Source organism: Peribacillus sp. NPDC097295 (genome assembly GCF_044761665.1).
GTDB lineage: Bacteria > Bacillota > Bacilli > Bacillales > DSM-1321 > Peribacillus.
In genome coordinates this window covers 1-57,671 of record NZ_JBIWCW010000018.1, presented here as the reverse complement: position 1 = coordinate 57,671, position 57,671 = coordinate 1, and the positions used below count along the sequence as shown (strand labels likewise).

Annotated in this window: 54 protein-coding genes and 1 riboswitch (1 of these 55 running past the window's edge); of the genes, 47 read left to right on the top strand and 7 right to left on the bottom strand. The window is 37.3% G+C overall.

What is annotated here, in order from left to right:
* The 7 genes from ACIQXN_RS18915 to ACIQXN_RS18885 all read left to right on the top strand — a co-directional run.
* On the top strand, positions 1-717 hold the 3' portion of the coding sequence (locus tag ACIQXN_RS18915; RefSeq protein WP_402970210.1) for a transporter substrate-binding domain-containing protein. The gene continues 114 nt to the left of window position 1, outside the view; 717 of the gene's 831 nt are visible here — the last part of the coding sequence; its start codon lies beyond the left edge, outside the window; it ends in the stop codon at positions 715-717.
* 136 nt (positions 718-853) lie between these two features.
* Positions 854-1,492, top strand: coding sequence for an amino acid ABC transporter permease (locus ACIQXN_RS18910; RefSeq protein WP_402970207.1), 639 nt, complete (start codon positions 854-856; stop codon positions 1,490-1,492).
* A 14-nt stretch (positions 1,493-1,506) separates the two neighbouring features.
* Positions 1,507-2,157 (top strand): amino acid ABC transporter permease, encoded by a 651-nt coding sequence (locus tag ACIQXN_RS18905; RefSeq protein WP_402970204.1) that lies wholly within the window; start codon positions 1,507-1,509, stop codon positions 2,155-2,157.
* 519 nt (positions 2,158-2,676) lie between these two features.
* Positions 2,677-3,018: a hypothetical protein gene (locus ACIQXN_RS18900; protein WP_402970201.1), complete on the top strand. Its 342-nt coding sequence runs from the start codon at positions 2,677-2,679 to the stop codon at positions 3,016-3,018.
* A 743-nt stretch (positions 3,019-3,761) separates the two neighbouring features.
* A complete protein-coding gene (locus ACIQXN_RS18895) occupies positions 3,762-4,187 on the top strand; it encodes a nucleoside 2-deoxyribosyltransferase (RefSeq protein WP_402970198.1) in 426 nt (141 codons plus the stop codon).
* A 113-nt stretch (positions 4,188-4,300) separates the two neighbouring features.
* Positions 4,301-4,423, top strand: coding sequence for a hypothetical protein (locus ACIQXN_RS18890; RefSeq protein ID WP_402868629.1), 123 nt, complete (start codon positions 4,301-4,303; stop codon positions 4,421-4,423).
* Positions 4,424-4,959: 536 nt separating this feature from the next.
* A complete protein-coding gene (locus ACIQXN_RS18885) occupies positions 4,960-5,409 on the top strand; it encodes a YueI family protein (RefSeq protein WP_402970195.1) in 450 nt (149 codons plus the stop codon).
* 134 nt (positions 5,410-5,543) lie between these two features.
* On the opposite strand, the gene ACIQXN_RS18880 is transcribed toward ACIQXN_RS18885, so the two are convergent.
* The 3 genes from ACIQXN_RS18880 to ACIQXN_RS18870 form a co-directional block, all read right to left on the bottom strand.
* Positions 5,544-6,611: an AI-2E family transporter gene (locus ACIQXN_RS18880; RefSeq protein WP_402970192.1), complete on the bottom strand. Its 1,068-nt coding sequence runs from the start codon at positions 6,609-6,611 to the stop codon at positions 5,544-5,546.
* Positions 6,612-6,770: 159 nt separating this feature from the next.
* On the bottom strand, positions 6,771-7,583 hold the full coding sequence (locus tag ACIQXN_RS18875; protein ID WP_402970189.1) for a formate/nitrite transporter family protein: 813 nt from the start codon (positions 7,581-7,583) through the stop codon (positions 6,771-6,773).
* Positions 7,584-7,976: 393 nt separating this feature from the next.
* Entirely contained in the window at positions 7,977-9,248 is a 1,272-nt protein-coding gene (locus ACIQXN_RS18870; protein ID WP_402970186.1) for an L-lactate MFS transporter, read from the bottom strand.
* A 475-nt stretch (positions 9,249-9,723) separates the two neighbouring features.
* Between ACIQXN_RS18870 and ACIQXN_RS18865 the strand changes: the two genes are divergently transcribed.
* The gene (locus tag ACIQXN_RS18865; RefSeq protein ID WP_402970183.1) at positions 9,724-10,812 is read left to right on the top strand and encodes a branched-chain amino acid aminotransferase; all 1,089 of its coding nucleotides are present in this window, start codon (positions 9,724-9,726) and stop codon (positions 10,810-10,812) included.
* Between the two features lie 344 nt (positions 10,813-11,156).
* On the opposite strand, the gene ACIQXN_RS18860 is transcribed toward ACIQXN_RS18865, so the two are convergent.
* The gene (locus ACIQXN_RS18860) at positions 11,157-11,414 is read right to left on the bottom strand and encodes a small, acid-soluble spore protein, alpha/beta type (RefSeq protein ID WP_402970180.1); all 258 of its coding nucleotides are present in this window, start codon (positions 11,412-11,414) and stop codon (positions 11,157-11,159) included.
* Between the two features lie 264 nt (positions 11,415-11,678).
* Here ACIQXN_RS18860 and ACIQXN_RS18855 point away from each other — a divergent pair, with 264 nt between their 5' ends.
* The 7 genes from ACIQXN_RS18855 (at position 11,679) to ACIQXN_RS18825 (ending at position 22,452) form a co-directional block, all read left to right on the top strand.
* Positions 11,679-12,413, top strand: coding sequence for a YqcI/YcgG family protein (locus ACIQXN_RS18855; protein WP_402970177.1), 735 nt, complete (start codon positions 11,679-11,681; stop codon positions 12,411-12,413).
* Between the two features lie 154 nt (positions 12,414-12,567).
* Positions 12,568-14,364, top strand: a complete 1,797-nt coding sequence (gene pepF, locus ACIQXN_RS18850; protein WP_402970174.1) for an oligoendopeptidase F — start codon at positions 12,568-12,570, stop codon at positions 14,362-14,364.
* Positions 14,365-14,603: 239 nt separating this feature from the next.
* Positions 14,604-16,850 carry an AAA domain-containing protein gene (locus ACIQXN_RS18845; protein ID WP_402970171.1) on the top strand — a complete coding sequence of 749 codons (2,247 nt, stop codon included), beginning with the start codon at positions 14,604-14,606 and terminating at the stop codon, positions 16,848-16,850.
* A gap of 273 nt (positions 16,851-17,123) precedes the next feature.
* Positions 17,124-18,119 carry an LLM class flavin-dependent oxidoreductase gene (locus tag ACIQXN_RS18840; RefSeq protein ID WP_402970168.1) on the top strand — a complete coding sequence of 332 codons (996 nt, stop codon included), beginning with the start codon at positions 17,124-17,126 and terminating at the stop codon, positions 18,117-18,119.
* Positions 18,120-18,211: 92 nt separating this feature from the next.
* A complete protein-coding gene (locus tag ACIQXN_RS18835; protein WP_402970165.1) occupies positions 18,212-19,234 on the top strand; it encodes an LLM class flavin-dependent oxidoreductase in 1,023 nt (340 codons plus the stop codon).
* Between the two features lie 99 nt (positions 19,235-19,333).
* Positions 19,334-21,082 (top strand): aminodeoxychorismate synthase component I, encoded by a 1,749-nt coding sequence (gene pabB / locus ACIQXN_RS18830; RefSeq protein WP_402970162.1) that lies wholly within the window; start codon positions 19,334-19,336, stop codon positions 21,080-21,082.
* A gap of 41 nt (positions 21,083-21,123) precedes the next feature.
* Positions 21,124-22,452 carry a D-serine ammonia-lyase gene (locus ACIQXN_RS18825; protein ID WP_402970159.1) on the top strand — a complete coding sequence of 443 codons (1,329 nt, stop codon included), beginning with the start codon at positions 21,124-21,126 and terminating at the stop codon, positions 22,450-22,452.
* 50 nt (positions 22,453-22,502) lie between these two features.
* Here the strand turns inward: ACIQXN_RS18825 and pdxR are convergent, their stop codons facing one another.
* On the bottom strand, positions 22,503-23,900 hold the full coding sequence (pdxR, locus tag ACIQXN_RS18820) for a MocR-like pyridoxine biosynthesis transcription factor PdxR (RefSeq protein WP_402970155.1): 1,398 nt from the start codon (positions 23,898-23,900) through the stop codon (positions 22,503-22,505).
* 131 nt (positions 23,901-24,031) lie between these two features.
* Between pdxR and pdxS the strand changes: the two genes are divergently transcribed.
* The 22 genes from pdxS (at position 24,032) to ACIQXN_RS18710 (ending at position 45,030) form a co-directional block, all read left to right on the top strand.
* Positions 24,032-24,919, top strand: coding sequence for a pyridoxal 5'-phosphate synthase lyase subunit PdxS (pdxS, locus tag ACIQXN_RS18815; protein ID WP_402970152.1), 888 nt, complete (start codon positions 24,032-24,034; stop codon positions 24,917-24,919).
* A 1-nt stretch (position 24,920) separates the two neighbouring features.
* Complete coding sequence (gene pdxT, locus ACIQXN_RS18810; protein WP_402970149.1) at positions 24,921-25,499, top strand: pyridoxal 5'-phosphate synthase glutaminase subunit PdxT; 579 nt, start codon at positions 24,921-24,923, stop codon at positions 25,497-25,499.
* A 226-nt stretch (positions 25,500-25,725) separates the two neighbouring features.
* On the top strand, positions 25,726-26,259 hold the full coding sequence (gene ssuE / locus ACIQXN_RS18805) for an NADPH-dependent FMN reductase (RefSeq protein ID WP_402970146.1): 534 nt from the start codon (positions 25,726-25,728) through the stop codon (positions 26,257-26,259).
* 241 nt (positions 26,260-26,500) lie between these two features.
* Positions 26,501-26,608: riboswitch (SAM riboswitch) on the top strand.
* 201 nt (positions 26,609-26,809) lie between these two features.
* Positions 26,810-26,926: a YezD family protein gene (locus tag ACIQXN_RS18800; protein WP_402970247.1), complete on the top strand. Its 117-nt coding sequence runs from the start codon at positions 26,810-26,812 to the stop codon at positions 26,924-26,926.
* A 160-nt stretch (positions 26,927-27,086) separates the two neighbouring features.
* On the top strand, positions 27,087-27,803 hold the full coding sequence (locus ACIQXN_RS18795; RefSeq protein ID WP_402970143.1) for a phosphoadenylyl-sulfate reductase: 717 nt from the start codon (positions 27,087-27,089) through the stop codon (positions 27,801-27,803).
* Between the two features lie 23 nt (positions 27,804-27,826).
* Positions 27,827-28,975: a sulfate adenylyltransferase gene (gene sat / locus ACIQXN_RS18790; RefSeq protein ID WP_402970140.1), complete on the top strand. Its 1,149-nt coding sequence runs from the start codon at positions 27,827-27,829 to the stop codon at positions 28,973-28,975.
* Positions 28,976-29,004: 29 nt separating this feature from the next.
* Complete coding sequence (cysC, locus tag ACIQXN_RS18785; protein WP_402970137.1) at positions 29,005-29,604, top strand: adenylyl-sulfate kinase; 600 nt, start codon at positions 29,005-29,007, stop codon at positions 29,602-29,604.
* A gap of 468 nt (positions 29,605-30,072) precedes the next feature.
* Entirely contained in the window at positions 30,073-30,849 is a 777-nt protein-coding gene (cobA, locus tag ACIQXN_RS18780) for a uroporphyrinogen-III C-methyltransferase (RefSeq protein WP_402970134.1), read from the top strand.
* On the top strand, positions 30,849-31,610 hold the full coding sequence (locus tag ACIQXN_RS18775) for a sirohydrochlorin chelatase (RefSeq protein WP_402970131.1): 762 nt from the start codon (positions 30,849-30,851) through the stop codon (positions 31,608-31,610). Before cobA ends, ACIQXN_RS18775 begins: the two co-directional genes overlap by 1 nt.
* Positions 31,591-32,205: an NAD(P)-binding protein gene (locus tag ACIQXN_RS18770; protein ID WP_402970128.1), complete on the top strand. Its 615-nt coding sequence runs from the start codon at positions 31,591-31,593 to the stop codon at positions 32,203-32,205. The genes ACIQXN_RS18775 and ACIQXN_RS18770 overlap by 20 nt, the downstream gene beginning before the upstream one ends.
* Before the next feature lie 138 nt (positions 32,206-32,343).
* Complete coding sequence (locus ACIQXN_RS18765) at positions 32,344-33,243, top strand: sulfite exporter TauE/SafE family protein (protein ID WP_402970125.1); 900 nt, start codon at positions 32,344-32,346, stop codon at positions 33,241-33,243.
* Positions 33,244-33,430: 187 nt separating this feature from the next.
* Entirely contained in the window at positions 33,431-33,646 is a 216-nt protein-coding gene (locus ACIQXN_RS18760; RefSeq protein WP_402970122.1) for a hypothetical protein, read from the top strand.
* Between the two features lie 350 nt (positions 33,647-33,996).
* On the top strand, positions 33,997-34,503 hold the full coding sequence (locus ACIQXN_RS18755) for a mismatch-specific DNA-glycosylase (RefSeq protein ID WP_402970119.1): 507 nt from the start codon (positions 33,997-33,999) through the stop codon (positions 34,501-34,503).
* 378 nt (positions 34,504-34,881) lie between these two features.
* Entirely contained in the window at positions 34,882-35,895 is a 1,014-nt protein-coding gene (locus ACIQXN_RS18750; RefSeq protein WP_402970116.1) for a glycoside hydrolase family 15 protein, read from the top strand.
* Between the two features lie 257 nt (positions 35,896-36,152).
* A complete protein-coding gene (glgB, locus tag ACIQXN_RS18745; protein WP_402970112.1) occupies positions 36,153-38,093 on the top strand; it encodes a 1,4-alpha-glucan branching protein GlgB in 1,941 nt (646 codons plus the stop codon).
* Positions 38,093-39,259, top strand: coding sequence for a glucose-1-phosphate adenylyltransferase (locus ACIQXN_RS18740; protein WP_402970108.1), 1,167 nt, complete (start codon positions 38,093-38,095; stop codon positions 39,257-39,259). Before glgB ends, ACIQXN_RS18740 begins: the two co-directional genes overlap by 1 nt.
* Before the next feature lie 18 nt (positions 39,260-39,277).
* Positions 39,278-40,384: a glucose-1-phosphate adenylyltransferase subunit GlgD gene (gene glgD / locus ACIQXN_RS18735; protein ID WP_402970104.1), complete on the top strand. Its 1,107-nt coding sequence runs from the start codon at positions 39,278-39,280 to the stop codon at positions 40,382-40,384.
* A 13-nt stretch (positions 40,385-40,397) separates the two neighbouring features.
* Positions 40,398-41,834: a glycogen synthase GlgA gene (gene glgA, locus ACIQXN_RS18730; RefSeq protein WP_402970101.1), complete on the top strand. Its 1,437-nt coding sequence runs from the start codon at positions 40,398-40,400 to the stop codon at positions 41,832-41,834.
* 107 nt (positions 41,835-41,941) lie between these two features.
* Positions 41,942-43,444 (top strand): cardiolipin synthase, encoded by a 1,503-nt coding sequence (cls, locus tag ACIQXN_RS18725; protein ID WP_402970098.1) that lies wholly within the window; start codon positions 41,942-41,944, stop codon positions 43,442-43,444.
* A 76-nt stretch (positions 43,445-43,520) separates the two neighbouring features.
* Positions 43,521-44,276 (top strand): exodeoxyribonuclease III, encoded by a 756-nt coding sequence (locus ACIQXN_RS18720; protein ID WP_402970094.1) that lies wholly within the window; start codon positions 43,521-43,523, stop codon positions 44,274-44,276.
* A 62-nt stretch (positions 44,277-44,338) separates the two neighbouring features.
* On the top strand, positions 44,339-44,734 hold the full coding sequence (locus tag ACIQXN_RS18715) for a cytosolic protein (RefSeq protein WP_402970091.1): 396 nt from the start codon (positions 44,339-44,341) through the stop codon (positions 44,732-44,734).
* A 17-nt stretch (positions 44,735-44,751) separates the two neighbouring features.
* Positions 44,752-45,030, top strand: coding sequence for an HNH endonuclease (locus ACIQXN_RS18710; protein ID WP_402970088.1), 279 nt, complete (start codon positions 44,752-44,754; stop codon positions 45,028-45,030).
* A gap of 55 nt (positions 45,031-45,085) precedes the next feature.
* Here the strand turns inward: ACIQXN_RS18710 and ACIQXN_RS18705 are convergent, their stop codons facing one another.
* Positions 45,086-45,601: a DUF2179 domain-containing protein gene (locus ACIQXN_RS18705; protein ID WP_402970085.1), complete on the bottom strand. Its 516-nt coding sequence runs from the start codon at positions 45,599-45,601 to the stop codon at positions 45,086-45,088.
* A 352-nt stretch (positions 45,602-45,953) separates the two neighbouring features.
* Here ACIQXN_RS18705 and ACIQXN_RS18700 point away from each other — a divergent pair, with 352 nt between their 5' ends.
* The 8 genes from ACIQXN_RS18700 to speD all read left to right on the top strand — a co-directional run bounded on the left by ACIQXN_RS18700 (position 45,954) and on the right by speD (position 53,503).
* Entirely contained in the window at positions 45,954-46,523 is a 570-nt protein-coding gene (locus ACIQXN_RS18700) for a histidine phosphatase family protein (RefSeq protein WP_402970244.1), read from the top strand.
* A 58-nt stretch (positions 46,524-46,581) separates the two neighbouring features.
* Positions 46,582-47,250 (top strand): NAD-dependent epimerase/dehydratase family protein, encoded by a 669-nt coding sequence (locus ACIQXN_RS18695; RefSeq protein ID WP_402970082.1) that lies wholly within the window; start codon positions 46,582-46,584, stop codon positions 47,248-47,250.
* Between the two features lie 128 nt (positions 47,251-47,378).
* Positions 47,379-48,665 (top strand): trypsin-like peptidase domain-containing protein, encoded by a 1,287-nt coding sequence (locus tag ACIQXN_RS18690; RefSeq protein WP_402970079.1) that lies wholly within the window; start codon positions 47,379-47,381, stop codon positions 48,663-48,665.
* Between the two features lie 415 nt (positions 48,666-49,080).
* Positions 49,081-50,232 (top strand): betaine/proline/choline family ABC transporter ATP-binding protein, encoded by a 1,152-nt coding sequence (locus ACIQXN_RS18685; RefSeq protein WP_402970076.1) that lies wholly within the window; start codon positions 49,081-49,083, stop codon positions 50,230-50,232.
* Positions 50,233-50,244: 12 nt separating this feature from the next.
* Positions 50,245-50,898: an ABC transporter permease gene (locus ACIQXN_RS18680; protein WP_402970073.1), complete on the top strand. Its 654-nt coding sequence runs from the start codon at positions 50,245-50,247 to the stop codon at positions 50,896-50,898.
* 11 nt (positions 50,899-50,909) lie between these two features.
* Entirely contained in the window at positions 50,910-51,818 is a 909-nt protein-coding gene (locus tag ACIQXN_RS18675; RefSeq protein ID WP_402970069.1) for an osmoprotectant ABC transporter substrate-binding protein, read from the top strand.
* Between the two features lie 17 nt (positions 51,819-51,835).
* Entirely contained in the window at positions 51,836-52,507 is a 672-nt protein-coding gene (locus ACIQXN_RS18670) for an ABC transporter permease (RefSeq protein WP_402970064.1), read from the top strand.
* Between the two features lie 162 nt (positions 52,508-52,669).
* Entirely contained in the window at positions 52,670-53,503 is an 834-nt protein-coding gene (gene speD, locus ACIQXN_RS18665) for an adenosylmethionine decarboxylase (protein ID WP_402970061.1), read from the top strand.
* A gap of 52 nt (positions 53,504-53,555) precedes the next feature.
* Here speD and ACIQXN_RS18660 read toward each other — a convergent pair whose 3' ends face one another.
* Entirely contained in the window at positions 53,556-54,224 is a 669-nt protein-coding gene (locus tag ACIQXN_RS18660) for a DedA family protein (protein WP_402970058.1), read from the bottom strand.
* Between the two features lie 1,171 nt (positions 54,225-55,395).
* Here ACIQXN_RS18660 and ACIQXN_RS18655 point away from each other — a divergent pair.
* Positions 55,396-56,313, top strand: coding sequence for a hypothetical protein (locus ACIQXN_RS18655; RefSeq protein ID WP_402970055.1), 918 nt, complete (start codon positions 55,396-55,398; stop codon positions 56,311-56,313).
* A gap of 108 nt (positions 56,314-56,421) precedes the next feature.
* Positions 56,422-57,671: IS1182 family transposase (locus ACIQXN_RS18650; RefSeq protein WP_402970241.1), on the top strand; the 1,250-nt coding region annotated here is incomplete at its 3' end.

Genomic DNA, 57,671 nt, shown 5'->3' with positions numbered 1-57,671 from the left:
AAAGACAATGAAAAAGATATGTTAACCCAAATTAAGGAAAATGATAAAATCGTATTTGGGGTAAAAAATGATACGCGTTTATTCGGGTTGAAAAATCCAAATACAAAAGAAGTGGAAGGCTTTGATATCGACATAGCAAAAGCATTAGCTGGTGAAATCCTTGGGGATGAAGAAAAAGTTGAATTTAAAGAAGTAACTTCAAAAACAAGAATGCCTTTATTGAACAATGGGGACATCGATGCGATTGTAGCTACTATGACTATTACGGAAGAACGTAAAAAAGAAGTCGACTTCACTGATGTCTATTTTGATGCTGGACAATCGTTACTTGTTAAAAAAGGAAGCGATATTAAAGGAATCGATAGCTTAAAAGGTAAAAAAGTATTGGCTGTAAAAGGTTCTACGTCAGCCATAAATATCCGTGAAAAAGCCCCTGAAGCAGAAGTGTTGGAATTCGAGAATTATTCAGAAGCATTTGCTGCCCTTAAATCAGGTCAAGGAGATACCTTGACGACAGATGATTCAATCCTTTATGGAATGGTTGATGAAGATCCGAATTACGAACTTGTTGGTGGCACATTTACTGACGAGCCTTATGGGATTGCTGTTAAAAAAGGAAATGAGAAATTTGTAGATGAATTAAACAAAGCCCTTAAAGCCATTAAAGACTCGGGGAAATATGATGAAATCCATGATAAATGGATTAAGAAGCAATAGTTTATTGAGTTAAATGAAGGTGGAAAGTAAGGGTTAAGTTTGAATTGATCTTTAGTTGCCTTCTAAAAGTTTAATATTTGTATCTGTCAGGATGAGCAATTTGCTCATCCTGATTAGTTAGAGGAGAGTGGATATCATGCTTGATTTCTCCATTTTGACAGAAAATTTGGATATGTATTTACTTGGTTTCAAAAATACAATCATATCGAGTTTGATTGCTTTAGTGTCAAGTTTAATCCTTGGAGTCCTTATTGCTATTATGAGAATTGCCCCCATTAAGCCACTGAACTGGATTGGGACTGCTTATGTGGAGTTCATACGGAATATACCATTGTTGATTATCACATTTTTCTTTTTTCTGGGGTTAAAGTTAAGCGGATTATATGCAGGTACGTTAGCCTTGACTATCTACACGTCATCTTTTATAGCGGAAGCCATTCGAGCGGGGATACTTTCAGTATCAAAAGGACAAATGGAAGCTGCCCGTTCTTCAGGTTTGACTTATGGACAGGCGATGAGATACATAATCCTGCCACAAGCCGTGAAAATTGTCATTCCCCCTCTTGGTAACCAATTTATCAATCTGGTAAAAAATTCTTCCATTTTAGCAGTGGTTGCTGGGCTGGATCTTATGTATCACGGTGATTTAATCTCTTCAAGGACCTTTGTTGTATTTGATGTATACATTTTCGTAGCAGCGTTTTATTTAATTCTTACCATTCCTTTAAGCCTTGGCGTAGGTTATTTAGAAAAACGTCTGGCTAAGAGTAATTGAGGGAGGTATAAGACATGGATTTTATAGGAGCATACACACCAGATCATCTGAAGTTTTTATTAGAAGGATTTTGGGTAACACTTCAGGTGGCTTTTGTATCTATCGTTTTGAGTTTTATCATTGGTGGACTAGTAGGTATTTTACGTTATGCCAAGATACCTGTTCTATCACAAATATTAGCGGTGGTTGTCGAAACAATTCGTAACTTACCACTACTGTTAATTATACTTTTTACATATTTAGCTTTACCGGAAGTAGGAATTAAACTAGAAATCGTTCCAGCAGCTATTGTAGCACTGACCGTTTTCGAATCAGCTATGATATCTGAAGTCATTCGAAGTGGGTTGAAGTCAGTTGATAAAGGACAAATGGAAGCAGCTCGATCATCAGGTTTAAGTTATGTTCAAGCCTTGATACATATCATCCTTCCTCAGGCACTGCGCCGAATGGTACCACCCATCGTTAGCCAATTTATCTCTTTATTGAAGGATACATCTTTAGCTGTTGTCATTTCTTTACCAGAATTGACCCATCAAGGGCAAATCATTTATGGACAAGGTCAAAAATTCTTAATACCCATTTTAATTTTAGTAGCTCTTATGTATTTCCTGGTCAATTTCAGCTTGTCTTTACTAGCTAGGAGATTAGAATTAAAACGTTCCTGAAAACTCCGACTCATTATTTGAGTCGGAGATTCTTTTTTCTCAAAACTATGAATTGTTTATAAGCTTTCTTTCCTTGATTCTTTTTCATGTCAAAATCGTATACCTCTAATGAAGGAAGAAGGTGAAAAAAATGCCTGAAATCGAGAAAATAATAGCAAAGCGCTTGCTTCATTAATTATGGGGATTCTTTCTCTTCTCATACCCTTTTTGGGCATAGTCTTAGGGGGATTGGGTCTGTTCTTAGCTTTAAGGGTAAAAAGGAAATCGCTCTATCTGGAGAGTCTGGTATGAATTTAGCGACTGCTGGAAGGTATGTAGTGTTATTGGTATCATTTTAAATTTGATTACGATTGTGATTTTTCTTTTATTTTTATATTTTGTAGTGAATGGTGGGCATGCTACCTACTTAATTTGATATCATATGATCTTTAAACTTGACAAACAATAAAAAACTTATATTTTTTGGGAAAATATGTTATAATTAAAATGAACAAATAATTTTAGGGGGGATGTTGTTTTTTGGTCAGTCAGATATTTAAGTATCCTGCTGTATTTTATTATGAAGAGCATCCTTTGATAATTGATTCATTTTCAATACAAGTGTGTTTCCCGGATTTTAAGAGAAAGGGATTCACTTCTTCCGTTAGCGGCAGAAATAGGGTGGATGCTCTAGCTTCTGCACAAGAACTGTTATGCTCCATGGTCGAACATTTTATCCATGCCAAAAAGTTAATTCCTGATGCAACCGAAATGGAAAAAGTGAATGTAGATAGAGGTATAAATATTTGTGAGGCTGATCCATTTCGCATTGAAATTGAACATATCATCTATGAAAAAGATAAGCAAAGTCTTGCCCTGTAAAGAGGATAAGGCTTTTTTTCTATGAAAATAATTATAATTATTGTATTACAATCGCTTACAATGGAAAATCTACAATTAATTAAAAGTTCTTTAGATGGTATTCCGTATACCGAAACATACTTCTAAAAATATAGTGAGTGAAGTCTCATTATCCAATTAGCTTCCTATCGATTACTTTTACTAATTTTGCTGTAGTTCACTAAAAAAAACTGGCAAACAACCGTTCGGAATTCTCGATAATGCACATGTTGCTTTTTAAGAAGATAATTTTGTTCGAATGTTTGTGTCTTGATATTTTTTCTTACATGCAATCATGATCAATTTGAGTAGGTATTCGCAGATCCGAATGATGTAGGCGATTGACCCACGTACTAAGAGATTAGAGGAGGAATTGTCACGTTACATAGAGATTTTTTGGGATAGACGAGCCAAGAAAACAAATGTGTACTAATTTTTATCTGAATCCTCATAGGATATCATGCCCGCCTTTTCTACATAATTACTGAAAAAAGCATAAAGTTTATTTCGCAAATATTCGGTGTCCACCTACGGTCATAGCGTAACTTATTGTAATAGTATCTGCAGTACCGTACTGGAATGAAGGGTTTTCGTGCTTCTTTCTTCTATAAAAAGATCAATGAGTAATTATTTTATTTTTTCGAAAGGATATTAAGTTCTTTATAACGAATATGTATAGTAAAGTTAATGTAGGTAAAAAGTATTAATATCACGGAGGTGTTTAAGTGAAGTATTATATTGCATCGGATGAAAAAAATATAAAACAAGTTAAATCATTGATAAAGAAATTAACCGCAAAGGGATTCACATGCGTTAACGATTGGAATCTTATTGAGAAGGAAGGAAAAAAAGAAGCCGCGAATAATATTGGGGATTATGAAAAAGAGGGATTAGAAGAAGCGGACTTTATGTTGATTTTTCTTACTGCTGGTAAAGGGAATCTTTATGAACTTGGGCATGCTCTGTCTTTAAATAAAAAGATAGTTGTGTACTCTCCTGAAAAAGAAAATTACCATATTAATAAAAAATCGATATTTCATAACCTCCCAGATGTCATTATCTGTAGTGGGACTCTGTATAAATTAGTGAAGTTAATGAAGTCACTCTCCCCAGCTGAACAAAGTGACCCAAGCCCCATCAAACTTAACTAAAAAAGAACGATGGATAAATAGTAGAAGATACCCCCAAAAAAAGAAAATTGATAACGTAATGTTTAGTATATAAAAATATCGGGTATAGCTTATTAAAAAGGGAGGAAAATTATTTGGCTACTATAGACATTGATAAGTTACTGCTAGCTACTGAAGAAATGGCCGAAGAATCAATTCCAGTTCATCTCTATACATTTGATATTGATAAATTATTAGATAAAACGGATAATTGGTAAGGAAAAGCATGCCGCTAAGGATATGCTTTTTTTCTTTTTATGAAGAATATAATACTAACCTGATTACTAGAAAAAGGAATCAGGTTATTGGAAATGGAGGATTGGTTTTAAAATAGACGGCCCTTCACAAGTCCTAAAATAACAAACATGGCTATAGTTCCAACAACAAAAACGGATTCAATGATTGTTAATAGTAGTTCATCATACATCTTTTTTTTACCTCCTAATATGGAATGTTATGATCGTTATCTACTTATTTGTAAATTATATCATGAAATGTATATATTTATGTGGGTAAAAAGTGTCTAAATCTATAACTTTGTGTCATTTTACAAGTTATTAGAGTTTTATTTTCTTACCACTTACGTTTTTTAACCTAGGAATTAATTTTCATCCTAGCTTCACATGAGGAGGTTATTTTACATGGTGTTAAACCATACCTAGAATGTAAATCAAAAATTTATTTTAGGGAAAATAGGCACTGTTAAAAGGGTTATTACATATTGTGAGTAGTGAAATAGGAGGTGAAATGAGACTTGTCCCGTAAAGTAGAGGATTACCTTGAACAAGGAATATTTGGACCAAAAGAAATTAAGCCAGGTGAACGCAAGGAGTTTCTAGGCACATTACGTGAGAGGGTCATCTTGGTACTGACGAAATCACAAGTGTTTGAAAAGGACATCTATCCCGAAATAGAAGATAAGATGAAACAATATTCCCAGGCTAGTTTGTTTCTGAATGGTCAAATGGATTATCAATATTTAGGGAAATACATTAAATTGTCAAATAAATATAGCATTCCTTACAAGATTGTCTTAAATAAGGATTATAATTCAAAACTAGGTCTTGTTTTAGCTGAAAAAAATGCCATTGATAAAGAAAACATTTATATTGAAAAGAAAAAGAAGATACCTCATTCTATTAAGAAAAAAAGTGTCAAAGCAAGTTTTAAAAGTTTAGTTAAAAAAGTATTTAAAAAACATTGAACGAACCTTTGTACACTCATCAAAAGAATTATCCACTGAAAATGAATTTTCCTTTTTTGTAAAAGCATAAAAAAAGGACCATAAGGGTCCCGATAATTTTTATAAAATGAGCAATCCACTTATAGATTGCCTGTTTATATACCTTTCTTCCTTAGTCTGTAGAATTTTCTAAAGTTCCCTATAATCGTTTTTACGACTGAATAAACGGGAATGGCAATCAATATCCCTATAAATCCATATATAGAACCTGAAACGAGGAGTAGTAAGATAATCGTTAATGGATGAATGTTAAGCCTTTTTCCCATAATGTTGGGAGTGATTAGATGACCTTCCACTTGTTGAACCACGAGAAAGACAATGACGACCTTTACTGCTAAACTCAAATCTGTTTGTAAAGCAATGAAAATAGCTGGAAGGACACTAATTAAAGGACCTAGAAAGGGAACGATAGTAAAAACCATTGCTAAAAGGGCAAATACTAGAGCATAATCAAGTCCGATAATCAGGTATCCAATATACAATAATATCCCGATTACGATTGAAACGATAAATTGACCAATAATGTAGGTTGATAGAGTCTTGTCGACATCCTTTAATATAGTGTAGCCTTCTACTTCCATTTCCCTAGGGATATACTTCAATAAGAATGGCCTTAATTTTTCTCCATCCTTCAGAAAATAAAATAATATAAAAGGTGTTATAACTAGTACAGTAAGAACACTTGTAACGGTTGAAAAGATAGTGCTGACATTAGTAATGATTTTTTCAGAATAATCTCTGAAATAAGATAGCGATTTCTCTTTTAAAGTATGTATATTTACCATGCCAAAATCATTTTCTTCTATTACATCTTCGGATTGTTTCGAAAGCTCCTTGACTTTACTCGGGAAATTATCGGATAATTTTTGGAATTGATCAACCAGTATGGGACTACCATAGTAACTTCCTAAACCAATCACACTAAATATGATTAAAAAAACTAAAGAAATACTAAAAGTTTTCGGAATGAACTTACTTATTAAATTGACAATCGGCCTCAATATATAATATAAAAGTCCAGCCAAAATGATGGGAAAAAATATTGCCGCAATGATTTGTTGAATGGGAATTAATACAAACTCAATCTTACCTAGTAAAACAATAATGAGTATGGTTAAAATGATCCCTGTAGCATATTTAAAAAAAGGTTTGTTTATCCACAAATTAAATGCCCCCTTGTCTATCTATACCTTTCTTATTTCCCTTGGTAGGGTAGATGCTAAACGTAAAATCATTTTTAAAGGTAGAAAGAGTAAGGGATACAGATCATCATAGTAAACATAAAAAATGACCTCCACATATATGGAGGTCTGAATGAAATATTATGATGACTTTTTCAAATTTTGTACTTCTTTTACTGGTTGTTTCTCCGCACGTGCATAAGCACCATAGTAGAGGCAACCTACCAAAATACCACCACCGACAGCATTTCCAAGGAATACCGGAATGAAATTCATGAAATAATCGCCCCAAGTAAGTGAACCTGCGAAAATTCCAGCTGGAATGATGAACATATTGGCTACAACGTGTTGAAAACCAATTGTGATGAAAGCGGTAATTGGCAAGAACAATCCAATGATTTTACCAGCCGTATCTTCGGCGCTGTATGTCATCCAAATAGCCAAAGCCACTAGCCAGTTACATCCTACTGCAGAAATGAAAGCTTCTATAAAACTTGCATCGACTTTTGATTGAGCGGCAGCAATTGTTTTATCTAAGAAGACGCCTGTTTCAGTTAATCCAAGAAGATGTCCAAATACATAAGCGACAAAAACAGATCCTACCAGGTTAGCGATGGCAATTAAGATCCAGTTAAGTGTCAACTGCTTAACCGTGACCTTTTTAGCAAGTGCCGCCATGGAGACAGCCATCATGTTTCCTGTTAATAATTCAGCCCCTGCTACGACCGTTAGGATTAGTCCTAGCGGGAAAACCAATCCGCCTATTAGGTTATTCAATGTACCCCATTCATGTGGTAATCCGGCCGTAACGCGGATGTAAAATAGAAAACCTAAGGCAATAAACGCGCCTCCAAGAAATCCTAAAATTAAAATGCTTCTTAGCGGCAACGTGGCTTTCTTTTTCCCTGCATTGATTGCAATTTGCGCCATTTGTTGCGGGTTGTTATAACTCATTTTGCTCCCCCTTGATGTGTTTTCTCTATTTTTGGTTTTTAGTAGTTAAGAGGCAAGGATTTACTTACCATTAACATATCAACGATACCATCAGTTATTATGCCACTTCTATTAATAATTTACTATAAAAAAATAATAATTTTTTATCTTTTTTATAGTTAGGAAGATAATTTAATCATAATTAGGACTTTAAAGGGAAAAAATAGGGGTATACTGGTAAAAAATGGGGTGAACAAACTTGTAAATGGTTCGTTTTAACCATAACTGGAATACTAATCCTTTAGAAACAAGAGGGGAAAAATGAAAAAACATTACCATAAGCGACTTCACCCTGAGGGTCCGCTTCGGTAATGCTCTTTCATAAATTGATTCAATTATTTTACATAAATTCTTTTAAGAGATTTTTTCTAATGAAGCTTGAATTCCCTGATGTGCTTGTGCGTTCCTCATTTTTTTGATATCAAAACGAAGCCAAACAGAAATGATGAATGCTATCGTGATTAATACCGCGAATACGTAAAATACTGGAATGTAACTGTTTGTAGTTTCTCTAATATATGTCACCAACATTGGTCCGCAAACTCCACCAAGAGACCAAGTTGTTAAGAGATAACCATGTATTGCCCCAATTTCCTTCGTTCCAAATAAATCCCCAGCAAATGCAGGAAGGTTAGAGAACCCACCACCATAGCAACTAACAACGAGTAGGATCAACCCTTGGAATAACAAGGTGTTTGTCGTGGTTGGTAGTAAAAGGAATGCTGCAATTTGAATGATGAAGAAAATGATGAAAACATTCGGGCGACCAATATAATCAGATGCAGCTGCCCAACCAAGTCTACCTCCACCATTGAAGATCCCCATGATACCAACTAGAGTGGCAGCGCCTGCAACGGAAAGTCCAACGACATCTTGAGCCATAGGAGAAGCGACGGATATCATCATAATTCCTGCACTAGTATTAATTAATTTCATAGTCCAAAGCATCCAAAAGTGCTTTGTTTTAACAGCTTCTTTTGCAGTAGCTTGTCTCAAATCTTTTTTCAATTCTTTTTTTCCTGACTCGATATCTTTCTTCATGCCTTCAGGAATCCAGCCTGCTTTCGGAGGTGCAATATATGAAGCACCTAAGAACATAAGAATGAAATATCCAGCACCTAAAATATAATAAGTAGTGGAGATTCCTACAGACTGCATAAGGCTTGCTGCAACAGGGGCCGTTATAAGTGCTCCTGCGCCAAACCCAAGTACCGCCATTCCTGTTGCAAGTCCTCTTCTGTCAGGGAACCATTTAACCAGTGTGGAAACTGGTGATATGTAACCGATACCCATTCCAAGTCCGCTTAATAGGCCATAAGTAAGGAGGTAAAGTGGAAGTGAATCGACCATAATCGCTACACCGGATCCAGCTTGTCCTAGGCCAAATAATACAGCGGCAACCATTGCCGATTTTCTAGGTCCGTTCTTTTCAACGAATTTCCCGAAGAAAGCTGCAGATGTTCCTGCTAGTGCCATCATGATTGTGAATGCTAAAGTAACTTCCGTTTCTGACCATCCCATTGCTTCAACTATTGGTTTTTTGTAAACGCTATAAGCATATGCTCCTCCGATAGAAAGGTGGATAGCGATAGCTGATAAAGCAATTAACCATCTGTTTTTTGTCATGTTGGTACCCCTTTTCACATTTATGAGAAAGAATCATGCATTTTGTCTATGATTTTACAAGTTGTATGCGTTTTATCTATCTCGTTGCCTTAGTATATAAGATAATTATTTACTAGTAAACTACTAAAAAGAATTTTTTTAATAAAATGTGATAATTATTCCATATTAAGGTTATTTCAGTCGGAAATAACCTTGCGTTATCATTATGATAATGCAAGGTCTGAAATATATTTGTTCCATTAAAAACTTTATAGAGTTTAAAAGAGCGAGGAATCCGTAAGACATTTTTTCGAAAAAAAGAACATATTTTCCTTTTAATAGGAAATGATTTAAAAAATGTATTTGAATTTTTTTAAAAAATTCGGAAAATTAAGTTATAAGGGCTTGAACTATGAAACCTTATAGGAGTAAAATAATTAAGATAGGTTTTATGGAAGTGAAATCTTGTAAAATTATTCAACAAGGGGTTTTGGTAATGAAGGAACATGACATGCAAATCACGCTTAGTACAACGAAGAAAGAAAAGCCAAAGGCGGACCAGCTGGAGTTCGGTAAAACATTTACCGATCATATGTTTATTATGGACTATACACAAGGGCAAGGGTGGCATGATCCAAGAATTGTTCCTTATCAACCGCTCGCATTAGAGCCATCAGCAATGATATTTCATTATGGACAATCTGTTTTTGAAGGATTAAAAGCATATGTAACAGAAGAAGATGAAGTTATTTTATTCCGTCCGGAGAAAAATTTCCAACGCTTAAATAGTTCGAATGATCGTTTATGTATACCTCATGTAGATGTTGATTTTGCCTTGAAGGCATTAAAAACCTTAATTGGTATTGATAATGAGTGGATTCCGAGAGCAGAAGGTACTTCATTGTATATCCGACCTTTCATCATTGCGACGGAACCTTATTTGGGCGTATCTCCTTCAGATCGTTATCAGTTCATCATCATCATGTCGCCGGTAGGTTCTTATTATAAAGAAGGGATTCATCCTATTAAGATAGCGGTGGAGTCATCCTTCACTCGTGCTGTAAATGGCGGTACAGGCGAAGTGAAAACAGGTGGGAACTATGCTTCGAGCCTTAAAGCCCAAGAAGTCTCCGAAAAACTTGGTTATGCTCAAGTTCTTTGGCTTGATGGAGTTGAGAAGAAATATATCGAAGAAGTGGGAAGCATGAATGTTTTCTTTAAAATTAATGGGGAAATCATTACACCGGCTTTAAATGGGAGCATTCTACCGGGTATAACGCGTGATTCCATTATTGAATTGCTAAAACATTGGGACCTTCCAGTGAGAGAACAGCGAATTTCCATGCAAGATGTCTATGATGCCTATAAATCTGGCCAATTAGAGGAAGCATTCGGTACTGGAACAGCAGCTGTCATTTCGCCAATTGGTGAATTCCTTTGGAATGGTGAAGAAATGGTAGTTCAAAATGGAAAAACAGGTGAGTTATCTAAAAGGCTATATGATACACTAACTGCTGTTCAAACAGGAAAAATGAAGGATGAACTAAATTGGATTACGAAAGTTGATGAAAAAGTTACTCTCTAGACCCCAAAAAAGCGAAGTGACAATTTCAATGTCCTTTTCTCATATTATAAACAACAAGAAGCAGACATGTTGGTTTAACAACATGTCTGCCTTTTTGCTCTTATTCAAATGATAAATTTGCAAAGCAGGGCATACTTAGCTGCTTACGCCGGCATCCCTTTTAAAATAAAGCAATTGGCTACCACTGGCTAAGCAGACTTTTTATATATGAAACTGAATGTCAGATACAAATGGAAGGAGTTCCTCAGTTTTATGAACTAATTCTTGACATTATAAGCATAAAACCAATAAATCTGGAGGATAAGAAAGTGTAAAGAGGGTTCCTTTCCTTCATATAAAAAGAGTTAGGTATTGGTTTTGTTGAGATTTTGTCTAGCCATTTTTACAAGCATCTTGACCATACCTCCTCCCAAATTACCGCCAATCTTTCCTGCTTGCTTAGCTGTCATTTGTCCGTTGTATCCTTTTGTTAAAGGTATCCCCACTTCCTTTGCAGACTCAAATTTCGCTTCTTCAGGATTTATTGATCCGGCAACTCTGGCTTTTAAGCAATCAAGTTCTGTCCGGGCATTTTTCACAAGGATTTTTCTTCTTCTTGCCATCTATAATCACTCCTTTGTTTTATGTTCTCCCAAAATGATTAATAGTCGCAATATGCTTAAACACTGACAATTGTTTAAATATCGATTTAAAGGAATATTAATTTCTAAAGTAGGGGCAATGATGCACATAAGTCACTTTATTATTAAAGGATTCATGGGGAATTTTAGCGTTAAATGTCAATAATTTCAGTTGTATTAAACGTTTTATTTTATAGCTTACGGGTAAATAACTATATATATAAATATTTCGTGAGGAGAAATAAAATGCTGACTGCGAATTCTTGTTTATTAAGGAAAGAAGACATGACCAACCCGGAGAAAGTACCAGAATGGGTGATTAAGGAATATCAAACATTTCATGATACGGTGACAGACAAGACTTTTCCTTGTTATTTTGGAATGAAGGCAGAAAACAAAGGTGAGCTGCGTTATGCCTATATCACACAGGAAGATTGGTCCAATCTTCCAAAAGCTGTCGAGGAATTTCTCCAGCTATTTCAGGAACCTCCCTATATCAGGCACGGTCTTTTTGTTTTCATGGAGCCGGAAAATGAAGAAGGGGACTTGGAATTATATCGTAAGCGTTTTTGGAACGTCCTACAATATTTACATGCTGAAGATCAAACACCATGGCCTATAGAAAAACCGAAAGACCCTGAACATTATCTTTGGGATTTTCATTTTGCTGGGGAACCAATCTTTATCTTTGGGAATGCACCTGCCTATAAACAACGTAAAACGCGTGATTTAGGGAATAGTCTTGTTCTAGGTTTTCAACCTCGGATGATATTCGAAGGTTTGGAAGGGACTGAAAAGGGTGGAATCATGTCACGGGAAAAGGTTCGAGAACGAGTTGAGAAGTGGGATAATCTACCGACACATCCAGATATCAGCCACTTTGGTGATGTAAACCACAATGAATGGAAACAATTCTTCATTGGTGATGACAGTGAACCAATCCTTGGAAAGTGTCCATTTCATCATAAAGATTTAAAATAAACGAGGGCATGCTGCTTTCGTTTTTTTCTATTTAATATCATTGGAAAAGCCAAAATAGAATGAATTTTTTTTCGAGCCGTTTTTCTATGCAGGTTTTTTCGAAAAGTCGCTTATAATAAAAGGATAGTAAGGGATATGAAAAGGGAGTGTTGTGATGAAAACGTTCAAAACGCGTGATGAAGTTAAGCAGGAAGAAACCTGGAACCTTAAGGATATCTATGAGAATCTGGAAACATGGGAAGAGGATTTTCAAGAAGTCCTTAAGATGACTGATGGCTTAAAAGCCTATGATGGTCATATCGATACGGCTCAAGAGTTATATGGTTACTTACATTTAAGCGAAGAAATAGGTTATATCTATAATAAACTCTATGTGTTTGCCATGCTACAAGCGGATTTGGATACTCGGGTAACTTCTTCGCAGGCATTACTGGACCGGGCAGGCCAGTTAGGGAGAAAGATTAGCAGCGCTTCAGCATTTTTCATGCCGTTTCTGTTAAGCTTGGATGAAGAAACACTAAAAGGATACATAGCACAAGTTGAGGGGTTAAAATATTTTGAAGAAGATTTATTTGACTCATACCGCTATAAAGCACATGTTTTGGCGAAAGAACAGGAAGAAGTACTTTCACAAATAGGGGAAGCATTTTCAGCTCCACAAAAAACATACGGAATGATCAATAATGCAGATATTAAATTTGGGGAAGTGACCAATGATAAGGGTCAAAGAGTAGAACTGACCCGTGGGATGTACTCAAAATTAATAGAAGACGATAATCGAGAAAAGAGGAAAGAGGCCTATATGGCCTATTACCAACCTTATTTACAATTGAAAAACACAATAGCAACCACCCTTTCCACGGCAATCAGGAATAATGTCAACTTGTCGAAACTGCGTAACTATCCATCTGCCTTGGAGAAATCCCTTTTCGGGGATCAAGTTCCTAAAGAAGTGTATGAAAACCTAATTACATCCACGAAAGAAAATATAGAACCGATGCATAAATATATTGATTTGCGCAAAAACCTGTTGGGTGTAGACGAATTACGTGCTTATGACTTAAGTGTGCCACTTGTCGAAGGCGCTAAGGAAGAAATTTCATATGATGAAGGGTACGCAATGATGATCGAGGCGTTGAAACCGCTAGGTGAAGAATATGTGGAAATCCTGAAAAGCTTTAAGGAAAATCGTTATTTGGACGTCAGGGAAACACCGGGGAAACGTTCAGGAGCTTATAATTTAGGACTTTACGGTGTACATCCATTCATTTTGTTGAATCATCGTGACGACCTTGACAGTGTGTTTACATTGGCCCATGAGTCAGGTCATGCCATGCATTCATATTTCAGTTCCAAATACCAACCGAAGATCACTGCTGGTTATTCCATTTTTGTCGCGGAGGTAGCTTCAACCGTAAATGAAATTTTACTGATACGCCATTTGCTCAAAACTACTGAGGACCTCCAAAAGAAAAAGCATTTGCTTAATCATTTTATTGATAGCTTTAAAGGAACGTTCTTCACTCAGGTCATGTTTGCCGAATTTGAAAAAATCATCCATGAAAAAGCTGAAAATGATGAACCTCTTAATGTGACTGTATTAAATGATACTTATGAATCGGTTTTTCGCACATACAATGGCCCTGAACTTGTTTTCAATGAGGAAGTAAAATATGGCTGGTCGCGAATCCCGCATTTCTATCGTCCATTTTACGTATACAAATATGCAACTGGATATGTTTCCGCGATTACAATAGCGGATAAAATACTTTCTGGAGACCAAAAAACCCTTGAAAGTTACTTAACTTTCTTGAAAAGCGGTAGCTCGGACTTTCCATTGGTATTGCTCAAGAAAACAGGAGTAGATTTAACAAAACCGGAACCGATTGAAAATGCGATGAAGATTTTCAGTAACTTGGTCGATCAATTTGCAGAGTTGACCGAAAACTAATCTAATCCATTTCTTCCAGAAGAGCCCATGGCGTGCTAAATTAAAAAATGCTATAGTTAGAGCATTGGCAAGAGAGAGGCCCAATCTGTATTGATTGGGTCTTATTCCATGTGTTTAGGAAGTATACAATTTATGGATGTTTAAGTTGGTGGTTTAGAAATAACCTCTAGACGTTAGCATCTTAGTATCGCTTCCTTTTACATTAAAATGCATAAATTATGAGGGAACGTGAACAATGAATGAATTCAACTGTTAATTATATAAAGGAATGGCAGCAGGCACTTCAGCTTGAAATTCTACATCTAAAGAAATACGGAAGTACAAAATATTTAGTATCTAATGGCCATTTACTCTCTAAAGATAATTCTTTTACCTATTTCTTTGAAACGGGATCATCAGTGAAGATTCCCGTCGGTTCAATCGTAAGGTTGGAATGGGGAGGAATCAAGCAGGATGGTAGGGTATTGTCCTCGGAAGGCAAAAGTATCATCATCACGTTCGACGCATCGATGGGTGATTTAATAGGTGAAGCGTTTCTCTACCATGATCCATGGGAGCTATTAGAGCAACTGATCACTAGGTTAGATGAGATTAAGAGAAGTAAGAAAAAGAGACTGAGGATTAAGCGTCTTATGGACCCTTCCATGCCTCAAAAACATCCTACCATCGAGAAACAAAGTAGTGTGAAAGAACTTTATGCCCGTTCAAAATTCAATCCAGTAACTTTTGTCTGGGGTCCACCGGGAACGGGAAAAACTTATACATTGGCCCGTGTTGTGGCCAACCATTATTTTCAGGGTAAAAAGATTTTAGTCCTTTCTCATAGTAATCAAGCGGTCGATGTATTGATGGCTGAGATTTCTTCATTCATAAAAAAGAAAGACCGTTTTCAAGAAGGGGACGTCCTTCGATATGGTTCACAAATCGGCGAAACATTAGCAATCCATGAAGATATCGTTACGGGCCAATTATTAGGAAAACATGAACCGGAATTATTGGCTGAAAAAGAGCAACTTGCAGAAGAGAAGCGTTTATTGAAGCATGATTTAGCAGGTTCATTCAGTAAAAGGGACACCGATCATTTACTTGAACTAGAAAAGAAATTGGCAAGAGTATTGGAGAAAATCCGTCAAAAAGAATTAGAATTCGTGAAAGAAGCCAAAATTATCGGAACGACTCTTGCAAAAGCCGCTAAAGATGAAACGGTATACCAAAAGGAATATGATCTGATCATATTGGATGAAGCCAGTATGGCATACGTTCCACAGGTAGCTTTTGCGGCCTCTTTATCCAAGCATATGATCATTTGCGGTGATTTTAAACAATTACCACCTATTGCCGCCGCCCGCGATTCATTGGTGAAACTTTGGTTGAAAGAAGATATTTTCCATAGAGCCGGGGTTGCGCAATCAGTTGAAGATGGGGAACTTCATCCACATTTATTCCTCCTGAAAGAACAGCGCCGTATGCATCCAGAAATATCAGCCTTTACGAATCGTGTAGTCTACAACAATTTTGTGGGAGACCATGAAAGTGTTTTTTCGAGCAGAGAAAGTATCAGATCTGCTGAACCATTTGCAAGACAGGCTGCCGCTCTTATCGATACGAGTTACTCAGGTGAATATTGCATGACGGAGCGCACGTCACATTCTAGGTTGAACCTTTGGCAATTATTGTTGTCCTTTCAGTTGATTCATGAATCATATGTAGATGGTGCCAAATCGATAGGTTATGTGGCACCGTACCGGGCACAAGCTGAATGGATGGAAAAGCTATTGGATGATCTATACCGATTAGAAAGGCAATCGACAGATATCATTGCTGCAACTGTTCATCGTTTTCAAGGAAGCGAACGTGATATCATGGTTTTTGATACGGTAGACAGCTATCCCCAGGATCGTGCTGGGATGTTATTGACAGGAAGAGAAAGCGAAAGGCTCATTAATGTGGCGATAACGAGGACAAAAGGGAAATTCCTTCATGTGAGCGATACCTCTTTTATAAATAAGCATGTTTACCGTAGTAAAACGCTTCGGCAACTTGTTGATCACCAAATGCAAAATGGTCAGTTAATTGCAAGGAAAGACATTGGAAAATGGGTGAAGCATCAACATCCCAGATTACAGTGGATGCACGCACGTAAATTGGAAAAAATAATCGAAGATATTGCTTCTACTAAACATGAAATGATTATGGCGGTCCCGGATTTAACCGAGTTGTCTGAGGAATGGAAACAAATCTTGATGAATAGAAACCCTGAAGTAAGGCTGACAATCATATCTGGAAATAGAAATCCGGACATATCTTCAAATTCTTTTATATGCTTGCCGATTTCCTTTTCGTTCATCATCTTAGATAAACGTTATGTTTGGGTAGGGGTTCCCATCGAAACAAATAATCGAATCCAACCACCATATGTATCCGCTCGTCTAGATTCATCGATTATTGCTACAGAACTTTCTTCTCAATTTAAAAAGAATGATTGATTCGATAAAAAGATCCGAAATTCGGGTCTTTTTATTTAATATTTTACTGAATAACTCGTTAGAATATAAATGAAATAACCATATTTTTAAAACATCAACATTATCCAATAGATAACCTCGCTAGAATATATTTTATACTTCTATTCCCAGTTTTGTTCATCATCTTATTATTTTAGTTAAGAGGCCTGACTGACTTATAAGCTAATTAGGCGACATTTACCTATAGATGTTTTACGATTATGAATAAAAAGGTTTTGAAAGGAAGGAATGTAAATGAAGCTAAGCATTCTAGACCAATCACCCATTTCATCTGGTCAAACGGCACAACAGGCTTTACATGACTCACTACTTCTGGCGCAGGAAGCAGATAGACTGGGATACAGCAGGATATGGCTGACAGAACACCATGATTTACCAGGTCTGGCTTGTTCATCACCCGAGGTAATGATCAGTTATATTGGCACCCAAACGAAGAATATTAGAATTGGGGCTGGTGCTGTTTTACTTCCACACTATAAGCCGTTTCGAGTTGCCGAAACATTTAACATGTTGGCTACGCTTTTTCCTGGGCGAGTCGATCTCGGAATTGGACGTGCTCCTGGAGGTTCTGCAGAAGTAACCATGGCATTATCAGATAATTATTTGCAGAATGTCTATAAAATGCCGGATCTTGTACAGGAATTACTGCATTATTTGAGAAGGGACTTTCCAGAAAGTCACCAGTTTTCTACAATATCGGCGGCTCCCGTTCCTGAGACTTTACCGGTACCATGGATTCTGGGGACAAGTGAGAAAAGTGCGAAGCTAGCTGCGGAAAATGGTGTTGCCTATGCATTCGGTGAATTTATGAGTCAAAAAGACGGAGTGAAAAGCTTGCAGCTTTATCGTGATCAATTTCAAGCGAAGGGGACCCTCACCTCCCCAGAAACAATTTTAACAGTGGCTGTAATTTGTGCAGAAGATGAGGAAAAAGCGAAGGAAATCGCTTTAAGCAATACGTTATGGAGAATCCAAAGTGAACAAGGGGAAGGAAAAACAGTTCCCAGTATGCAAGAGGCAAAGCAATATGAATGGACGGAAAGGGAAAAAGACTTGAAAGAGAAAATAGAAGGGAAAATGATTACTGGTTCTCCATCTCAAGTGAAGCGTCGCCTATTAGATTTACAAGAGCGATATCAAGCTGATGAAATCATGTTAATCACGATTACACATGACTTGGAAGATCGCTTGAACTCGTTTCGCTTGATAGCAAAAGAATTTCTGAGGTGAGTGGATAAGCAATTCATGTGCAATATTCATGAATTTTCTATATGATGACTGTGCGTCCCAATAATTATAACCAATAGAAAGTAGTGGATTATATGAATTCTGAATCATCAACAAAAAAATTGAGTGATATATCTTTCTCCGTCTTGGATTTAGCCTCCATTATTAAAGGTGGTACGATAACGGCAGCATTTGAAAATACGGTGGACCTAGCCCAGCACGTGGAGAAATGGGGCTATCAGCGCTTCTGGGTAGCGGAGCATCATAGCATGCCAGGAATCGCCAGTTCAGCGACTTCAGTACTAATCGGCTATGTAGCTGGCAGAACTGAAAGCATCCGTGTTGGTTCTGGAGGAATCATGCTTCCGAACCATGCACCCCTTGTTATTGCAGAACAGTTTGGAACGCTTGAAGCAATGTATCCAGGAAGGATAGACTTGGGTCTGGGCCGAGCGCCGGGAAGCGATCAATATACTGCCATGGCCCTTCGTGGAGATGTCCGTAACAACGGGCAGGATTTTCCGGAACAGTTGGCACAGCTTCGCAGCTATCTACATCCAGATTCCAAGCACAACCGCGTTCGTGCCATACCGGGTGAAGGTCAGGATATTCCGCTTTGGTTACTGGGTTCAAGCGGATTCAGTGCAGCCTTATCGGCCAAACTTGGTCTCCCATTCTCGTTTGCCAGTCATTTTTCACCCGAAAATACAAAACCGGCCTTAGCTCGTTATCGTAATAATTTTCAACCATCCGAAGTTCTGGATAAACCGTACGCAATGGTTGGCATTAATGTATTTGCGGCGGACACTACTGAAGAAGCTCAAAAAATTTCGACCTCTTATCAACAGCAATTCTTAAACTTGATCCGAAACACTCCTGGACAAATGGCACCACCAGTCGATACGATGGATGGTATCTGGACCGAATACGAAAAAGCGATCGTCATGAAGCAATTGAACGCATCAATCATCGGAAATCCCGACGAAGTGAAGCAACAGCTACAGGCTTTTCTTGATGAAACACAGGCTGACGAAATGATTATAAACTCTGCCATTTATGATCATAAAGCTCGACTTCGTTCTTATGAAATCGTTGCTGAAGTCACTAGAATGAAATAAGTGTTAGAATAGAAAAGCTTGCAGATATTGCTTCTGCAAGCTTTTCTAAAACTTTTGATGAATATCCGAATATTCGATATACAATGGAAGGAGCGTTACATGAATCAGGAAGTTCCATTATCATTATTATTTCATTTTACAGACGGGCATGGAAAGATTAAACCAATGTACTTCAATGATCCGAAAGAAGTTGTAATAGCCCATTTCCTTGAAGAAGTTTTACCTGCATTTGAAAAAGTGCAGAAGGCGATTGACGAGGGCTTTTATGCAGCAGGTTATGTTTCTTATGAAGCGGCACCGGCCTTTGATAAAAGCTTTAAAGTAAAAGATGGAGCAAAAATGCCATTAGTATGGTTCGGGATTTTTGAAAAATCGGAGGAATTCATCGAAGAATCGTTGAATTCCTTTCAGGTATCGGATTGGGAATCTGAAACGGACTCCGAATCATATAATAAGGGTTTTCAAACGATTAAAGAAGAGATAGAGAAGGGAAACAGCTATCAGGTAAATTACACCATGCGGTTACGATCAAAGTTCGATGGGGATGACCTTGCCTTTTATAATCGCCTATGGATGGCCCAACGTTCGAACTATAGCGCATATTTGAATCTAGGGAGATACAGGATTCTTTCAGCTTCTCCAGAATTATTCTTTCGTTGGGAAGGGGGACAATTAGTCACTCGTCCTATGAAGGGGACAGTAAAGCGTGGCGGGAATAGTGAAAAAGATATGGAAAATGCCCGTTGGTTAGTAAACTCTGAAAAAAATCAGGCTGAAAATTTGATGATTGTCGATCTACTTAGAAATGACATGGGAATGGTGTCTGAGCCAGGGACGATAAAGGTACCAAAGCTTAAGGAAATTGAAAAATACCCGACCGTTTGGCAAATGACTTCCACAGTCACTGCAAAGACAAAGCCGGAAACAACTATCATTGATCTATTTCGAGCTCTTTTTCCATGTGGATCGATAACGGGTGCACCGAAAATTAAGACGATGGAAATCATCTCTGAACTCGAAAGTTCGCCACGTGAAGTGTATTGTGGTGCCATTGGATATATCACTCCGAATCGTGAGGCTGTTTTCAATGTACCAATACGAACGGTGGCGATTGATAAGGAAACCAATCAGGCCGAATATGGTGTGGGAGGTGGAATCACATGGGATTCAGCCCCATCCGAAGAATATGATGAAGCTTTTTTGAAAGCAAAACTATTAGCAGAAGAGCGTCCACTCTATCAGCTTTTAGAGGCACTCAGGTTGGAAAATGGTAAGTATTTCTTATTGGAGGGGCACATTGAAAGAATGGTACAGTCTGCTGATTATTTTGATTTTCTGCTCTCGGATAAAGCACTTAGAAATAAACTCAATGAATACGCATCCTTACATTCTGACACTTTAGAAAAGGTTCGGGTCCTTGTTTCGGAAAAAGGTGAGATTAAAGTTTCCGGGCAAGTAATTGATGGGTTGAATCCGGAACTTTCTGTTATCGTGGCAGAAAGTTTTGTTAATAGTCAAAATCCATTTCTTCATCATAAGACTACTAATCGAGACGTTTATGACCAGTTTAAAAGAAGGCATCCTGTTTTTGATGACGTATTACTCTGGAATGAAAAAGGGGATATCACTGAGTTCACGAACGGGAACGTCCTAGTGAAGATTAATGGGGAGCTCTTCACCCCTCCTTTGGAATCTGGTTTACTTGCAGGTACTTATCGTCAAGATCTTTTAAAGAGGAATGAGGTTCAGGAAAGAAAAATAAAAAAGGTTGAAATGTATACAGCCGAAGAAGTTTGGTTCATTAATAGTGTAAGAGGAAGGGTAAAAGTTAACCTTACATATCAATAAAAATTCTAGCTTACCAATACTTATGACTTGGAGGAACGGATATGCAAGAACAAAAAATTGCGGGACTGACAAAAGAAGAATGGCAAGAGAACCCCTTACTTAAACGAATTATGGACACGGAAGAGACATTTTGGCTAAATCCTAAATACAAAAACAGTTATAGTAATCCTATTGTTCAACCAACAAAAGTGAAGGAAGCCGAAGAAAGGTTAGAAAGATTTGCACCGTATATTGCCAAAGCATTTCCAGAAACAAAACCAATGGAAGGAATCATTGAGTCTCCACTAGTGGAAATATATTCCATGAAGCGTGAATTAGAAAAGTCTTATAATCTAGCGATTCCAGGAAAACTTATGCTTAAGTGTGACAGTCACTTACCGATTTCCGGTTCCATCAAAGCCCGGGGAGGAATTTATGAAGTATTGAAAAGAGCGGAAGAGATAGCGATGAAGGAAAGGGGGTTCAAGGAATCTGATGACTACGAATTGCTAGCGAGTGATGATTACAAAGAGCTTTTTTCAAACTACTCCATTGCGGTGGGGTCAACAGGAAATCTAGGATTAAGCATTGGAATCATTAGTGCACGCCTTGGATTTAAGGTGACTGTCCATATGTCAGCCGACGCCAAACAGTGGAAAAAGGATAAACTGACGTCCATCGGCGTCATCGTAAAACAATATGAAGAGGACTACAGCAAAGCAGTTGAGGAGGGACGGAATCAGGCTTCACTTGATCCCCGATGTCATTTTATTGATGATGAAAATTCAGTTGACTTGCTATTTGGTTATGCAACGGCAGCATCACGATTGAAAGAACAGTTGAAAGAAAGATCGATTTTAGTTGACGAAAATCATCCACTGTTCGTGTATTTGCCATGTGGAGTGGGTGGTGGTCCTGGCGGGATTACATATGGGCTTAAATTGGCCTTTCAAAAAAATGTCCATTGTTTCTTTGCAGAGCCAACACATTCACCATGTATGACACTTGGATTAGCAACAGGGCTTCATGAAAAAGTCTCCGTGCAAGACTTCGGAGTGGATAATAAAACAGAAGCGGATGGACTCGCAGTCGGAAGGCCCTCCAAGTTAGTATCGGAAATGATGACATCCATGTTGAGTGGAAGTTACACGATTGAAGATGGAAAATTGTTTGAGTTACTTCGAAAGTTGGCCCAAACTGAAAATTATTACCTGGAGCCTTCTGCACTGGCAGGTGTATATGGACCGGTCCAGATGTTCCGAAGCGAAGAGGGAGAAAGATATATTCGAGAGGAAGAACTGACAGGGAAGCTGAATCAAGCAACGCACATCGTGTGGGCTACAGGGGGAAGTATGGTTCCGAAAGAAATGATGGATACATACTTATCTTAGATGTAGAATCAAAAAAGAAGTTCAGAATCTTACTGAACTTCTTTTTTGATTCAGAAACCCCAAGAGTGCAGCAAAGAATGAATTGCGTTTTCCAATTTTGTCTCAGGAATTCCTGCAAAACCAAGAATGATTTTGGGGGGATTATCGTCCTTGTTTTGAATACTATAGGAGGACAATCCGTAAATTTTAAGATGGGCATCTGAAGCTCTTTGGATAAGCTTCTCTTCTTTCATTCCGTTTTTTACGATGAGAACGATGTGAAGTCCTGATCGTTCACCAATAATGGAAATCTGCCGATGATAAGGTTTAAACAGATCAATGACCTTTTCCAATTTTCGACGATAAACTTTTCTCATTCGGTTCAAATGTTTTTCAAAATCTCCTTCTCTCATGAACTGCGTCAATGCATGCTGGTCGATACGGGAGACAGTTGAATGGTAAAAAGATAATTCGTTTTTATGTCTCTCTAGTAATGGAGGAGGCAAGACCATATAGCTTATCCGGATAGACGGAATCAATGATTTGGAAAATGATCCTAAATAAATCACTTTATCTCCTGCATCCAAACTTTGTAGAGACGGGATCGTTTTACCGCTATAACGGAATTCACTATCATAATCGTCTTCGATGATATAACGGTTTTCTGCCCCTTGTGCCCAGTTTAACAATCGTGTTCGCCGGTTAACTGACAAAACGGTGCCATATGGGAAATGATGTGAGGGGGTTGCATAAAGGACATCAATATTGGATTGCTCAATCGGGTCGACCCTCACGCCTTCTTCGTCTACATCCAAAGGATACACATCATTTGGATAGCTTTTCAAAATCCGTAATATTAAATGGTATCCAGGATCCTCAACGCCATAAACAGTTTTTTTATCAAAAAGAAGAATTAGTTGTTGCAGTAAAATCTCCAGACCAGCGCCTATGATGATTTGATCCGGCGCACATTGGACACCGCGTGAGTGGTACAGGTAGTGTGCTATTTCGCACCGTAACTCATACTCCCCTTGCGGATCTCCAAGTAAAAGAAGCTCTTGATGAGATTTGTCTATATTGTTTTTTATATATTTACGCCATTTTTCAAACGGGAAATTTTCTGTGTCAATCTGGCTGGGGTGAAAATGATACAGGAAATCCATGACGTTATTAACTGTCTTTGTTTCAGGAACATTCAACGGTTGTGTATATTCTAAATCCTCTGATGTTTGAATGTAATATCCTTTTCTTGCGATGACCTCAACATAGCCTTCAGCAGATAACTGTTCATAAGCGGCTTCGACTGTGTTTTGACTGATTTGGAGAAACTCCGCCAATTTTCTTTTTGAAGGGAGCTTTGTACCAAAGGGAAGCCGTCCTTCGATGACTTCTTTTTTTATATGTAAATATAACTGTTCATATAATGGTTCTTCGCCCATGCGATTTAAGTTGCATGCTAGCATATTCATTTTCTTCCGCCTTTATTCGTGATTGACTTCTGACCCTATAGTTTTTTGAAAAACTGATACTTTCAATGTGGTCAATTCTTTCTTATACTAATAAACAAATCAAAAAAATGCAAATATAAGGGGGAAGAACAATGGAAAAGTTAGTAGGAACCGACACTGTTAAAAGAGGAATGGCACAAATGCAAAAGGGTGGAGTCATTATGGATGTCGTGAATGCAGAGCAAGCAAGAATTGCCGAAGCAGCAGGAGCTGTCGCTGTTATGGCCCTTGAGAGGGTACCATCCGATATTCGTGCAGCAGGAGGAGTGGCAAGGATGGCCGATCCGAGAATCGTTGAGGAGGTTTTGGATGCCGTATCCATACCTGTCATGGCTAAAGCAAGAATTGGCCATATAGTTGAAGCAAGGATTTTAGAATCGATGGGGGTGGATTATATCGATGAAAGTGAAGTACTGACTCCGGCCGATGATGAATACCATATATTGAAAAGCGATTATACGGTACCTTTTGTATGTGGTTGCCGCGATTTAGGTGAAGCTAGCCGACGTATCGGAGAAGGGGCTTCCATGCTTCGAACTAAGGGGGAACCTGGAACTGGGAATATTGTCGAAGCTGTCCGGCATATGAGGAAAGTTCAGTCGCAAATTCGAAAAGTGAGTATGATGAGTGAGGATGAATTAATGACTGAAGCAAAAAATATTGGTGCTCCTTATGATGTTCTTAAAGAAATCAGGAGGACTGGTAAATTGCCTGTAGTCAACTTCGCCGCAGGTGGCATCGCGACTCCGGCTGATGCCGCACTGATGATGGAACTTGGAGCAGATGGTGTATTTGTCGGTTCAGGTATTTTCAAATCAGAGAATCCCGAAAAATTCGCAGCGGCCATCGTACAAGCAACTACATATTTTACCGATTATGAATTGATAGGAAAACTGTCAAAAGAATTGGGAAGCGCCATGAAAGGAATAGATATTTCTAAGTTAGCCCCAGCTGAGAGAATGCAGGAGCGTGGGTGGTAACATGATAACCATAGGAGTTTTAGGTTTACAGGGGGCTGTCGATGAACACATGATCCAAATCAGGTCAGTCGGTGAACACGCGGTTCTTGTAAAGAAGCCAGAGCAGTTAGGGGATATTGACGGCTTAATCATTCCGGGTGGGGAAAGTACCACAATGGGAAAACTGATGGATCATTACGGTTTCATGGACTCCATTACAGCATTTTATGAACAAAAGAAACCGATTTTTGGCACTTGTGCCGGCATGGTATTAGTTGCAAAGGAATTGGTTAGTTTGGAAGCACCTCATCTTGGGTTGATGGATATTTCCGTGAAAAGGAATGGATTCGGTCGGCAACGGGAAAGTTTTGAAGCACCACTACTTGTAAAAGGGATGGAAGATCCTTTTAAGGGGATCTTTATCAGAGCGCCCCTTGCAGTAAGGGTGGGTAAAAATGTGGAAGTATTAGCAAGGTATGACGAGAACATCGTCGCAGCTAGGCAAGAACATGTCCTTGTCAGTGCATTTCATCCAGAACTAGCAGGTGATAATCGGTTTATGCAACACTTTATTGATATGGTTAAAAATCCCGTGTATTAAGTTGAGGTGGGTTACACTGAGCTGTCCTAATAGGGCAGTTTTTTTTATAATGGATTAAAAGAATTTCAATTAAATATAAAGGCCAACCAATTCATTTGACTTTTTTCTGATTATTAAGATAATTAAATAAGGATTTCATAACTGGAAAGGAATCATACCTCAAGTATATATATCGCATTCCTGGGACCATGAGTTTTTTCTGGATAGATATAAGGAGGAATAAAAAATGAGCGAAATTGTAATTTTGTCAGGCAGTCCTGCTATACCTTCAAGGACAGATATCTTACTGAAATATATCGAGACATTAGTGGGAAAAGAGGGATTTACCACTGATTATTATTCTATTACGGAGTTTTCAGCAACCGATTTATTCCAAGGCCGCTATGACAGTGAAGATATTTTAATGGTGTCAGAAAAGATTAAGCGAGCTAACGGTATCATTATTGGTTCACCAGTCTATAAGGCATCGTATACAGGCGTGTTGAAAGCTTTAATCGATCTATTTCCCGAAGGTGCCTTTAAAGATAAGCCAGTGTTACCCATTATGATTGGAGGAAGCAACAGGCATTTATTAGCGATAGATTATGCTCTGAAACCATTAATTTCAATTTTGAAGGGTGAACCGATGCAGGGGTTATACTTTGTGGATAAGGAAGTTGATAAGCAGAATCCGTTAAGCCCCATTAGGGATGGAGAATTGCTGAATCGTACACAAAGCCAAGTAAAGGAATTCATAGAAGCCATTCAAAAAAGAATGTAATGGAGAAATACTAAGTACAGCTGTAATTTTCGTTTTTGTTATCCATAGATGACTATAGGCTTATTTATTTCAATCCTGTTTTGGAATAAATAAGCCTATATAATTAACGTAAGGAATAATGTAGCAAATGGGAATGATTTGTGTATAATAATAGCAGTTCATCCAAAATATTAAACCAAGTTAATTTATATGAAAACTCCATTGACAATGATTTGATATATGTTAATATTTAAAATAATAAAACTTATCCAGAGTGATGGATGGTTTTTACCCTTTTAAGTTCAGCAACCTGCAAGGTGTATATAAGGTGCCAACTCCAACAAAATGTCATCATTTTGGAAGATAAGGTAAATAAGTTTACCTTTTAATCTTTCCATTTTGGAAGGACTTTTCTTATTATGAAAAATAAATTTAACTGTTATGACTGTAATATTGATCGTATAAAATTTAGGAAAATTCATTTAACAAGCTGATCATCTTTGCGACAAGTCAGTCGACGAGTTTTCTTAAAGGAGGAATGGGCTTGGAAAAAGAAAATCAGCTGGGGGAAATATTTGAACGGCTGCAAGAAATGCTGAAAACGATGAAATATGGTTCGATAACACTTATCGTTCAGGATGGTAAGGTTATTCAGATGGAAAGAAACGAAAAAATGAGAATTAAATAAAGTGACTGCTGACTAGAAAAACTAGAGGCGGTTTTAACTGATATATAAGGTATTATTGGTTAAAACTGCTTTTTTTCTTATATTATAATACAATGATGTGTCATGGGTTATAACAGATACCTGATGGATCATAAGGTAATTTGTTAGAGGGGGTATAGAATTGGCAGAACTATTAAACTATGAAACCATCGATACAGCTGTACTACCTTCATTTCCAGAAGACAGTGAGACAAAAGGAGCTCTAGAAGTACTCGAATGGGCAAATTCCGAGTATGCTGATAAGCTCATTTATGCTTGTAGTTTTGGTATTGAAGGAATTGTTTTGACAGACCTGCTGGCAAAGGTCAATCCTGCAGCCAAAATCGTTTTTTTAGATACTGATGTTCATTTTACAGAAACATACCAATTAATCGAACAAGTAAAAAAGCGTTATCCACAGCTGTCCATCGAATTGAAGAAACCGGAATTGACATTAGAAGAACAAGCCGCTGAATTCGGTGATGAGTTATGGGTCCATGATTCGAATAAATGCTGTAACATCCGCAAAATTACGCCTCTCACAGAAGTACTTTCAACGGCGACCGCCTGGCTTTCTGGACTTCGTAGGGAACAATCAGAAACAAGGGCATTGACCGAATATATAAATAAAGATAATAAATTCAAATCGATAAAAATTTGCCCGCTCATACATTGGACATGGAAAGATGTCTGGCGGTATGCACATAAAAACGGCTTACCATATAATGTGCTTCATGATAATGGGTACCCAAGTATTGGTTGTAAGACATGCACTGCACCTGCTATCAATGCCGAGGATCTTCGTTCAGGACGTTGGCAAGGTGCGCAAAAAACGGAATGTGGATTACATTTATCTTAAAAAATTATCAGGGGGAAATTAACGTGACTAATAGCTTGCCGCACGGAGGAACATTAATCAACCGTTTTGAACCAGACTATGATTTGTCTAATATTGAAAAATCAGTGGAGATAGATGAAATTGCCCTAAGTGACTTGGAACTTATCGGGACGGGTGCCTACAGTCCCATCGAAGGATTCTTTACGAAAGAGGACTATCATTCAGTGGTAAAGGACATGCGCCTTAGCAGCGAACATGTCTGGAGCATTCCTATTACATTACCTCTAGCTGATGATATCGCAAATGCCCTTACTATAGGGGAAAAAGTAAAGTTGACCCACGAAGGACAAATTTATGGAGTCTTGATGATTTCCGATATCTTCATTCCTGATAAGCAATTGGAAGCAACTCTGGTCTATCAAACGGATGATGAGAACCATCCAGGTGTAAAAAACCTATATAACCGTGGCAATGTTTATGTGGGTGGGGAAATCAAACTTGTCAAACGAATCGAGCGTCCATTATTCGAGGATCATTATTTAGATCCGATTGAGACACGTAAGGCATTTGAAGATAAAGGTTGGAAAACGGTCGTTGGATTCCAAACTAGAAATCCTGTTCACCGTGCACATGAATATATTCAAAAGACAGCACTGGAGATAGTAGACGGATTATTCTTAAATCCATTGGTTGGTGCCACCAAATCCGATGACATCCCTGCTGACGTTCGGATGGATAGCTATAAAGTATTACTTGAAAAGTATTATCCTAAAGAGCGTGTCTCACTCGCAGTATTCCCTGCTGCGATGCGTTATGCAGGACCCAGGGAAGCGATATTCCATGCTATGGTTCGTAAAAACTACGGATGCACTCACTTTATTGTCGGTCGTGACCATGCTGGAGTCGGCGATTATTATGGAACGTATGATGCACAAAAAATCTTCAGTAATTTTACTGCTGATGAGTTAGGGATTACATTGTTATTCTTTGAACATAGCTTCTATTGTAAAACATGTGGAAATATGGCTTCTGCAAAGACATGTCCACATGGCAAAGAAGATCATGTTATCCTTTCAGGTACGAAAGTTAGGGAAATGCTGCGAAACGGAGAAATCCCGCCAGCCACATTCAGCCGCAAAGAAGTAATCGAAGTGTTAATAGAAGGGCTTAAAAAGAATGAGGTATATAACTAAATGTAGTAAACAATTAAAGGAGGATCTTAATGAGTAAAAGTAGCAATGTAACTTGGCATGAATCGTCTTTATCTAAGGAACTGCGCCGTAAGCAAAACGGACATGAGAGTACCGTGTTATGGTTTACCGGACTTTCAGGATCTGGAAAATCAACGATTGCCAATGCTGTAGCAAAAGAGCTATATAATCGGAATATTCGTAGTTATGTTTTGGATGGGGATAACATTCGTCATGGACTCAATAAAGATTTAGGCTTCTCTGAGGATGACCGCACGGAGAATATTAGACGCATTGGGGAAGTTTCCAAGCTTTTCGTTGATAGTGGACAGTTCGTATTAACGGCATTTATATCACCTTTTCGGGCAGATCGTCAAATCGTTCGCGACCTGCTTGAAGAAGGCGAGTTTATTGAGGTGTACCTAAAATGTCCGCTTGAAGAATGCGAAGTTCGTGATCCAAAAGGTCTTTACGACAAGGCACGTAAAGGTATCATTAAAGATTTCACTGGAATCGATTCTCCATATGAAGAACCTGAACATCCTGAAATCGTTTTGGAATCCGATCAGTATAGCATAGAAGAGTGCGTCGAACAGGTTATAGACTATTTGACCACAAAGAGAGCGATATAACTTAGGGAAAAGGATTGGGCGGCAACCTGTACTTGCCTATAATATATTGGACGATTGCAGATTATGCGTTAATGTTACTTCTATTCCATTCCTAAACTAGAAATAGATGTGTTCAATGAGCAGGCTTAATATACAACGGTAAAGAAGCTTGCTATTGTATGATGCGGGCTTTAAAGTCCATGTGAAATTTCACATAGGGCCAACAGATTACCTTGTAAATATTACGGTAGATAAATAAACGGTGATTCTTATTCTGTTTAAAGTTACAATCAAGTATGAATACATCGCATCAACATTATCTCTGAAACAGATGAAATGTTCTCCAGAACGTTGATATCAACCTGAAAATCATATCCGGAAAATGCCGACCATTACTGAATCATTATAGAAAAGAAAAATATTAAAAATGGAGCATGTTTCGTTTAAGCTGATTTTGAAACAATACTCTTAGGGAAAGGCGGATTGCAAATGGGGAAAGTGTATCTAGTAGGAGCCGGTCCCGGAGATCCAGATTTAATTACAGTAAAAGGATTGAGATGCATTCAAGAAGCGGATGTAATTTTATATGATCGCCTTGTCAACAAAGAATTGTTGGCATATGCAAAAGAAGGAGTCGAATTGATTAATTGTGGGAAATTGCCGGATTATCATCTTCTGCAACAAGAAACAATCAATCGGTTTCTTATCAAATATGCCAAAAAAGGTAAGGTTGTCACTCGGCTGAAAGGCGGAGATCCATTTGTGTTCGGGAGAGGCGGAGAGGAAGCAGAGGCGCTTGCCGAAAATGGAATACACTTTGAAATTGTGCCAGGCATCACTGCAGGTATAGCCGCTCCTGCATATGCGGGAATTCCAGTGACCCATAGAGAACATGCTTCATCATTCGCCATTGTAACGGGTCATCGTAAAAAGGACGAGGAAGATAATATCAAATGGGAATCTCTGGCTAAAGGTATCGATACATTGGCCATCTACATGGGTGTTAAAAATCTTCCATATATCCAAGCGAAACTCCTGGAACATGGGAAAAATCCGGAAACACCTGTAGCATTAATCCATTGGGGGACATTAAATGCACAACAGACGGCAATCAGTACACTAGCCAATATAATAGAAACAGCCCAAAACGAAGGTATCTCCAACCCGTGTATGATTCTAATTGGAGAAGTGGTGGCCTTAAATGAAAAAATTAGCTGGTTTGAACCAAGGCAAGTCGAAAAGTTACTGGCCAACGAGGCCTATTGATGGAAGCTATTCTTTACATATGCCATGGAAGTCGTGTTAATGAGGCCGCCGCGCAAGCTGTAAATTTTATAAAAGAATGCATGAAACGGCAGTCAAACATTATTCAAGAGTATTGCTTTCTTGAATTGGCTAGTCCGACGATAGAAGACGCTTATGCAACGTGCGTACAAAGGGGAGCAACAAAAATAATCGCTATCCCAGTTCTATTGTTAACTGCTGCACATGCTAAACATGATATTCCGGATGTTTTACATAAAATGAAAAACCTTTTTCCTGAGGTCGAATTGAAATATGGAAGACCGATAGGGGTCAGCGAGAAAATGGTTGATATTTTAGAAGAGCGGTTGCTAGAAACGAAAAGAAAGATAACTGACCAATCACTGATTCTCCTAGTTGGCAGGGGTAGCAGCGATCCTGACGTAAAAAAGGACTTAAGCCATATAGCGGATTTACTTCAAATCCGGATGCCCAATACTACAGTGAAAGACTGTTATTTGACAGCTGCCACTCCAAGTTTTGAAGATGCACTGATACAAGTGGAATCGTATCCAGTAAATCAAATCTTTATCATTCCTTATCTATTATTCACTGGTCTTTTAATGCAATCGATGGAAAAGGCTATAGGGGAAATCCAACGGACAAGCGAGCAAGAGTTTGTCCTTTGCCATTATCTCGGCTATCATCCAAAGATTGAAAAAGTAATAGGAGAAAGAATACAGGAATTGTCTGGAGAGAGTGCTTATGTATCCAATTACGCTTAAGATTGAAAATAAGAAGTGCGTCATTATTGGCGGTGGAAAAATTGCTTTATGGAAAGCTATATCTTTACTTGAAGCAGGTGCTACTGTAACTGTAATAAGTCCTGAGATATGTGAAGGGTTCAGGCCACTTCAAGAACAGGGGAACGTTCATGTTGTCCTTAAAGAAGTAGAACCCATGGATTACAAAGATGCCTTTTTAATCATTGCGGCCACCAACTCTTCAGAAGTAAATGAGGAAATTTACAACAATGCTCACGTAAACCAACTTGTCAATGTCGTCAGCAATCAGGAGCTTGCGAATTTCCATATCCCAGCATCATTTCATAGGGGAAAACTTTCAATCAGTGTATCTACTAATGGTGCAAGCCCTCAGCTTGCTAAAAAGATTCGTAATGAACTTATGGAAGTATATGATGAATCATATGAAGAGTATCTCGAATTTCTTTTCGAGGCAAGAATGCATATTAAAAACAGTTCATTTACCGCAACAGAAAAATCTAGGTTATTAAAAGATTCGATTGATGAGCTGTATAAGCATTCCGTAAAAGAGAGATATCGTTTTTTAGTAAGTCTTATGCCAGTGGAAGTTGTATAAAAATGGGCTGATCAGAGAAACTGAAGGCACCTAATCAAAATGATTATTATCATTTTGATTAGGTGCCTCTTTTTGCCTTTACATAACGGTGATAGGACCTGTTTGTGATCCTATGAATTTAAGAAAAAGAGGGAAGACATGAAAAAGTTAATGGTTTTAGCCTTCATCGGTTTTTTAGCTCAGTTAATTGATGGTTCTCTTGGGATGGGGTACGGTGTTAGCTCATCTTCACTCTTATTGACGTTTGGAATTGTCCCAGCTGTAGCTTCAGCTTCTGTTCATTTATCGGAAGTCGTCACTACTGCTGTTTCAGGAGCTTCGCATATCAAGTTTGGTAATGTTGACAAGAATATGGTCTTACGTTTAATAATCCCTGGTTCAATTGGTGCCTTCGTGGGGGCTTGTTTTTTGAGTAACCTGCCAGCTGAGATCGCAAGGCCATATATCGCTATCTTTTTATTAGGATTAGGGATTTATGTCTTATTTCGCTTTCTTTTTATTTTCAAACCGTCAGAGGAAAACGAATCCTTTAAACCATTAACTGCGAAACAATCTATTCCACTTGGTCTATTTGCCGGTTTTTGTGATGCAACAGGCGGTGGGGGATGGGGCCCAATAGCAACTCCTGTCTTGTTATCAAAAAAAGGGATGACCGCGAGGAAAGCGGTAGGGACAATTGATACAAGTGAGTTTGCGATCGCCTTTTTTGGAAGTCTTGGTTTTATTCTCTCTCTAGGATGGGGAGCTGTTAATTGGTTCTGGGTTGCTGCACTCATTATTGGTGGCGTGGTGGCGGCACCGATAGCAGCTTACTTTGTTCGCATCCTGCCTGCTCATTTAATGGGAGTTCTAGTGGGAGGATTCATCATTTTAACTAATATTAGAACAGTTTTATCTTCGTGGGTTCCAGAGGATATACATTCCTTTATTTATGTTTTGGTTCTCATAGCGTGGCTTGCTGGAATCTATCATACTGCTACAAAAATGAACGCGACAAAAAATCAAGGACTTATCCAACAAAAGCAAAATGTCTCTTAAAGAACGACCCTCGTGGTTGTTCTTTTTATTTCCATGACGTGTAGTATGACCTGGATGATCTTACACTTATTAAATTCCGGCCCTTATTCTTATCCATATAATTTTAGGAAATTAAAGGAATAAGTCCAATCGGATGGGACAAGGCATCCATATACTATGGTTAAAGTTATGAATAGGGGGTCATTTTATGTCCATTTTTTCCAAGGGTTCTAATAAACTCAATTTGGGAAAGATTCTTGCGCAGTTTCAGTCTGGCGATTCTATTATTATAGAGGTATTTCCAGGATATTTCTTTACGATCGATAATAAGTTCAATGCCGCACTTAAGAAAAGAGAAGAGGACAAGTGTCGCCATGATGATACTTGTAAAAAGAAAAAACACAATAAAAAAGATGAAGATTAATATGATATCACACGTAAACTGGATAGCACTCCATTAACTATAAATAGAAACAGTCTTCTATATGTTGGCTGTTTCTTTACTGTTCGGAATTATAAAGTACGCAGTATCAGATAATTTTAGACTCGTAAACGAATTTAATATAGTTTATATGAGAAATGGAGCCTCAACTCAAGAATGCCAGTGGCCAGAAAATTTGATTCTGGCTTAAGAAAAAAAGTCTAAAACTATATCCTTTGTAAGTTTTTTGAAAGATTTTCCATAAACAAAACATCCGAAAAGGTAGTTAAATATTATGCGGTTTTGTACAATAATATTATAGAGATAAGTGTACATATAAAAGGAGTTTTACAATGCATAGCATTCCCGATCATTTAAAGAGAAACCTGGATATTTTATTTGTTGGTTTCAATCCTAGTATTCGTTCTGGTCAGACAGGACATCATTATGCTAATCCGAATAATCGATTCTGGAAAATTCTCTTTGAGTCAGAATTAACAAGTAGAAAATATCATCCTTCTGAAGATTTCACTTTATTAGAATTAGGGTATGGGTTTACTAATATAGTTTCTAGACCGACTAAAGGTGCTGTGGATATCACAAAAGAAGAGTATAAAGAAGGAAGAAAGCAACTGCTTGAAAAAATCAAAGTTTATAAACCTAAACTAGTTTGTTTCGTCGGTAAGGGTGTATATCAAGAGTATCGACAAAAACGGAACGTTCCATGGGGATTACAGGAAGATTCCTTATCGCAGGACACTATGGAATTTGTAGCTCCATCCTCAAGTGGTTTGGTTAGGATGAAGATAGAGGATATTATTGAGATTTATCGAGAATTACCTGAGCTATTGAAAGAGTGAAATACATAATTATGAGAAATTTATGGGCAAGGAAAAAGGTGGTGCATTTACTGATTGTGACTGGGAGGAGGGATTGCACCCCTCTTTACTTGGCTTGCGGGAAGCTTTCTTTTAATGACATAACCAGTTTTATTTTAGAAAAAATAAGAAAAGTGCTAAATGTTTTGAAAATAGGTCGATATAACTATTAGGGTGATATCCTTACTGAGTTTCTTTTTGTAAAAGAAAAGGGGTGCCTGATTATCAATTCTGCTTTGAATTACATATTCTATAGTAGATAATTTTCGTATTGTAAGCGCTTTAATTGAAAGGTGATGTTTAAAAACCGTATACCTGTTAACAATGTGAATAAGCAAATCGCTCGGAGGTGTTTAATTAATGAATATAAATGGTGCCTTAGATGTTCTTGATCGTATGCGTCTTTCTAATGGAGCATATACGGCTAGTATTTCGGAAGATTATAATTATGTGTGGATTCGGGACGTAGTTTATACAGTGTTACCTTTTGTGAATGATACATCTGACCGTTATATGAAGGCCTACCATGCCTTATTTGATATTTTTCGTACGTATGAGTGGAAGATAGACATTCATACCAAAAAGAAACCCCAGTATCTTTTTGAATATATTCATGCAAGATACTCAACTGACCTTAAGGAACTTCCAGTCGAATGGGGGCATGCCCAGAATGATGCAATTGGAGCATTCTTATGGGGTGTCGGAGAAGGTTATCGGAACGGACAAAAGGTCTTAAGAGATGAACATGACTTACAAATTGTTCAAAAGTTGGTCGATTATTTGGAGTGCCTTCAATATTGGCAGGCTGGCGATAATGGCATGTGGGAAGAAAATATAGAAATACATGCATCGAGCATTGGAGCTTGTGTAGCTGGTTTAACTTCCGTGAAAATGCTTGTCAATGTAAAGGAAGAATTAATCAAGAAGGGGGAGGAGGCACTTCGTTTCCTGCTTCCGAGAGAAAGCTATACGAAAGAAACCGATCTCGCCCTATTATCGTTAATTTATCCATACCGTCTTGTTGACCGTAATATAGCCCTGAAAATATTGGAGAATGTTACTGACCGTCTTGAAAGAGCCCACGGTTGTATCCGTTATGAGAGGGATCTTTATTATAATGATGGCCAAGAAGCCGAATGGTGCTTCGGCCTACCTTGGATTGGTCTTTGTTACCTCGAATTAGGTATGGTTAACAAGGCAATGGACTACATTGACAAAACAAAAAAGATCATACCTTTGAATTGGGAAGTGCCAGAATTATATATTGGAGGAAGTAATATTCCTAACGGAAATACCCCATTAGCTTGGTCAGTATCATTATCGTATTTGTTTTTGGAAAAAACCAACATGTTGCAAAATGAACAAATCAAGTAAGATGATTTCTTATATCATTTGTTTAGCTCTTTCCGATTAGGGAAGGGCTTAAATCATTTTCCGATAATAAAAATAACATTTATTGGTTGTGGTTCCATTTATATGTTTCGAAAATGATAATAAAGGGCATTTATTACAATATATCGCCTCTGTATGAAGGATAAATCCCATTTTTAACGAATATATATATGAACTGGTAATTATGGAATTGAATATGCTACCGAGTTTATTTTGTTCATGTTGATGGAGGCGGATAAATGAAGACAATGATTGGCCAGCTAGAAGAAAGTTATCCAAGTGACTTCGATTTATATTTATTTCATGAAGGTACTCTTTATGAAAGCTATAAAATGCTTGGGGCACACATTCTAACATCATCAGGTAAAGAAGGTGTAAGATTCGCAGTTTGGGCACCTCATGCCAAGAAAGTGTCAGTAGTTGGGAATTTTAATGATTGGAATGGTACTGACCATAGTATGAAACGAATCGAGCATTCCGGTATCTGGGTATTATTTGTACCAGGTTTAAAAGAAGGTGATTTGTATAAATATGAAATACATTCACCGGGAAATAAGCGGTTTCTCAAGGCAGACCCTTATGCATTTTATTCAGAAAAAAGACCTAATACAGCCTCTATCGTTCATAGATTGGATACCTTTGAATGGAATGATTCGAAATGGGTAAGCAATAGGAAAAAGGAAAATGTTTATCATAAACCTATGTCAATCTATGAAGTGCACCCAGGCACATGGAAACAGTCAGAATTGTCGGAATTTTATTCCTATCGAGAGTTGGCAGATCGCTTAGTTGAGTATGTAGTCGACAATGGGTTTACTCATATTGAATTAATGGCAATCATGGAACATCCATTCGATAAATCATGGGGATATCAGGTCACAGGTTATTACTCAGTAAATAGCCGTTATGGTTCTCCAAATGATTTTAAATATTTCGTTAACCTCTGTCACCAAAAGGGCATAGGTGTCATCCTAGATTGGGTTCCTGCTCACTTTTGTAAAGATTCTCATGGTCTTGCCCGTTTCGACGGGACTCCACTATTTGAACCAATTGATTTTAATAGGGCGAATCGCCCCATTTGGGGAACGTTTAATTTCGATTTTACGAAGCCAGAGGTTAATAGCTTTCTAATTTCAAATGTGATGTTCTGGATGGATGTGTATCATATCGATGGTGTTCGAGTTGATGCCGTCTCTTCAATGATTTATCTGAATCATGATAATCCACTGCCAGAAAAACTTCAAAATCAATATGGCGGTGAAGAGAACATAGAAGCCATTCAGTTCTTAAAAAAATTAAATGAAGTGGTTTTTAATAAATATCCTAATGCTTTAATGATGGCTGAAGAAGCAACTGATAGACCCCTAATTACTTCACCAACGAATATAGGAGGTCTAGGCTTTAATTATAAATGGAATATGGGATGGGCTAATGATATCCTCCGATACATGAAACTAGATACTCTAGAAAGACCAAACCATCATAACCTCTTAACCTTCTCTTTTTATTATGCCTTTTCAGAAAACTTCATCCTACCCTTTTCTCATGATGATGTCGTCCATGGAAAAAGGTCTTTACTGAACAAGATGCCTGGAGACTATTGGCAGAAGTTTGCGAATTTACGTTTGCTCCTTGGTTATTTCATGACACATCCAGGGAAGAAGCTTCTTTTTATGGGCGGAGAATTTGGACAGTTTATTGAGTGGAAAGATGATGAGCAATTGGATTGGTTTCTTTTAGAATATGAGTCCCACACAAAGTTAGCTCTTTACTTTCGAACGCTACAAAAATTTTACCGGGAAACTTCATCATTATGGAGACAGGATCATGATCAAGAGGGGTTCGAATGGATAGAACCAAATAATAGTTCCCAAAGTATCCTTACGTTTATGAGAAAAGGAAAGAGAAAAGGTGATTATTGTATCGTCGTTTGTAATTTTTCAGAACAGATACACTATGAGCACCGAATCGGTGTACCATCTCAAGGAAAATATATAGAGGTCTTTAACAGTGATGCTCTAAATTTTGGAGGGTCTGGTCAAATCAATCAAGAACCCCTTCAAGTCAAAAAAGAACCTTTTCACAATCAGAGATACAGTATGAATATAACGGTTCCTCCACTTGGAATTTCAATTTTCATGAAGCAAACAAAAAAAAGGGCGGGGAGAGTGAGCGATTAATGGGAGCGAAAAAATGGATTGCGATGTTATTGGCAGGAGGTCAGGGCTCTAGGTTAGGTGAATTGACTATAGGATTAGCCAAACCAGCTGTTCCTTTCGGAGGGAAATATAGAATCATAGATTTTCCGTTAAGCAATTGCACTCATTCTGGTATCGATACAGTCGGTGTGCTAACTCAATATCAGCCACTGATACTAAATGATTATGTTGGAAACGGAAAAGCATGGGATCTGGATTTAGATGTTGGCGGTGTTTCCGTCCTTCCCCCATACCAAGGGAAAGAGGGGGGAGAATGGTATAAAGGAACAGCCAATGCTGTTTACCAAAACATTCAATATATTGATAATTACGATCCTGAACACGTGCTAATCCTATCGGGTGACCATATTTATAAAATGGACTATAGCAAAATGCTGGACTATCATATCGAAAAATCTGCAGAGGCAACTATAGCCGTGATTCAAGTCCCTTGGCAGGAAGCAAGTCGCTTCGGCATAATGAATACGAATGAAAGTGACCGAGTCACTCAATTTGATGAAAAGCCTAAGTATCCGAAGAGTAATCTGGCTTCTATGGGAGTTTATCTTTTTAATTGGAAAACATTGAGAAAATACCTCATAAATGACGAAAAGGATTCGAATTCTTCAAATGATTTTGGCAGCAATATCATTCCTAAAATGCTGGAAGATAGAAAGAACCTGTATGCTTACCGATTTAATGAATATTGGAAGGATGTCGGGACGGTTGAGAGCCTGTGGCAAGCCCATATGGATTTATTGGAAGAAACTCCGAATTTCCAGTTGGATGACTCACAATGGAAAATTTTTGCCCGTAATGCAAATCATCCGCCACAATATATTTCGAAAGAAGCACAAGTGACACAATCACTTGTGAACGAAGGCTGTATGATATATGGCACAATTGATCACTCCGTCTTATCCTATAATGTTCAGGTGGGCTATGGTTCAACCATTAAAGATTCTGTCATAATGCCGAATGTCACAATAGGCAATAACGTTCATATTGAAAGAAGTATCATAGCAAGTAATTGCGTTATTGAAGATGGGGCTATTGTTGGTAATTCTACAGCGACTTCCGATATTACCTTAATTGGTGAAAACCAGACCATTACTGATTCAAATAAAAAAAAGATAACTCTTAATTAAATCATGGGGGGCGTTGCAATGGAAAATGTGTTAGGAATCATCAATTTAATTAATGAAAAACAACATTTAAAAGAATTGACTGCTCACCGTAATGTGGCTTCTGTGCCATTTGGCGGTCGATATCGTCTAATCGACTTTACGATGTCAAATTTCATTCATGCAGACGTTTCAAAGGTTGCCGTCTTTCCAAAAGAAAAATATCTTTCTGTCATGGATCATTTAGGATCTGGGAAGGAATGGAACTTAGATCGCCGTTCAGGTGGATTATTCATTTTGCCCCCTATTCATCCCGATGAGACGGTAACAGGAGACATGAAACAATTTTATGATCATCTCAGCTTTTTTGAGCGGGCAGAGGCAGATACAGTCATCATATCTCCAGGATGTCATGTTTGTAAATTGGACTTCAATGATGTTCTTGCTTACCATAAAAAAGAGAAAGCGGATATCACTGTCGTTTATAAGGATTATGTGGGGGAATCCATTGAAAAACCCATTTACCATAAATGTTCAGTGAATACGGATGGTGCTATTACAGACATAAGCTTTTTTACTATACCTCAACCGGGGGACCATGTATGTCTAGAAACCTTCATTATCAGCAAAAGCCTTTTGGTGAATTTAATTAAGAGTTGTGTTGCCAATGGGGAATATGATTTCTTGAAGGATGCGGTTAAAGCCAATCTTCACCGTTTAACTGTTAAAGGCTATCATTTCACGGGAGATATGCCATTTATACATTCTATTGAAAGTTTTCATTCGAGTAATATGGACTTCTTGAATCCTTCTGTTATCCGTTCTTTTTTTGGAGATACATGGAACGTTTATACAAAAATTAAAAATGAAGCACCGGCCAAATATACGCAATCTTCTAAAGTTACAAATTCTTTGATAGCCAATGGGTGTAATATTGAAGGTACGGTTGAGAACAGTATTCTATTTAGGGGCGTCAAGGTGAAAAAAGGAGCAGTCGTAAAGAATAGTATCATTATGCAAAAAGGTGAGATAGAAGAAGGGGCAGTTGTAGAAAATATTATAACTGATAAAGAAGTTAGAATTACAAGGGATAAAGAAGTTATTGGTCTTCAACAACCTACTGTCATAAAAAAAGCAGAAGTTATTTAATGGAGGTACAGCTATGAATGTTCTATTTGCTGCTTCAGAATGCGCTCCTTTCATTAAAACGGGAGGGCTTGGAGACGTGATAGGAGCGCTCCCAAAAGCGCTTAAAAAGCAAGGAATCAATGTAAGTGTCATTCTTCCTAAATTCGAAGATCTTCCCTTTCATATCAAAAAGGAAATGACACATGTAACCAGTATCGAAGTTCCTGTAGGGTGGCGCCAGCAATTTTGCGGAATTGAAAAGTTGGTAGCCAATGGAATTACATATTATTTTCTTGATAATGAATATTATTTTAAGCGACACGGAAGTTATGGATATTTTGATGATGGTGAGAGATTTGCTTTTTTTTCCCGTGCGATATTAGAGTCCATTCCTTTTTTAGAAGATCTTCCTGAAATCATCCACTGCCATGATTGGCAGACAGGATTGGTCAGTGTATTGTTAAAAGCACATTATCAAAAACATCCTTTATATGAAGATATAAAAACGGTATTCACCATACATAATTTACTCTATCAGGGTATTTACCCTAAAACTGTCCTAGCGGAATTACTTGATTTAAGTGAATTGTATTTTAATATCGATGGTCTTGAGTTCCACGGTAATGTGAGTTATCTAAAAGCAGGTTTGGCCTTCGCAAACTATGTCACCACCGTAAGCCCTACTTATGCAGAAGAGATACAGACTCCCTATTATGGAGAGCAATTGGATGGCTATCTGCGTAAAAGAAATGGTGATCTTAAGGGTATTATAAATGGCATAGACAATGAATCTTATGATCCTTCGACAGATGAATACTTACCAATACCTTTTACGACATATGAAGGAAAAATGAAAAACAAACGTAATTTACAGGAGACATTGAATCTCCCGGTCAATGATGAGATACCGGTCATATCAATGGTGACACGATTGGTTGACCAAAAAGGGATAGACCTAATCCTACATGTCTTTCATGAAATGATGGGTCAGGGCATACAGTTCATTTTACTAGGTACGGGTGAAGAAAAATATGAATCGGCATTTCGTAATTTAGCTGAGCAATATCCGAATCAAGTTTCAACGAATACGTATTTCGATGAAGGAATGGCTAGAAGGATTTATGCAGGATCTGATATATTTTTAATGCCCTCACAGTTTGAACCTTGTGGGATCGGTCAACTTTTAGCCATGCGTTATGGTGCATTACCATTGGTAAGAGAGACTGGTGGACTTCGTGATACAGTCATTCCTTTTAACCAATTTACAGGGGAAGGTAATGGTTTTAGTTTTACGAATTATAACGCTCATGATATGCTTCATACAATTGAACAGGCTGTAGGAATGTATAAATTCCAACCGAAAAGGTGGCGTCAGCTGGTTGAAAACGCCATGAAGGAAGATTTCAGTTGGAATTCTTCATCTTCACACTATATAGATTTATATGAAAACTTAATTCCAATCAAAAAATAATACCCTGACAAAACACTTGCGAGTTATTTTTTCGTAAGTGTTTTTGTTTCTTTTTTGATGATTTATGGGTATATAAAGATATAAATTTTTTAGTAGGAGAATGAGTGATGAAAAGAAGAAGAATGGAAATTGTATTTTTATTTGTTTTGATCGCATCTGTTTATATGGTTTTATTTAGTTCTGTTAGCTTCGACGTGAAGCTATTTTTTATTGGATTATACATAGTTGTTATGCTGATTACCATGTTTTCGCTCATGCTCGAAAATAGGTTTGCTCATGATACGCTTTTATGGATGTATGTGCTTTTTTGTTTTCCTGTTTTCGGCTATATTTTCTATTTGTTTTCAGGTCAACTTTATCTAAAAGGTTATTTATTTCAAACTAAAAGAAGGAAAGATCGAGAAGAATGGAAAAATCTTGTCAATGATATATCGGCTCCAGATTTGTCATTTTTGAATAACCATCAGCAATCCTTTGCAGATTTTGCAAAGAATGCTTCAGAGACGACCATCAGCACATCTTCCAAAACAAAGGTTTTAAAAAATGGGAACGAAACGTTTGCAGAAATCATTAATCAGTTAAAGAAAGCGGAAAAATTTATACATATTGAATATTATATATTTCGGTCGGACAGGCTTGGGAAGGAAATCATAGATATCCTGATTGAAAAGGCAAATAGAGGGGTAGAAGTATTATTCATTTTTGATGCTGCAGGTAGCTTAAGTCTTGCCCACAAAGAAATTAATCGCATGAAAGAGGCAGGCGTGAAGGCATTTCCATTCTCTCCGTTAAAGCATGGATTTTTTAATCAAAAATTCAATTTTAGAAATCACCGGAAAATTATCATTGTTGATGGAGAGATTGGTTTTGTGGGCGGACTGAACGTTGGAGAAGAATACCTGGGAAAAAACAAAAACATTGGATTTTGGCGGGATACCCATATGGTTCTTAAAGGAGAAGCGGTTTACATGCTTCATACCGTATTCCTGATGGATTGGGAGTATGTAAGTGGAGAAGATGTTTTAGAAGAGCGACCGAAAATGAACAAGTTTGATAAAGGAGATGGAGCTGTCCAAGTGGTTGCAAGTGGACCAGATACGCAGCAGGGAATCATGAGTGATTATTATTATTCCCTTATAACGAGTGCAACCAAATCAGTTTGGATAGCAAGCCCTTACTTTGTGCCGAATCAAGCCATTAAAGCCGCGATGAAGCATGCTGCGTTAAAAGGGATTCAAGTCCGATTGATGGTCCCGGCAGTCAATGATGGTTTCTTAACCCAATATGGGAGTCGCTCCTATTTCGGTGAACTTCTTCAATTTGGCGTCGAAGTGTATTTATACAAAAAAGGATTTTTACATCAAAAAATTATCATTGTAGATGAGGATATGGCTTCTGTAGGAACGGCGAATATGGATATGCGAAGTTTCCATTTGAATTTTGAGGTGAATGTCTTTTTGATGGGGAACAGTTCCATTGATGATTTAGTAACCCATTATCAAGAAGATATAAGGGATTGTGAAAGAATTGATCCACTTTCCTATAAAAACAGGTCCTTAATGGAACGATCAAAGGAATCTTTTGCCCGCTTATTTTCCAATATACTCTGATGGGCAAGCAATCGAAACAATAGTATAGTAGGGATAGAGATGAAAACAGAGAGAGATAAGGAGAATATAATAAAAAATGAAATTGGTTTCTTGGAACGTAAATGGGATAAGAGCATGTGTAAAAAAAGGATTTTTAGAATACTTTAAAGAAGTGGATGCCGACATTTTTTGCCTGCAGGAAACAAAGCTCCAAGAAGGGCAAATTACACTTGAATTAGAAGGGTATCATCAATACTGGAATTATGCTTTGAAAAAAGGGTATTCAGGAACGGCGATATTCACGAAGGAAAAACCTATTTCGGTTAAGTATGGAGTGGGTGACCGGGAGGAAGAACCAGAAGGCAGAATTATAACACTTGAATTCGAGAAATTTTATATGGTAAATGTATATACGCCTAATGCCAAAAGGGATTTGACGAGGCTTGATTACCGACTTGAATGGGAAGATGAAATCCTTGAACATCTAAAAGCATTGGATAGAGTGAAACCCGTCATTTACTGTGGGGACCTTAATGTAGCCCACTCTTCCTTAGATTTAAAGAACCCTAAAACTAATGTTGGAAACTCCGGCTTCACCATAGAAGAAAGAGGCAAAATGACCAACTTGCTAGAAGCGGGTTTTATCGATACTTACCGTCATTTTTATCCGAACCAGGAAGGGGCATATTCCTGGTGGTCATACATGAGCAAGGTTAGAGAAAGAAATATTGGATGGCGGATTGATTACTTTATTGTTTCGGAGCGTTTGGCTGAAGATTTAAAAGATGCAAGCATTCATTCCAGTATAATGGGAAGCGATCATTGTCCCATTGTCTTGGAAACGACCTTTTAACTAGGATAAATCTGATGAGATGGGAATACTATCTTTTATCCAGATTAACAGGAGGTTAAGAGATGAACACGTTTATTGTGGGTTTCCACCAAGAAGATAATATAGATAGTATGCAAGTTCAAAAACTGTCATCCAGTGAATTTGTTGAGGCGAGGTCAAGGGGATTTCGCCGGTTATTCGAACTTGATACAAATGTAGGCGGCTTTGTCTTTTTTGACGCAGAAAATAAAGATGGAGACCTTTCCCACCTAGTACTTCATTATCCTGAAGAAAATAAGGATCCTAGTGATTGTTATTCATTTTCTAAAAATGACTTTTATGAATTCATGGCTCTATATTTACAAGGGTTGGAGCAAGAGGAAGAAGAGGAAGGGGAAGAGGAAGAGTATGGACCGATCCATCATTTGGCACATTTGATGTTTCATATTGTGGAAGAAGGCAAAAGTATTGAACCCTGACTGTCCGAGGTGGAGCAATGCGCGGGACCTGTGAGTTATGTTCTCGAAGTGAGATTGAACTGACTGTCCATCATCTAACACCAAGAGAGGAAGGGGGCAGTCTCTTACCAACCGCCCTTCTTTGTAAATCATGCCATAAGCAAATCCACGCTCTATATTCAAATCGTGAGTTAGCTATTCGATTGTATACCATCATTTTGTTAAAAGATGATGAAGCATTGAAAAAATATCTAAAATGGATCAAGAAACAGCCGGCAACAAAAGCTGTCAGAACAAAAAAATCAAAAACTAAATAACCAAATGACCCATCTTGAATTAAGATGGGTCTTGTTAGGTCTATCGATTAGCGCTTCACCTATTCTTTAGGCGGTCCAGTAAAAATCCACCTTTGAAATATCTTGGTTCATAAGAAATGATGAAAGCTTTAGGTTCGAACTTTTCAACTGTTGCAATTAATTCTTGTTCTCTGTTACGTTTCGTTAAAATTTCCATCCGGTAACGATTGCTATCCCTGCCTTCCCCCGTATAGAGAGTAACACCGAAACCATTATCCCTTAGTGTATCGATTAACTGAGCATTTTTTGTCTGGGTATTAACGGTAACATTGATAAATCCAATAGCAAGTTTCTGCTCAATTTTCGTTCCGAATATAATGCCTATTCCGAACCCTACCGCGTATACCACCATGGCAAGTATGCTTTGGTCACCACCAAATACGAGGGATAAACCAAAGACGTAAACCAACATTTCGGCAATACCTAAAACAGAGGCTAAAGAGGTTAAATTTTTGACTAAGAATATAGTACGTAAAGTATAAATGGGTACATAAATAAGTTGTAACAATAAGATGAGAAGAATTTCCTTCATGTGAGCACCTCTCCATTTATTTTAATTCGTGAGATATCTCATATGAAACATCTTCCATAATCTAAACATATGACAATGAATAAAACCATGGAAATATTATGTAGTAATACTAAATTCCTTCATACTTTATAAAGTCAATTATTAATCAATGTTTAAAAGCTCCTGATATTAAATTCATTATAATTTTGGTATCATTATTTTAGCTATTTAAGGGGATTTTTCGTTTATTTGGCTACATACCAAAGATTCAAGCATATTCATTATGGTCTTTAACATATGTAAGACATGCAATAAAGAAAGCAAGGAACTTCGTCATTTTTAACCACTATTTATTTTGAAAGGAATGAAGATCATCACAACGATTTGTTTAGTACGCCATGGAGAAACCGATTGGAATGTACAAGGAAAATTACAGGGACAAACAGATATACCACTAAACGAAAACGGAAAGATACAAGCGAGGAAATGCGGGGAATTCTTATCCAACGAGGAGTGGGATGTAATTATTTCTAGCCCTCTAAAAAGAGCGAAGGAAACAGCCGATATCATAGGTGAATGGGTCGCTTCCCCAATTATTCTTAAAGAAGATTTCATTGAAAAGAATTTTGGTGACGCTGAAGGTATGTCAGCGGATGAAAGAGAAGCAGCATTTATTGATAAAAACTATCCGAATCAGGAAAAAGAAGAAAATTTAAGAGAAAGGCTCTTGAATGGACTTCAGGAAATTTTAACAGAATATCCCGAAAAAAATGTGATTTTAGTTGCACATGGAGCAGTTATTCATTTGATATTACGGATGATGTCCAATGAAAATATCGTATCAAAACAAACTAAATTGTCGAATGCTTGCTTGAGTACGATTAAATATGAATTGAATTCATGGATTATAGCTGATTTTAATCAAGTGAACCATTTGTCCTGATAGCTTTTGTAAATTGAATCTGATTGCCATTCTAGGCATAAAGGAAAGAAGGCATATTATGACAAAAAAAACGGCATTAATTTTAGGGGCGACCGGAGTCGTTGGCACCCAATTAATCAACGTGCTAAGTACTAATAAGAATTATGAAGTTATCCATTTGTTATCGAGAAGAGAAGTTGAATATCAGAATCCTAGATGCAGATTGCAAATTGTGGATTTCGATAATTTGGATAAATATAGGGAGTTATTTCATGTCAACGATGTGTTCATATGTTTAGGAACCACTATCAAAAAAGCGAAGACCAAAGAGGCTTTTCGTAAAGTTGATTATGAATATGTTGTAGAGGCTGGAAAATTGGCAAATGCGGCAAAGGTCGAGAATGTACTGGTGATAAGCGCTAGGGGTGCTGACTCTAAATCGAAATTTTTCTATAGTCGTGTAAAGGGAGAAATGGAAGAAACGCTTATACAGTTAGAATTGAATTCTTTACATATTTTCCGACCATCGTTATTGCTTGGAGAACGAAATGAACTGAGGATCGGTGAAAAGGTTGCTGGTAAACTGAGTTCGATTTTTAAATTTTTATTAATTGGCCCACTACGCCCTTATCGTGCCATACATGCAAAAAAGGTCGCAACTGCGATGAGTGTTGCAGCGCAATCCCGTTCAACTGGAACTCATGTTTATCACTCTAATGAAATAGAAAAGCTCGCTAATGGAAGGTAAATAGTTTAGGAAAAATATATTAAAAATGAGTCTTATATAGTAGACTCGTTTTATTATGATATTTTAATATACATATTCCTTAATTTTCAATATAATAGGCATAAAGTCTTATTGAAATAGGTGATTTTTTGTATTGTTCGACATGTGGTGAGAAATTATCAAGCGAAGGTAACTATTGTTCTAGTTGTGGTAACAAGAAAAAGAAATCGAAGTTAATCCCATTCTTAGTTATATTAAGTATTTTAAGCATAATAACTTTTGCTTTTACCATCAAATACTATTGGGATGAAGCGGACAACAAAAAAACAACTACCCTACCTACTCCAGTGGAAACAAAAAACGATAATGAAGGATCGGGAAAGAAGAAAGAAGTAACAAACGCAGTAGCATCAAAACCAATTGAAAAGATAAAAGAAGAAACAAAAAAAAGTGTGACACAGATCATTGAGGAATCCCAGAAAAAAGTGTTCACCATTTTTGCCGGGAACAGCCAAGGTTCAGGATTTTTAATCAATGACAAAGGCGATGTTTTGACAAATGCCCATGTAGTGGAAGGGTATCTCGAGGCAAGCATAAAAGATAAGAGTGGTACAGAGTTTAATGGTAAGGTTATCGGTTATTCAAATGACACGGATGTGGCTATTATTCGAGTTCCAAAATTAGCCGGGGAAAAGCCAATAGATATAGAAAAAACAGGAGGAGCTAAAATCGGCCAGGAAGTAGTTGCGCTAGGTAGCCCATTAGGCCTTGAAAATACAGCTACTTTAGGGACCATTACTGGGGTAGATCGCAGTTTTCTTATTGGGGAGCGGTCCTATGATAATATCTATCAAATGTCAGCTCATATTGCTCCTGGTAGCAGTGGGGGACCTCTTGTATCCATTGAAACAGGGAAAGCGGTAGCCATTAATTCAGCAAAGTTGATAGCAGATGAATCAGTAGGCTTCAGTATACCGATAAAGGATATATTCCTAATGATCGAAGGATGGATCACCCATCCACTCTCAGAACAGGAGATTGACGCTTTATTTTACAATGACTCTGGCAGCTACTATTATGAAGACGAATTAGATGATGAATGGTATTTCGAGGGTGGCGATTATAATGATGACGAAGACAGTTATTATGATATCCCAGATGAATGGTCAGAAACAGAGGAAGACGGAGCTTATGAAGACTACGAAGATGAAATAATAGAAGAAGATGATAGTGAAGATAGCTATGAAGATTCTGAAGAAGATTATGACTATGAGAATGAAGATGAAGATGAAGGCTATGAAGAAGATGGTGATTATTACTCTGAAGAAGATGATATTGATGAAGAAGGCGAAGACTATGAAGTGGAAGAGGAGGAAGAGGACTTTGATGATTATGAGGAAGACGAAAATGATGAATATGAAGATAGTGACTATTAAATGAATATGAAAGCTTTTAAATATATCTTGAAACTTCAATAATGTAAAAATCCATTCCGCTTGTACCGGAATGGATTTTTTTACTTAAAATAAAAAATACAGTCTAAATATTCATTCACCTTCTAATATTTATTTCAAAAATAACCTCGATAGAATATATATCAAAAGATTAAAAACAGCAGTTAAGAGTTTTTTTCGAACAGACAAAAATATTTAAAATTTCATTCTTTAAAAAGGTATCTGCACGCAGGAGTTGGTGCTTTTTAAAATAAATCTTTTACATTTAATTACAATTACCTATGAAAATTTCAATTTCAGGTTTAAGTGGTTAAAGTGATGGGTATATGAGACTGTCTATATAATGTTTGTAATACATTTGTAAAATTTGTAAAAATGAATTTTGGAGGTGCTTCTATTGTTAAAAATCGAAAATGTATCAAAAGTCTATAAGGGAGGAAAAAAAGCAGTAAAGAATATTTCATTGGATATCCAAAAAGGGGAATTTATTTGTTTCATTGGTCCAAGCGGGTGCGGAAAAACGACAACAATGAAAATGATTAATCGCCTAATTGAACCTTCTGATGGAAAGATACTCATTAATGGAGAAAATATTATGGAAAAGGATCCAGTTGAGTTACGGAGACAGATAGGCTATGTCATACAACAAATTGGACTTTTTCCTCATATGACGATTCTGGAAAATATTACTCTCGTTCCAAGACTTCTTAAATGGAGTGAGCAAAAGAAAAAAGAACGTGCCTTAGAACTGCTACAACTAGTTGATATGGGTCCTGAGTATCTGGACTTGTATCCATACGAACTAAGCGGTGGGCAGCAACAGAGAATCGGTGTCCTCAGGGCCCTCGCTTCTAATCCTCCTCTCATTTTAATGGATGAACCATTTGGTGCACTTGATCCGATTACACGTGACGCACTGCAGGAAGAGTTTAAGAATCTCCAACGTACCCTTAATAAGACTATTGTATTTGTTACTCATGATATGGATGAAGCAATTAAGCTTGCAGATCGTATTGTGATACTGAAAGCTGGCGAAATCGTCCAAGTGGGAACTCCTGATGAAATCCTAAGAAACCCCGCAAACGAATTCGTTGAGGAATTTATAGGGAAAGAACGTTTATTTCAACCAAGACCGAACCTATTGGTCGAACAAATCATGAGTAGAAATGCGATTTCGATTACTGAGGAAAAATCTCTTACCGATGCCATTACAATCATGCGTGAAAAACGTGTTGATTCACTGTTGGTAGTAGATGAGGACAATGTGTTAAAAGGGTTTGTAGACGTGGAAACGATTAGTGAGTATCGTAAAAAAGCAAAATATATCAGTGAAGTGGTCAACCCGGAAGTTTATTCGGTGAATCAGGATGCTTTACTACGTGATTCAGTACAGAAAATTTTAAAACGTGGGTTCAAATATGTGCCTGTTGTTGACCAAAACAAACATTTAGTCGGGATTGTTACAAGAGCTACATTGGTTGATATCGTCTACGACAGCATTTGGGGAGAAGAAGAAAATCTAGAGGCAGAAATGGCCGGGGCGTTGTAGGAGGAAAAAGAAATGAATACATTCATAGATTTTTTACAGACAAACTGGCAGGAATTGCTCTATAAGGCATTGGAACATTTATATATTTCTTTAATTGCCGTTTTACTAGGAATCCTAGTCGCGGTCCCATTGGGCATATTGTTAACCCGCATGAAAAAAAGTGCTTCAATTATTATCGGAATCGCTAACATCATTCAGACACTTCCAAGCTTGGCAGTGCTGGCATTTTTCATACCATTTTTCGGCGTGGGCAAGACACCGGCGATTATTGCATTGTTTTTCTATTCGGTTTTACCCATTCTCAGGAATACATATACAGGCATTAAGGGAGTGAATCCGAATCTACTTGAATCAGGAAGAGGAATCGGAATGACAAGTTGGGAACGAATTAGGTTTGTTGAATTTCCACTCGCACTTTCTGTCATCATGGCCGGGATACGTACAGCTTCTGTTTATTTGATTGGCTGGGCCACGTTGTCATCATTCATAGGTGGTGGGGGTCTAGGTGATTATATTTTCATCGGTTTAAACTTATACCAAACTGAATATATTATCGCAGGTGCCGTACCGGTTATTATCATGGCCATTCTGATAGATTATATATTCTCGATCATTGAACGGAAAGTCGTCCCAAAGGGATTGAAAGGCATGAAGGAAGTAGCTTGAGGAGGATTACCATGTATAGAAAAATAACAATTGCCGCACTTTTACTATTTAGTTTATTCATCAGTGGCTGCACATTGCCGGGCTTGGGTTCTTCTTCTGAAAATACAGTTAAAATCGGAGCGCAAAGTATGACTGAATCTGAAATTCTTGCGAATATGATTGCCCAGCTGCTTGAGAGAAATACAGAGCTTGATACAGAAATCATTAAGAATCTCGGATCGAATTTCGTACAGCAAAAAGCAATGGAAAGTGGAGACATTGATATTGCTGCTACTCGGTATACAGGAACCGATTTAACTAGTGTTTTGTTACAAGATATTGAAAAAGACCCTGCAAAAGCTATGGAAATTGTACAACGAGAATTCGAGAAACAATACAGTTTTAAATTTTATGATTCATATGGCTTCGATAATACATATGCGTTTACGATTTCACAAAAACTAGCCGAAGAAAAAGGCTATAAAACCATCACTGACTTGAAAAGGGATGCTGAGGATTTGAGCCTTGGTGTCGACAATGCTTGGCTGAAAAGAGAAGGCGATGGCTATAAGGGTTTTGTAGATACCTATGGGATTGAATTTGGTGAAACATACCCGATGCAAATAGGTTTAGTTTACGATGCCGTCAAAAATGGCCAAATGGATATAGTCTTAGCGTACTCTTCAGACGGGCGTATTAAGGCAAATAATCTTTATCTTTTAGAAGACGACAAAAACTATTTCCCTCCTTATGACTGTTCGCCAGTGGCAACAGAAGAAGTGTTGGAGAGATTCCCAGAAATTGAAACGCAACTAACCAAGTTAATTGGTATCATAACAACGGAAAAGATGCAGGAACTAAACTATGAAGTTGATGGGAAATTGAAAGAACCATCAACTGTAGCAACTGAGTTTCTTGAAGCACATAATTACTTTGAGTAAATAGGAGGTGCAAATTAATGGAAACCTTACAACAACTCGGAACGTATTATTCCCAGAATTGGGTATACGTTTTTACTGAATTTTACCGTCACTTTTTAATGTCTGCATACGGAGTTCTTTTTGCAGCGATCTTTGCTATCCCGTTAGGTATTTTTATAGCCAAACATAAAAAGTTAAGCACGTGGGTTTTTTCTATTACTAATGTCATTCAAACGATACCAGCTTTGGCCATGCTAGCTCTCCTTATGCTCGTGATGGGTTTAGGAACGAACACAGTTATTATCTCGCTTTTCTTATATTCTCTTCTACCAATCTTAAGAAATACATATGTTGGAATTACAAGTGTCGATCATGCGTATTTAGAATCGGGTAAAGCGATGGGGATGACTAAATTTCAGTTACTGAGAATGGTCGAATTACCTTTATCCCTATCAGTTATCATGGCCGGCCTTCGAACAGCCCTTGTAGTCGCCATTGGTGTAACCGCAGTAGGAACATTCGTTGGCTCAGGTGGATTAGGAGATATCATTGTCAGAGGAACCAATGCCACCAACGGTACAGCAATCATTCTAGCCGGTGCAATTCCGACGGCTTTAATGGCTATCCTATCTGACTTTTTACTAGGGTGGTTAGAGCGAACTCTATCACCGATAAAAAGAAAAAAATTAATCCAATCCGGAACAAAATAAACATAACGAACGGTAGATGCAAACCATTTGCGCCCTACCGTTCGTTTATATTAGAAGTCGATTTAAGAATATAGCTAAACTCCACTTCGATAATTAAGAGTTTTGTATCTCAAATAATGGGTAATTATAAGTATGTTGGTAAAAAAATAAGGGGAATCGCATATGAAAATTACACCTGAGCAAAGAATTGAACTCCATGGCTTCAACAATCTCACTAAATCATTAAGTTTTAATATGTATGATATATGTTATACGAAAACAAAGGAAGAACGTGAAGCATACCTAGAATACATTGATGAACAATACAGTGCAGAAAGGCTCTCAAGCATATTAAAGAATGTGTCAGATTTAATTGGTGCCCATGTTTTGAATATAGCGAAACAGGATTATATACCTCAAGGAGCAAGTGTAACGATGCTCATTTCAGAGGGGCCAGTTGTGGAAGTACCCACAGATACCTATAAAGAAACACCTGGACCTTTACCGAACAATGTTGTCATGCAACTGGATAAAAGCCATATTACAGTCCATACATATCCTGAGTTTCATCCGAATGAGGGAATCAGTACCTTCAGAGCTGATATAGATGTATCTACATGTGGAGAAATTTCTCCATTAAAAGCCCTTAACTACCTTATTCATTCTTTTGATACTGATATCATCACAATGGATTATCGTGTCCGAGGATTTACTAGAGACAGGAACGGACGCAAATTGTTTATTGATCATGATATTAATTCCATTCAAAATTATATCCCTGATGAAATTAAGGGATTATACGATATGATTGATGTAAATGTATATCAAGAAAATATCTTTCATACTAAATGTAAGTTAAAAAGATTCAATATTAATAACTATCTCTTTGGTTATACAGAAGACAAACTTAAACCAACTGAACGTGATGAAATCATCGAAAGACTTCAAACCGAGATGGATGAAATTTTTTACGGGGCCAACGTTCCTGTACTTAAGAAAGACAAGAACCAAGGGTAAGTATAGTTTGCTAACTTAAAATTTGGATAGAAAAAACGGCTGCATGCAAAAGTCAGATTTCAAGGACTTTTGCGGCAGCCGTTTTCTTTTTCATATATTCAATGGCGAATGCAATGAATGGAGGAATAAAACTGACAAGAGTAATCCCGAGCAATGAAAGGAATAAATGACTTCCTACCCATGAAAGATTACCAAGTGCATAACCTGCGCATACCCAAGTAAACGTCCAGACTGTTGCACCAATCATATTGTGTCCAAGGAAGCGTTTGAACGAATAGCTTGTGAACCCACTAATAAAGGGCAACGTTGTACTAAGTAAGGGAACGAATCGAGAAAACATAATCGCATATTTTCCATAGTTGGTTAAAAAACGCTGAGTTTTTTCAATCGATTTATTTGGAATATACTTAAATAACGAGTATTTCTTTTCTTTTTTCGAGGATTTTCCCACCAAGCTGCCAATCCAATAATTCTGAGCATCCCCGGCAACAGTCGCTAGGAAGAACAATAGCAAAAGAATAGGGAAATTAAGGTGTCCAATTGCCGCAATCGTACCGCTGGCAAACAAGGTCGCATCGCCAGGCAGGAAGGTCAGGACGATATAAGCAGTCTTGGCGAAAATAATGATGAATAAAATGATATAAATCTGCTTACCGAAAAGAGTGATATATTGATTCATATCGGTATCGAACGATTGAGTAAAATGTAAAAGGTTATGCAAGTCAATGCAACCTCCTTAAAGGAAAATAAGAGATTCTTAGAATAAATTAAGATAAAAATAAGTCCAGAGACGGATAATAAATAAAAATCAAAGGAAAAAGACATATTTTCACCCTTAGTAATATTACATAGAATGGTATGCCAAGTAAATGGTTTATAAATGGGAATGATAGGGGAGTTTGATTCAGTAAGGTTGTGGTGGGGAGGAATAGCCTATGTCCTTGACATGGAATTGGAGAGAACGTTTCTCTTTGTGTATGAAAAGAAAAGTAGGCAAGATTTTGTCTCTGAAGGCGTAGTGATTGTTAGTGGAAGCTCAAATAAACATAACTTTGAGATAATAAGTGGTCGCTCCATCTACTTTTCCTTAGACTAGTCAAGAGAAAAAAAGTGAAAATGTTGAAACGCTTACGAATCTCAAGAAATATTAACTGAATACTCAAATAAAAAAGACTACACTTTTGTAGAATATAGGGAAGTAATTAGCGGTGAGAAAACAGAGCTAAGAGATAGAGTTCAATTACAAAAATTAATTGGGGTAATTGGGAAACAATCTAAGTCCAATAAGATACAAATGATAAATAAGGTTACACGTAACTGATAATGTTCTTGCTTCACCATGTAGAAGAATAGAAGTATTTGCTCGACTATATTTTTGCTTGTTGATTGGTTTCTCTAATAGATGGCGAAGATTATTTAATTTCAGCAAAAGAGTATCTTGCAACTATAGGTTTCTGATTAATTTTTTTCGAATTTCACGTTCTTTTTCCTGTAATTTTACTACATCTACTATAGAAATAAGATGTACCTTGCAAAGTATATATGAAACCTAGGGGTTAGCTAGAAGGATATGAAAAGAACCAATACTATTTAGTCTATATCTCGAAAAATGATTTATCAAAAAAGTTTATATTTAGTCCAAAAAACAGTAGTCTGGAAAACTAATTAACATGGTCTTTTCCGAACATACATAGGAAAAATTCACGGTGATATGTCTATATAAGGGAGGGTAACTTTGATGTATAGGCAAAAAATAAGTCATCTTAAATCAAGATTTACGTATGTTTGCTTATCTACAAACATATTACTTAATAGGAAGGAAACAGGCTTCTTTTTATTTAACTTTATTCACTTTTCTTATACTTTATTAATTTGTAAAAGGAGAGTATAAATTGGCTATTGAGAATCAGAAAAATACACGAATTTCTGTTATCGACAGAATTATAGGCTTCATGCCAAAATTCTATGTAATTGGAACTATATTTATTTTTATATATACACTCATTACGTTGACCCATTTAGGAATTCAAACATGGAACGAGCCTAATAAAGTCGCCAATCCCATTCCTATTCATAATGAAGCTGTCCCTGAAGGTTTTGAACATACGTTAATTACGTTAATTATAGAGCCGATTGTAACCTCTGATTTTTATCAAATTATCTTCAACATGTTATTTCTTTACCTAGTCTGGATTCTGTTATTTCTTTTAGCACCAATAGCCTTTTACCGTTTAAAGCACTTTAAGTTTTTTAATATAGAATTTGAAATTGAAAAAAAAGATGCAGCTGTTTTTGAGGTATTCAGTGTGAGCAGTGCAAAAATGAAATTTGCAGCGTATTTGACATCTGAGGAATATCAACTCGAAATCTCAGAAGAAATTGCTAACAGTGAAAAGTTTAAAACTCCTTTAATTTATACAATGGATAGTGCTATGGAGTTTTACTCCAATCAATTAGGACTTGATTTCAACTATGACATTTACACATTAAATCAATTCAAGAAAGCCAAGCTACCTAAATCAATTAAGATGATGCTTGATAAAGCCATCCAAACCGGGGATCCTTTTATAATAAATAAAAGCAAAAGTGACAGCGAATATTATAAGAGTTTTCTTTTGCATTATTATGAAAATCTAGACGGCAGATACATCACGCTCTTGAACAGTTATCAAACGGAATTTGATACTTTCGATAAATCACTAATCAAAATCCTGCATAATGTCATATACGATTATTATCTACAGTATACCTATATATATGATGTTACTGAAACGATGAAGAAGAATGAAATAATTTCTTACGAAAAATAAAACCACTCTACAAGTGGTTGCAGACTGTAGACAAACTCGATGAAAATCGACTTTGCCTACAGTCTTTTTTGTTTTAAAATAGAAGTATTAAAACTTGAGGTGATAAGGATGCTTTCGAAACATAATTCTATTCAGCGAGATCAACTTGAAATGATTACTTTGGATCAATTGGTGTCAGCGAACCATTTGGTTCTTAAAATTGAGTCGGCCATTGATTTCTCATTCATTTATGATTTGGTGAAAGATATGTATTCGGAGGTAGGTAGCCCAAGTATCGATCCAGTTATTTTGGTTAAACTTGCATTCATTCAATATACCTTCGGTATTCGTTCCATGCGTAAAATAATTGAAGAAGTTGAAACAAATATGGCTTACCGTTGGTTCTTAGGTTACGGTTTCCACGATAAAGTACCTCACTTCTCAACGTTCGGAAAAAATTATGAGCGACGCTTTAAAGATAGTGACCTGTTTGAACAGATTTTTTATCGTATTTTAATGACAGCTGCCCAAAGAAAGTTAATAAGTGCAGAGCATGTATTCGTAGATTCTACTCATGTGAAAGCCAGTGCAAATAAACAAAAGTTTGCAAAGAAAGTGGTCCGCAAGGAAACACGAGCATATCAAGAACGCCTTCAAGAAGAAATAAATCAGGACCGTGAAGATCACGGAAAGAAACCTTTTCCTCCAGATAAATTTGATAAGGAAGAAACCAAAGAGATTAAAGAAAGTACAACAGATCCTGAAAGTGGTTACTACGTGAAAGATAAAAGGACAAAACAGTTTGCCTATTCATTTCACACGGCTGCAGACCGTAATGGTTTTGTGTTAGGGACAATTGTAACACCTGGAAATACGCATGATAGCCATATGTTAGAGCCACTGGTTGAACAAGTGATTGAGAAAGTTGGAAAACCTGAAGCTGTTGCTGCAGATGCAGCTTATAAAACACCAGCCATTGCAAGCTATCTTTTCGGCAAAGAAATCACGCCAGCTTTACCCTATACACGACCACGGACAAAAGAAGGATTCTTCCGCAAACATGAGTATGTTTACGATGAACATTTTGACCGTTACCTTTGCCCATCGGGCGAGGTTTTAAAGTACTCTACAACAAATAAAGAGGGATATCGCGAGTATAAATCTCCCAAACACAAGTGTAAGACATGCTCATTTTTATCACAGTGTACGGAAAGCAAAGACCATCAAAAAGTGGTGACGCGCCATATCTGGCAAGAAAATATGGAAGAAGCAGATCACCTGCGTCATCATCAAGATGTAAAACCTATCTATGCGAAACGCAAGGAAACGATTGAGCGTGTATTCGCAGATGCAAAAGAAAAGCATGGTATGCGTTGGAC

Coding starts and splice junctions, on each gene's coding strand:
- ACIQXN_RS18750 (WP_402970116.1), top strand. CDS start 34,882: ATGAATATAAATGGTGCCTTAGATGTTCTTGATCGTATGCGTCTTTCT.
- glgB (WP_402970112.1), top strand. CDS start 36,153: ATGAAGACAATGATTGGCCAGCTAGAAGAAAGTTATCCAAGTGACTTC.
- ACIQXN_RS18770 (WP_402970128.1), top strand. CDS start 31,591: ATGTATCCAATTACGCTTAAGATTGAAAATAAGAAGTGCGTCATTATT.
- ACIQXN_RS18710 (WP_402970088.1), top strand. CDS start 44,752: ATGCGCGGGACCTGTGAGTTATGTTCTCGAAGTGAGATTGAACTGACT.
- speD (WP_402970061.1), top strand. CDS start 52,670: ATGAAAATTACACCTGAGCAAAGAATTGAACTCCATGGCTTCAACAAT.
- ssuE (WP_402970146.1), top strand. CDS start 25,726: ATGAGCGAAATTGTAATTTTGTCAGGCAGTCCTGCTATACCTTCAAGG.
- ACIQXN_RS18670 (WP_402970064.1), top strand. CDS start 51,836: ATGGAAACCTTACAACAACTCGGAACGTATTATTCCCAGAATTGGGTA.
- ACIQXN_RS18845 (WP_402970171.1), top strand. CDS start 14,604: ATGAATTCAACTGTTAATTATATAAAGGAATGGCAGCAGGCACTTCAG.
- cysC (WP_402970137.1), top strand. CDS start 29,005: ATGAGTAAAAGTAGCAATGTAACTTGGCATGAATCGTCTTTATCTAAG.
- ACIQXN_RS18775 (WP_402970131.1), top strand. CDS start 30,849: ATGGAAGCTATTCTTTACATATGCCATGGAAGTCGTGTTAATGAGGCC.
- ACIQXN_RS18765 (WP_402970125.1), top strand. CDS start 32,344: ATGAAAAAGTTAATGGTTTTAGCCTTCATCGGTTTTTTAGCTCAGTTA.
- ACIQXN_RS18825 (WP_402970159.1), top strand. CDS start 21,124: ATGCAAGAACAAAAAATTGCGGGACTGACAAAAGAAGAATGGCAAGAG.
- ACIQXN_RS18905 (WP_402970204.1), top strand. CDS start 1,507: ATGGATTTTATAGGAGCATACACACCAGATCATCTGAAGTTTTTATTA.
- ACIQXN_RS18705 (WP_402970085.1), bottom strand. CDS start 45,601: ATGAAGGAAATTCTTCTCATCTTATTGTTACAACTTATTTATGTACCC.
- cobA (WP_402970134.1), top strand. CDS start 30,073: ATGGGGAAAGTGTATCTAGTAGGAGCCGGTCCCGGAGATCCAGATTTA.
- ACIQXN_RS18715 (WP_402970091.1), top strand. CDS start 44,339: ATGAACACGTTTATTGTGGGTTTCCACCAAGAAGATAATATAGATAGT.
- pepF (WP_402970174.1), top strand. CDS start 12,568: ATGAAAACGTTCAAAACGCGTGATGAAGTTAAGCAGGAAGAAACCTGG.
- ACIQXN_RS18865 (WP_402970183.1), top strand. CDS start 9,724: ATGAAGGAACATGACATGCAAATCACGCTTAGTACAACGAAGAAAGAA.
- ACIQXN_RS18740 (WP_402970108.1), top strand. CDS start 38,093: ATGGGAGCGAAAAAATGGATTGCGATGTTATTGGCAGGAGGTCAGGGC.
- pdxT (WP_402970149.1), top strand. CDS start 24,921: ATGATAACCATAGGAGTTTTAGGTTTACAGGGGGCTGTCGATGAACAC.
- ACIQXN_RS18720 (WP_402970094.1), top strand. CDS start 43,521: ATGAAATTGGTTTCTTGGAACGTAAATGGGATAAGAGCATGTGTAAAA.
- ACIQXN_RS18680 (WP_402970073.1), top strand. CDS start 50,245: ATGAATACATTCATAGATTTTTTACAGACAAACTGGCAGGAATTGCTC.
- ACIQXN_RS18855 (WP_402970177.1), top strand. CDS start 11,679: ATGCTGACTGCGAATTCTTGTTTATTAAGGAAAGAAGACATGACCAAC.
- glgD (WP_402970104.1), top strand. CDS start 39,278: ATGGAAAATGTGTTAGGAATCATCAATTTAATTAATGAAAAACAACAT.
- ACIQXN_RS18870 (WP_402970186.1), bottom strand. CDS start 9,248: ATGACAAAAAACAGATGGTTAATTGCTTTATCAGCTATCGCTATCCAC.
- cls (WP_402970098.1), top strand. CDS start 41,942: ATGAAAAGAAGAAGAATGGAAATTGTATTTTTATTTGTTTTGATCGCA.
- ACIQXN_RS18755 (WP_402970119.1), top strand. CDS start 33,997: ATGCATAGCATTCCCGATCATTTAAAGAGAAACCTGGATATTTTATTT.
- glgA (WP_402970101.1), top strand. CDS start 40,398: ATGAATGTTCTATTTGCTGCTTCAGAATGCGCTCCTTTCATTAAAACG.
- ACIQXN_RS18835 (WP_402970165.1), top strand. CDS start 18,212: ATGAATTCTGAATCATCAACAAAAAAATTGAGTGATATATCTTTCTCC.
- ACIQXN_RS18675 (WP_402970069.1), top strand. CDS start 50,910: ATGTATAGAAAAATAACAATTGCCGCACTTTTACTATTTAGTTTATTC.
- ACIQXN_RS18840 (WP_402970168.1), top strand. CDS start 17,124: ATGAAGCTAAGCATTCTAGACCAATCACCCATTTCATCTGGTCAAACG.
- ACIQXN_RS18695 (WP_402970082.1), top strand. CDS start 46,582: ATGACAAAAAAAACGGCATTAATTTTAGGGGCGACCGGAGTCGTTGGC.
- pdxS (WP_402970152.1), top strand. CDS start 24,032: ATGGAAAAGTTAGTAGGAACCGACACTGTTAAAAGAGGAATGGCACAA.
- ACIQXN_RS18860 (WP_402970180.1), bottom strand. CDS start 11,414: ATGGCAAGAAGAAGAAAAATCCTTGTGAAAAATGCCCGGACAGAACTT.
- ACIQXN_RS18760 (WP_402970122.1), top strand. CDS start 33,431: ATGTCCATTTTTTCCAAGGGTTCTAATAAACTCAATTTGGGAAAGATT.
- pabB (WP_402970162.1), top strand. CDS start 19,334: ATGAATCAGGAAGTTCCATTATCATTATTATTTCATTTTACAGACGGG.
- pdxR (WP_402970155.1), bottom strand. CDS start 23,900: ATGAATATGCTAGCATGCAACTTAAATCGCATGGGCGAAGAACCATTA.
- ACIQXN_RS18875 (WP_402970189.1), bottom strand. CDS start 7,583: ATGAGTTATAACAACCCGCAACAAATGGCGCAAATTGCAATCAATGCA.
- ACIQXN_RS18910 (WP_402970207.1), top strand. CDS start 854: ATGCTTGATTTCTCCATTTTGACAGAAAATTTGGATATGTATTTACTT.